This window comes from Arthrobacter sp. MAHUQ-56, assembly GCF_019710585.1.
In the GTDB taxonomy this organism is placed as follows: Bacteria; Actinomycetota; Actinomycetes; order Actinomycetales; family Micrococcaceae; genus Arthrobacter.
In genome coordinates this window covers 113,805-169,610 of the sequence record NZ_JAIFZQ010000020.1, presented here as the reverse complement: position 1 = coordinate 169,610, position 55,806 = coordinate 113,805, and the positions used below count along the sequence as shown (strand labels likewise).

General features: G+C 67.1%; 56 protein-coding genes (2 of these 56 running past the window's edge). 16 read left to right on the top strand and 40 right to left on the bottom strand.

Going from position 1 to position 55,806, the window contains the following annotated elements; all coding sequences use genetic code 11:
* Positions 1–1,130, bottom strand: the 5' portion of a protein-coding gene (gene paaZ, locus K4G53_RS13150; RefSeq protein WP_221386145.1) for a phenylacetic acid degradation bifunctional protein PaaZ. Its footprint begins 982 nt before the window's first position; 1,130 of the gene's 2,112 nt are visible here — the first part of the coding sequence; its start codon is at positions 1,128–1,130; the stop codon falls past the left edge of the window.
* A gap of 142 nt (positions 1,131–1,272) precedes the next feature.
* On the opposite strand from paaZ, the gene K4G53_RS13145 reads away from it, so the two are divergent.
* The gene (locus K4G53_RS13145) at positions 1,273–1,704 is read left to right on the top strand and encodes a PaaI family thioesterase (RefSeq protein WP_221386144.1); all 432 of its coding nucleotides are present in this window, start codon (positions 1,273–1,275) and stop codon (positions 1,702–1,704) included.
* Positions 1,705–1,723: 19 nt separating this feature from the next.
* Here the strand turns inward: K4G53_RS13145 and K4G53_RS13140 are convergent, their stop codons facing one another.
* Entirely contained in the window at positions 1,724–4,297 is a 2,574-nt protein-coding gene (locus K4G53_RS13140) for a S1 family peptidase (RefSeq protein WP_260323594.1), read from the bottom strand.
* A 58-nt stretch (positions 4,298–4,355) separates the two neighbouring features.
* Positions 4,356–5,087 carry a tyrosine-protein phosphatase gene (locus K4G53_RS13135; protein ID WP_221386143.1) on the bottom strand — a complete coding sequence of 244 codons (732 nt, stop codon included), beginning with the start codon at positions 5,085–5,087 and terminating at the stop codon, positions 4,356–4,358.
* A 107-nt stretch (positions 5,088–5,194) separates the two neighbouring features.
* Between K4G53_RS13135 and K4G53_RS13130 the strand changes: the two genes are divergently transcribed.
* Positions 5,195–6,115: an SGNH/GDSL hydrolase family protein gene (locus K4G53_RS13130; protein ID WP_221386142.1), complete on the top strand. Its 921-nt coding sequence runs from the start codon at positions 5,195–5,197 to the stop codon at positions 6,113–6,115.
* A 6-nt stretch (positions 6,116–6,121) separates the two neighbouring features.
* Here K4G53_RS13130 and K4G53_RS13125 read toward each other — a convergent pair whose 3' ends face one another.
* Complete coding sequence (locus K4G53_RS13125) at positions 6,122–6,730, bottom strand: GNAT family N-acetyltransferase (RefSeq protein ID WP_221386141.1); 609 nt, start codon at positions 6,728–6,730, stop codon at positions 6,122–6,124.
* Positions 6,731–6,806: 76 nt separating this feature from the next.
* On the opposite strand from K4G53_RS13125, the gene K4G53_RS13120 reads away from it, so the two are divergent.
* Positions 6,807–7,040, top strand: a complete 234-nt coding sequence (locus K4G53_RS13120; protein ID WP_221386140.1) for a DUF6480 family protein — start codon at positions 6,807–6,809, stop codon at positions 7,038–7,040.
* An 18-nt stretch (positions 7,041–7,058) separates the two neighbouring features.
* Here K4G53_RS13120 and K4G53_RS13115 read toward each other — a convergent pair whose 3' ends face one another.
* The 4 genes from K4G53_RS13115 to K4G53_RS13100 form a co-directional block, all read right to left on the bottom strand.
* Entirely contained in the window at positions 7,059–7,943 is an 885-nt protein-coding gene (locus K4G53_RS13115; RefSeq protein ID WP_221386139.1) for a 3-hydroxyacyl-CoA dehydrogenase family protein, read from the bottom strand.
* Between the two features lie 3 nt (positions 7,944–7,946).
* A complete protein-coding gene (locus K4G53_RS13110; protein ID WP_221386138.1) occupies positions 7,947–8,750 on the bottom strand; it encodes an enoyl-CoA hydratase/isomerase family protein in 804 nt (267 codons plus the stop codon).
* A complete protein-coding gene (locus tag K4G53_RS13105; RefSeq protein ID WP_221386137.1) occupies positions 8,750–9,976 on the bottom strand; it encodes a thiolase family protein in 1,227 nt (408 codons plus the stop codon). The genes K4G53_RS13110 and K4G53_RS13105 overlap by 1 nt, the downstream gene beginning before the upstream one ends.
* Before the next feature lie 117 nt (positions 9,977–10,093).
* Positions 10,094–10,774, bottom strand: coding sequence for a pentapeptide repeat-containing protein (locus K4G53_RS13100; protein ID WP_221386136.1), 681 nt, complete (start codon positions 10,772–10,774; stop codon positions 10,094–10,096).
* Positions 10,775–10,880: 106 nt separating this feature from the next.
* On the opposite strand from K4G53_RS13100, the gene K4G53_RS13095 reads away from it, so the two are divergent.
* A complete protein-coding gene (locus K4G53_RS13095) occupies positions 10,881–11,057 on the top strand; it encodes a CsbD family protein (RefSeq protein WP_221386135.1) in 177 nt (58 codons plus the stop codon).
* A 121-nt stretch (positions 11,058–11,178) separates the two neighbouring features.
* Here K4G53_RS13095 and K4G53_RS13090 read toward each other — a convergent pair whose 3' ends face one another.
* Positions 11,179–12,255: a DNA polymerase IV gene (locus K4G53_RS13090; protein ID WP_221386134.1), complete on the bottom strand. Its 1,077-nt coding sequence runs from the start codon at positions 12,253–12,255 to the stop codon at positions 11,179–11,181.
* A 210-nt stretch (positions 12,256–12,465) separates the two neighbouring features.
* Positions 12,466–13,926: an amino acid permease gene (locus tag K4G53_RS13085; RefSeq protein ID WP_221386133.1), complete on the bottom strand. Its 1,461-nt coding sequence runs from the start codon at positions 13,924–13,926 to the stop codon at positions 12,466–12,468.
* A gap of 208 nt (positions 13,927–14,134) precedes the next feature.
* On the opposite strand from K4G53_RS13085, the gene K4G53_RS13080 reads away from it, so the two are divergent.
* Complete coding sequence (locus tag K4G53_RS13080; protein WP_221386132.1) at positions 14,135–14,896, top strand: CPBP family intramembrane glutamic endopeptidase; 762 nt, start codon at positions 14,135–14,137, stop codon at positions 14,894–14,896.
* A 25-nt stretch (positions 14,897–14,921) separates the two neighbouring features.
* Here the strand turns inward: K4G53_RS13080 and K4G53_RS13075 are convergent, their stop codons facing one another.
* Genes K4G53_RS13075 through K4G53_RS13060 form a run of 4 tightly spaced genes read right to left on the bottom strand, consistent with a single transcriptional unit; the run spans position 14,922 to position 19,686 of the window.
* Positions 14,922–16,664 (bottom strand): hypothetical protein, encoded by a 1,743-nt coding sequence (locus tag K4G53_RS13075; RefSeq protein ID WP_221386131.1) that lies wholly within the window; start codon positions 16,662–16,664, stop codon positions 14,922–14,924.
* A gap of 3 nt (positions 16,665–16,667) precedes the next feature.
* A complete protein-coding gene (locus K4G53_RS13070) occupies positions 16,668–17,597 on the bottom strand; it encodes a carbohydrate ABC transporter permease (protein ID WP_221386130.1) in 930 nt (309 codons plus the stop codon).
* A gap of 3 nt (positions 17,598–17,600) precedes the next feature.
* Entirely contained in the window at positions 17,601–18,545 is a 945-nt protein-coding gene (locus K4G53_RS13065) for a carbohydrate ABC transporter permease (RefSeq protein WP_221386129.1), read from the bottom strand.
* A 4-nt stretch (positions 18,546–18,549) separates the two neighbouring features.
* A complete protein-coding gene (locus K4G53_RS13060; RefSeq protein ID WP_260323591.1) occupies positions 18,550–19,686 on the bottom strand; it encodes an extracellular solute-binding protein in 1,137 nt (378 codons plus the stop codon).
* A gap of 302 nt (positions 19,687–19,988) precedes the next feature.
* On the opposite strand from K4G53_RS13060, the gene K4G53_RS13055 reads away from it, so the two are divergent.
* The 4 genes from K4G53_RS13055 to K4G53_RS13040 all read left to right on the top strand — a co-directional run bounded on the left by K4G53_RS13055 (position 19,989) and on the right by K4G53_RS13040 (position 23,602).
* Positions 19,989–20,429 carry a VOC family protein gene (locus K4G53_RS13055; RefSeq protein ID WP_221386906.1) on the top strand — a complete coding sequence of 147 codons (441 nt, stop codon included), beginning with the start codon at positions 19,989–19,991 and terminating at the stop codon, positions 20,427–20,429.
* Positions 20,430–20,451: 22 nt separating this feature from the next.
* Positions 20,452–21,420: a 1,4-dihydroxy-2-naphthoyl-CoA synthase gene (locus K4G53_RS13050; protein ID WP_221386127.1), complete on the top strand. Its 969-nt coding sequence runs from the start codon at positions 20,452–20,454 to the stop codon at positions 21,418–21,420.
* Between the two features lie 13 nt (positions 21,421–21,433).
* Positions 21,434–22,645 (top strand): AMP-binding protein, encoded by a 1,212-nt coding sequence (locus tag K4G53_RS13045; protein ID WP_221386126.1) that lies wholly within the window; start codon positions 21,434–21,436, stop codon positions 22,643–22,645.
* A 75-nt stretch (positions 22,646–22,720) separates the two neighbouring features.
* On the top strand, positions 22,721–23,602 hold the full coding sequence (locus K4G53_RS13040; protein WP_221386125.1) for a 1,4-dihydroxy-2-naphthoate polyprenyltransferase: 882 nt from the start codon (positions 22,721–22,723) through the stop codon (positions 23,600–23,602).
* Here K4G53_RS13040 and K4G53_RS13035 read toward each other — a convergent pair.
* A complete protein-coding gene (locus K4G53_RS13035; RefSeq protein WP_221386124.1) occupies positions 23,599–23,904 on the bottom strand; it encodes a DUF4229 domain-containing protein in 306 nt (101 codons plus the stop codon). The two genes, K4G53_RS13040 and K4G53_RS13035, sit on opposite strands and share 4 nt — an antisense overlap.
* Positions 23,905–23,965: 61 nt before the next feature.
* On the opposite strand from K4G53_RS13035, the gene K4G53_RS13030 reads away from it, so the two are divergent.
* Together K4G53_RS13030 and K4G53_RS13025 are read left to right on the top strand one after the other, a co-directional pair.
* Positions 23,966–24,355, top strand: a complete 390-nt coding sequence (locus K4G53_RS13030) for a PLD nuclease N-terminal domain-containing protein (protein WP_221386123.1) — start codon at positions 23,966–23,968, stop codon at positions 24,353–24,355.
* Positions 24,356–24,360: 5 nt separating this feature from the next.
* Positions 24,361–24,924, top strand: coding sequence for a hypothetical protein (locus K4G53_RS13025; protein WP_260323590.1), 564 nt, complete (start codon positions 24,361–24,363; stop codon positions 24,922–24,924).
* On the opposite strand, the gene K4G53_RS13020 is transcribed toward K4G53_RS13025, so the two are convergent.
* The 10 genes from K4G53_RS13020 to K4G53_RS12975 form a co-directional block, all read right to left on the bottom strand.
* Positions 24,921–26,402: a dynamin family protein gene (locus K4G53_RS13020; RefSeq protein ID WP_221386122.1), complete on the bottom strand. Its 1,482-nt coding sequence runs from the start codon at positions 26,400–26,402 to the stop codon at positions 24,921–24,923. The genes K4G53_RS13025 and K4G53_RS13020 overlap by 4 nt on opposite strands.
* Entirely contained in the window at positions 26,399–28,282 is a 1,884-nt protein-coding gene (locus K4G53_RS13015; RefSeq protein ID WP_221386121.1) for a dynamin family protein, read from the bottom strand. The genes K4G53_RS13020 and K4G53_RS13015 overlap by 4 nt, the downstream gene beginning before the upstream one ends.
* Before the next feature lie 63 nt (positions 28,283–28,345).
* Entirely contained in the window at positions 28,346–29,374 is a 1,029-nt protein-coding gene (locus tag K4G53_RS13010; RefSeq protein ID WP_221386120.1) for an IniB N-terminal domain-containing protein, read from the bottom strand.
* Positions 29,375–29,534: 160 nt separating this feature from the next.
* A complete protein-coding gene (locus tag K4G53_RS13005; protein WP_221386904.1) occupies positions 29,535–31,517 on the bottom strand; it encodes a LuxR C-terminal-related transcriptional regulator in 1,983 nt (660 codons plus the stop codon).
* Between the two features lie 163 nt (positions 31,518–31,680).
* Positions 31,681–33,795 carry an Hsp70 family protein gene (locus K4G53_RS13000; RefSeq protein ID WP_221386119.1) on the bottom strand — a complete coding sequence of 705 codons (2,115 nt, stop codon included), beginning with the start codon at positions 33,793–33,795 and terminating at the stop codon, positions 31,681–31,683.
* A 198-nt stretch (positions 33,796–33,993) separates the two neighbouring features.
* Entirely contained in the window at positions 33,994–35,079 is a 1,086-nt protein-coding gene (gene ccsB, locus K4G53_RS12995) for a c-type cytochrome biogenesis protein CcsB (protein ID WP_221386118.1), read from the bottom strand.
* A complete protein-coding gene (locus K4G53_RS12990) occupies positions 35,079–36,866 on the bottom strand; it encodes a cytochrome c biogenesis protein ResB (RefSeq protein ID WP_221386117.1) in 1,788 nt (595 codons plus the stop codon). Before K4G53_RS12990 ends, ccsB begins: the two co-directional genes overlap by 1 nt.
* Positions 36,866–37,621 carry a cytochrome c biogenesis CcdA family protein gene (locus tag K4G53_RS12985; protein WP_221386116.1) on the bottom strand — a complete coding sequence of 252 codons (756 nt, stop codon included), beginning with the start codon at positions 37,619–37,621 and terminating at the stop codon, positions 36,866–36,868. Before K4G53_RS12985 ends, K4G53_RS12990 begins: the two co-directional genes overlap by 1 nt.
* An 11-nt stretch (positions 37,622–37,632) precedes the next feature.
* Positions 37,633–38,211, bottom strand: a complete 579-nt coding sequence (locus K4G53_RS12980; protein WP_221386903.1) for a TlpA disulfide reductase family protein — start codon at positions 38,209–38,211, stop codon at positions 37,633–37,635.
* Between the two features lie 35 nt (positions 38,212–38,246).
* A complete protein-coding gene (locus tag K4G53_RS12975; RefSeq protein ID WP_221386115.1) occupies positions 38,247–38,927 on the bottom strand; it encodes a histidine phosphatase family protein in 681 nt (226 codons plus the stop codon).
* A gap of 201 nt (positions 38,928–39,128) precedes the next feature.
* Here K4G53_RS12975 and K4G53_RS12970 point away from each other — a divergent pair, with 201 nt between their 5' ends.
* Positions 39,129–39,677, top strand: coding sequence for a YceI family protein (locus K4G53_RS12970; RefSeq protein ID WP_221386114.1), 549 nt, complete (start codon positions 39,129–39,131; stop codon positions 39,675–39,677).
* Positions 39,678–39,900: 223 nt separating this feature from the next.
* Positions 39,901–40,713 carry a hypothetical protein gene (locus K4G53_RS12965; protein WP_221386113.1) on the top strand — a complete coding sequence of 271 codons (813 nt, stop codon included), beginning with the start codon at positions 39,901–39,903 and terminating at the stop codon, positions 40,711–40,713.
* A 119-nt stretch (positions 40,714–40,832) separates the two neighbouring features.
* On the opposite strand, the gene K4G53_RS12960 is transcribed toward K4G53_RS12965, so the two are convergent.
* Complete coding sequence (locus tag K4G53_RS12960; protein ID WP_221386112.1) at positions 40,833–41,558, bottom strand: redox-sensing transcriptional repressor Rex; 726 nt, start codon at positions 41,556–41,558, stop codon at positions 40,833–40,835.
* Positions 41,559–41,570: 12 nt separating this feature from the next.
* Positions 41,571–41,825: a glutaredoxin family protein gene (locus K4G53_RS12955; protein WP_221386111.1), complete on the bottom strand. Its 255-nt coding sequence runs from the start codon at positions 41,823–41,825 to the stop codon at positions 41,571–41,573.
* 78 nt (positions 41,826–41,903) lie between these two features.
* On the opposite strand from K4G53_RS12955, the gene K4G53_RS12950 reads away from it, so the two are divergent.
* Positions 41,904–42,722 carry an HAD family phosphatase gene (locus tag K4G53_RS12950; protein ID WP_221386110.1) on the top strand — a complete coding sequence of 273 codons (819 nt, stop codon included), beginning with the start codon at positions 41,904–41,906 and terminating at the stop codon, positions 42,720–42,722.
* Positions 42,723–42,847: 125 nt separating this feature from the next.
* Here K4G53_RS12950 and K4G53_RS12945 read toward each other — a convergent pair whose 3' ends face one another.
* The 8 genes from K4G53_RS12945 to K4G53_RS12910 all read right to left on the bottom strand — a co-directional run bounded on the left by K4G53_RS12945 (position 42,848) and on the right by K4G53_RS12910 (position 51,037).
* Positions 42,848–42,946 (bottom strand): 30S ribosomal protein bS22, encoded by a 99-nt coding sequence (locus K4G53_RS12945; protein WP_003792170.1) that lies wholly within the window; start codon positions 42,944–42,946, stop codon positions 42,848–42,850.
* Between the two features lie 147 nt (positions 42,947–43,093).
* On the bottom strand, positions 43,094–43,306 hold the full coding sequence (locus K4G53_RS12940) for a helix-turn-helix domain-containing protein (protein ID WP_141946079.1): 213 nt from the start codon (positions 43,304–43,306) through the stop codon (positions 43,094–43,096).
* A 143-nt stretch (positions 43,307–43,449) separates the two neighbouring features.
* The gene (locus tag K4G53_RS12935) at positions 43,450–44,556 is read right to left on the bottom strand and encodes a 3-deoxy-7-phosphoheptulonate synthase (protein ID WP_221386109.1); all 1,107 of its coding nucleotides are present in this window, start codon (positions 44,554–44,556) and stop codon (positions 43,450–43,452) included.
* A 306-nt stretch (positions 44,557–44,862) separates the two neighbouring features.
* Complete coding sequence (locus tag K4G53_RS12930) at positions 44,863–45,882, bottom strand: acetylxylan esterase (protein WP_221386108.1); 1,020 nt, start codon at positions 45,880–45,882, stop codon at positions 44,863–44,865.
* 62 nt (positions 45,883–45,944) lie between these two features.
* Entirely contained in the window at positions 45,945–47,417 is a 1,473-nt protein-coding gene (locus K4G53_RS12925; protein WP_308287879.1) for a rhamnulokinase family protein, read from the bottom strand.
* The gene (locus K4G53_RS12920; RefSeq protein WP_221386107.1) at positions 47,414–49,450 is read right to left on the bottom strand and encodes a bifunctional aldolase/short-chain dehydrogenase; all 2,037 of its coding nucleotides are present in this window, start codon (positions 49,448–49,450) and stop codon (positions 47,414–47,416) included. Before K4G53_RS12920 ends, K4G53_RS12925 begins: the two co-directional genes overlap by 4 nt.
* 6 nt (positions 49,451–49,456) lie before the next feature.
* Positions 49,457–50,623 (bottom strand): L-rhamnose isomerase, encoded by a 1,167-nt coding sequence (rhaI, locus tag K4G53_RS12915; RefSeq protein ID WP_221386106.1) that lies wholly within the window; start codon positions 50,621–50,623, stop codon positions 49,457–49,459.
* Positions 50,624–50,686: 63 nt separating this feature from the next.
* Positions 50,687–51,037, bottom strand: coding sequence for an L-rhamnose mutarotase (locus K4G53_RS12910; RefSeq protein ID WP_221386105.1), 351 nt, complete (start codon positions 51,035–51,037; stop codon positions 50,687–50,689).
* Positions 51,038–51,204: 167 nt separating this feature from the next.
* On the opposite strand from K4G53_RS12910, the gene K4G53_RS12905 reads away from it, so the two are divergent.
* Positions 51,205–52,227: a LacI family DNA-binding transcriptional regulator gene (locus K4G53_RS12905; protein WP_221386104.1), complete on the top strand. Its 1,023-nt coding sequence runs from the start codon at positions 51,205–51,207 to the stop codon at positions 52,225–52,227.
* Between the two features lie 30 nt (positions 52,228–52,257).
* Here K4G53_RS12905 and K4G53_RS12900 read toward each other — a convergent pair whose 3' ends face one another.
* On the bottom strand, positions 52,258–52,635 hold the full coding sequence (locus K4G53_RS12900; protein ID WP_221386103.1) for an STAS/SEC14 domain-containing protein: 378 nt from the start codon (positions 52,633–52,635) through the stop codon (positions 52,258–52,260).
* 282 nt (positions 52,636–52,917) lie between these two features.
* Between K4G53_RS12900 and K4G53_RS12895 the strand changes: the two genes are divergently transcribed.
* A complete protein-coding gene (locus K4G53_RS12895) occupies positions 52,918–53,478 on the top strand; it encodes an ABC transporter substrate-binding protein (protein ID WP_221386102.1) in 561 nt (186 codons plus the stop codon).
* A 49-nt stretch (positions 53,479–53,527) separates the two neighbouring features.
* Here K4G53_RS12895 and K4G53_RS12890 read toward each other — a convergent pair whose 3' ends face one another.
* The 4 genes in view from K4G53_RS12890 to K4G53_RS12875 are tightly spaced (at most 23 nt apart) and all read right to left on the bottom strand, a layout consistent with a single transcriptional unit that may run on beyond the window.
* Positions 53,528–54,181: a DUF1961 family protein gene (locus K4G53_RS12890; protein ID WP_221386101.1), complete on the bottom strand. Its 654-nt coding sequence runs from the start codon at positions 54,179–54,181 to the stop codon at positions 53,528–53,530.
* On the bottom strand, positions 54,182–54,889 hold the full coding sequence (locus K4G53_RS12885; RefSeq protein ID WP_221386100.1) for a rhamnogalacturonan acetylesterase: 708 nt from the start codon (positions 54,887–54,889) through the stop codon (positions 54,182–54,184). It lies immediately after the preceding gene.
* Positions 54,890–54,912: 23 nt separating this feature from the next.
* Positions 54,913–55,785 carry a carbohydrate ABC transporter permease gene (locus K4G53_RS12880; protein ID WP_221386099.1) on the bottom strand — a complete coding sequence of 291 codons (873 nt, stop codon included), beginning with the start codon at positions 55,783–55,785 and terminating at the stop codon, positions 54,913–54,915.
* A gap of 2 nt (positions 55,786–55,787) precedes the next feature.
* Positions 55,788–55,806, bottom strand: the 3' portion of a protein-coding gene (locus K4G53_RS12875) for a sugar ABC transporter permease (protein WP_221386098.1). It continues 956 nt past the right edge of the window; the window shows 19 of its 975 coding nt (coding positions 957–975); its start codon lies beyond the right edge, outside the window; the stop codon is at positions 55,788–55,790.

The window sequence follows — 55,806 nt, the reverse complement described above, 5'->3', positions numbered from 1 at the left end:
CCGCCGGCGTCGAGCATGGCCTGCACGGCCGCACGGACGTCCTCAAGCTGCTCCACGGACGCCAGCGCGCCCATGGTGACGCCCTCGCCGCGGGGGTCGCCCAGGACAACCCGCTCAGAGATCCGCTTGCCGATGGCGGCGGAGACGGCGGGGACCAGTTCCTGCGGCACGATGGCGCGCCGGATGGCGGTGCACTTCTGGCCGGCCTTGACAGTCATCTCGGTGACCACGGACTTGACGAAGGCCTCAAATTCCGGGGTGCCCTCCACGGCGTCGGGCCCAAGGATCGCGGCGTTCAGGGAGTCGGTCTCCGAGGTGAAGCGGACGCCGCCCTCCACCACATTGGGGTGGGACTTCAGGGACTTGGCCGTGGACGCGGAGCCGGTGAAAGCCACCAGGTCGCGGTAGTCCAGCACATCCAGCAGGCCGCGGACCGAGCCGGAGACCAGCTGCAGCGAGCCTTTGGGCAGGATGTTGGACTCAACGATGGCTTTGACCACGGCTGCTGCAACGTAGCCGGTGGGGGTGGCAGGCTTGACGATGGTGGGGACTCCGGCGATGAACGCGGGGGCGAATTTTTCGAGCATGCCCCAGACCGGGAAGTTGAACGCGTTGATCTGCACTGCGACGCCCGGGATCCGGGTGTAGATGTGCTCTCCGGCGAAGGAACCGTCCTTGGACAGCACCTCCATGGGGCCGTCCACCACTACCTGGGAGTTGGGCAGCTCGCGGCGGCCCTTGGAACCGAACGTGAAGAGGACGCCGATGCCGCCGTCGATGTCCACCATCGAATCGATCTTGGTGGCCCCGGTCTGGTAGGAGAAGCCGTAGAAGTGCTCCCTGCGGGCGTTCAGGTACTGGGCCAGCTCTTTGAGCTTGAGGGCACGCTGGTGGAAGGTCAGCTTGCCCAGTTCGGACTGGCCTGTGGTGCGGCCGTACTCAACCACTGCTCCGAGGTCCAGGCCCTCCGTGCTGACCTTGGCCAGGATCTCCCCCGTGCTCGCATCACGGACAGGGACAGCGGAAGCCGACGAGCCGGCGTCGGGCGTCCACCAGGCATCCATGACGAAGCTGGGCACTGTCTCCACGGTGTCGACCGTGGCCTGGGGAGCTGTGGCGGTGGTGGTCATCGTTGACGGGTCCTTCCAACAAGGGTGCAGGAAACAGGCAGATCATTACTGACCGTCCGTTCGGTAATATATTTACCATACAGGAATGTGCCCCGGTGCACACTAGAAGCCGGTGCATAAACCGCCATCCGAAGGAGAGCACATGAGCGCCCCCACCCCCGACCACTCCCCCACCCAGCACGAACTGTGGAAGATTACGCTCGGCGAGCTTGACGAGAAGATGGGCGTGAAGATCCTGGAGGAGTCCGTGGAGCGCGTGGTGGCCACCATGCCCGTGGAGGGCAACCGGCAGTCCTTCGGGCTGCTGCATGGCGGCGCCTCCTTGGCCGTGGGCGAGGCCGTGGGGTCCTGGGCCGCCGTCATCCACGCCAGCACCATGGGCAAGACGGCGGTGGGCGTGGATGTCTCCGCCACGCACCACCGTTCCGCGCGCGAGGGCCAGGTGACCATCACGGCGACCCCGATCCACCTGGGCGGCACGCTGACCACGCATGAGGTGCTGATCACCAACGACGCCGGCCAGCGGCTTTGCACCCTGCGCATCACCAATCTGCTGATGCGGCGCCACAAGTAGCGGCTACCGGGGGTGCCGGCTACCGGGCGGAACGCTTCCGGCGCCGGACCACCACCGTCAGCACGGCCCCGGCGACAATGGCCGCCACGGCGGCAATCGCTGCGGGGACCAACGCGGAGGAGCCAGTGTACGCCAGGCCGGCAGCGGCGGAGCGGCCGGTGTTTCCGCCCGTATCGGCAAGGGCAGCGGGTGCAGTGGCAGGCGGGGCATCAACGGAAAACGTGACGCGGGCCGGGGCGGAATCAACACCGTCCACTGCTTGCGTCACCAGCATGGTGTGGCTGCCGACAGCCAGTCCTGCGGGAAACGGTGCGGTCCATCCGCCACCTGCCACCAGGACCAGCGGCGACAGGGCGTTTCCGGCAGAGCGTGCTCCCGCAGTCCCGGCAACCACCGTGCCACCGACAGGCTTCCCGTCGATGGACACAGCAACATCCGCTCCGTCCACTCCGGTCCCCGAGATCGTTGCAGGCAGGGCGTCCTGCACGAGGTGCTGCCCCTCGGAAATGCTCGACACCGCCGGGGGCGGCGGCATGACGGCAAAGTTCGCCGATGTTGCAGGGCTGTCCGGGAGTCCGGGGTAGGACTGCACTGCCGCTACGTGCACCGTTCCGTATGCGCCCGGGGTGGCCAGCTTGATCGACCAGCGGCCGTCTGCGCCGACCAATGCCGAGCCGGCGGCATCACCGGACAGGGCCACCGTGGCTCCGGGCGTCCCGGTGCCTTCGACCGTTTCCAAGGCGGGCAACGGATCCGCGGCGGCGGTGATGGTCGGTGCGGGAAGGAACGAGGGGGAAATGGTGACGTTTATTGGTACTGCACCGGACCGGCTCAAGCCGTTCACGGTCTCGGCCTCGAACGTGAACGGGCCCGGTGCTTCCGGCGCAGTGAAGGACCAGTTGCCGCCGGCATCCACGGGTACCTCAAACGGCTGCCGGCCGGCGTAGGTAATGCGGACCTGCGATCCGGCGGCCACGGCGGAAGCGGGGGCTGCCGGGACGCGGCCGGTGATGCTGGTGCCGGCCTTGAACGTGTTGTCGGCTGGGCCCACCAGCGCGGGCTTGTTCAGGAAGAGCTCCAGCTGGTAGCCGGGCAGGACTTTGAGGGAGTCCTGGAGGGTGGCCGCCACGGCAATGTTCTGGGCACCGCCCGACTCCCCGGCGGAATGCGTGCCAACCGCGAAGTTTCCGCTGATCCACGGACCGCCCGAGTCGCCTCCGGCGGACTGCACGTCGTAGGACAGGAACCCGTTGAACGCGCGGATGTCGTTGTGACGGGGATCCGTGGGGTCGTCGACGTAAGTGGGGCCGCCAACCAGGAAGATCCCAACGGCGCTGATGTGGCCGCAGGACCATCCCGTCCTCCACCCGGAGCGGCAGACCGGCATGCCCACCACCGGCGGAGCGGTTCCAATGATTTTGACGTCCGGGCCCGGCTCCGACGGGCTTTCATATGTACTGCTGGCCGGCAATGGGTCCAGGTCCTGCCTGATGTCTCCGATGACTGCAATGTCCGTTCCCACATTGCCCGGGGTGGGGCTGTTTGGATTCAGCACCGAGGTGTTTCCGGGACCGCCAAACTGGCTGAACTGGAAGCTGCCCAGCCGGCCGGCCGTGTTTCCCCCAAGAAGCAGGTCCACTGTGGTGGCTGTCCCATCTTCTGCGCAGTGTCCGGCCGTCAGCACAGCAGGCAGCCCCGCGGGATCAAAGGCGGAGAAGCCTGTGGAACAGGTGAACCCGGTATCGGACCTGTAGCCGACACCGCCGGGGACCTCAGCTTCCGGCTTGAGGGGGGCGGCGCCGTCGAGCACAACGTTGGCGTACCTGGAGACGAACTCGGCCGGAGTTATTTTTCCGGGACTTGCGCCAGCCCCTGCCGTTGCGGGGGCCGCTGCCCCTGTCGTTGCGGGGGCCGTTGCCTTACCGTCAGGTGCCGATTGGGCCGCGGCAACTCCGCCCGTGCGGATCACGAACTTTCCGGCGTCTGAAACCACGGCCTGCAACCCTGTTGTCCCCACCTCGCGGAGGTAGGCCTGGAAGAGCTGCTCAGCGCTGACTGCGATTTGGCGGGCGGGAGGCGCCTCGCCACTTGAAGAACCCTGAGGCTGCTGCGGCACGGTGGACGGTGTTTGCGGTTCCGGTGCAGGGGCGGCTGGAGCCGTCGGGGCCACCACCACGAACCCCGCCCCACCGGACTTGTTCAGTTCATCCACCCGGGCCTGGAGGGCAGGGCCGCTGCCTTGGACCTGGATCTTTCCGTTCCCGAGGCTGAGACCGACGTACCCCGCGATGCCCCGCAGGGAGTCCAGGGCCTGCATCGCCTTCCGGCCAAGCTCGCCGCTGGCGTTGAATTCGGCCAGGCTCATGCCCAGGTCGCGGAGGACCGCCTCGGACAGACCATCGCTGGACATGCCTTCGCTGGGCAGGCCCTCGCCGGCGAGGGCAGCCGAAGCCGGACTGCCCGTCGGAGCGGGGCGGGCATCGGGGGTCTCGGCGAACGCGGTGGGCCCAAGGCCGGCACCCAGCGTGAAGAAGACACCGGCCATCGCCCCTGCCGCAAGAATCCTGTTCCTTGGTGCTGCGGTTCTGCTCATGTTCGTCTCTCCGCCGATCGACGTGACTGAGGAACTTGAGCACCTCATGTCACACAGGTCACATGAGCCCCATTGTATCCGCGCCGGCGGCACAGAGTGCCAGGACGGCCTCCAGTTCCGCCTCCCGGAGCCCGTGCGCCAGGAGGAAAGAGCGCGTATCCAGCTCCCGGACAAACGCCACGACGGCCAGTCCGCGCTCCTCCAGCAGCGGTGCAAGGTCCGGCTCCGGCAGGTACCGCTCACGGTCATGCGGCGGCCCGTGGGTGCGGTACCGTTCGTTGATCCCGCGGGCGCCCTGCCGGTAGCCCTCCGCGATGGCGTGGTCCGAGTGGCCCGCGAGGTCCTGGACCATGGCCGCGACGAGCCCGCTGCGGTCCCTGCCCGCGGCACAGTGCAGCACCACGCGCCCCCTGGGGGCCGCCAACGCCAGCGCCCGGAACACGCCCACCAGTTTGTCCGGGAAAAGCCGGGCGTTCTCGGCGTAATGGGCGGGATCGTTTAGGTAGGGCCCCGTGACGGCAGCGAACCGCAGGTCGCCGGGCTCCTCGGTGGGCGCGGACACCACGTCGATGCCGGCCAATGCAGCGGCCGTAATCTTAGGGTCTTTGTCCCGGCGCCGCGCCTCAGCAGCGTTGCGGAGATCGATGACGGTGCGGACGCCGTCGTCGAACGCCTGCCTCCACCCGGCCTCCGTCAGCCATTCGCGCCGTCCCATCCGGTAGACGCCGCCCGCAACGTGCCATGCATTGACAGCGCCCTCCCAGTCCAGGGGCCCGCGCCGGTTGCTCATGCGCCCAGCTAACCACACGGCGGGAACCCGTGACAGCCGGGACGGACGGGAGTACCGTGGCTGCCACGTGCCCGGGCCCGGGACAGCTGAGCACTGAGGGGGAATTCATGAAGACTTCATTGGCACGACGGCGGCACCCGGCTTTCGGAGCCGCGGCGGCGGCCCTGGCAACCACCGTGGGCATCGGCGCCGTTCCAGCCGCAGCCGCCCCGCCGTCACCGCATGTTGACGTTGTGGCGCTGGGCGATTCGTACACCGCGGGCACCGGCGCCGGCGCCTGGGCCTGGACCTTTCCCTGTATCCAAACGGACGGCGGATACGTGGATGTGCTGGCCGCTGATCCGCTCGTGGAGTTGACCCGGAACCAGGCCTGCCACGGAGCGCTGCTGGATTCGACCGCCCAGCCCGGGAACGTCCCCAGCGTCATGGACCAGGTGCATGCCCTGACGGTTTCCGGGGAGCTGTCCGGGCGGACTGAACTGGTCACCCTCACGGCGGGTGCCAATGATGTGGGCGTAAATACGACGCTGTTCGTGTGCAGCACCGGCACCTACCAGGCCTGCCAGGACGCCGTCCGGACCAGCACCGAGGCACTCTACGCCCTCAAGCCCGCACTCACCCAGGCCTACGTCGCCATCCACGAGGTGGCCCCCCGGGCAGCCATCGCCGTGCAGGGGTACCCGTTACTCTTCGACCCCGCCGCCGGCTACCCCGTCATGCCGGTCGAAAACCAGCAACTGGTCAACCACGGCACCACCGCCCTTAACCAGGCGCTGGCGGAAGCCGCCGCGGACGCAACCAACAAGTTCCGGGCCAACGTGAAGTTCGTGGACGTTACCGCGCGGTTCACCGGACACGCCGCAAACTCCCTGGATCCGTGGGTCTACTTCAGCCCCGTTCAGGTGCCGGCTCCCGATGGCAGCCTGACGCCGGACCCGCGGAACTTCCACCCGAACAGCACCGGACACCAGCAGTACGCGGCGGCAGTGGAAGCCGTGGTCCCGCTGCCGGCACTTGCCCGGCGGTAACCCAGCCTAGCCGCGCCGGTCCAGCCGGCATTCCAGTCCGGCGCGGACGGCCGGCCACTCGTGCTCCAGGATGGAGAACACCACGGTGTCGCGCAGGTTCCCGTCACTGGTTCTCGAGTGGTTGCGGAGCACGCCGTCCTGCTTGGCGCCCAGCCGGACGATGGCCTGCCGTGACTGGTGGTTGAGCCAGTGGGTGCGGAACTCCACGGCAGGGCAGCCGATGGTTTCGAAAGCGTGGCGGAGCAGCAGGAGCTTCGAGTCCGGGTTGGTGCCTGTTCCCTGGGCAGAGGCCGCGTTCCATGTGGAGCCGATCTCCACCCGGGGCGTGGCAGCGTCGATGTTCATGTAGGTGGTCATGCCGATGATGCGCCCGGCGCCGCCACTTTCGGCGTCGATCAGCCGCGTGGTGAACGGCAGCATGGAGCCCTGCTCCTGCAGGTCCAGCCGGCGCCGGATTTCGGCGGCCATGTGTTCGGGGGCCGGCACCGACGTGTACCAGAGTTTCCAGAGCTCGCCGTCTGTTGCCGCCTCCACCAGGCCGTCATGGTGTTCCTCGGCGAGTGGCTCCAGGATTACGCGGCGGCCGGTCAGGGTAAGGGGTTCAAGGAAAGTCACAGCACCCAGCCTAGGGCCGCCCACCATGGCCGGTTACGCTGGGGCAAGCACCAGGACGGCAACCAAGGGAGTTATCGTGTCAGGCACCAACCCGGATCCGCAGGACGACAAAATCACTGGCCTGGAGCCTGGCGGCGGGGTTCCGCCGGGCGAGACCCCGCCGGGGGAAGCGTCGACGGCAGGCCCGCAGGGGCACGACGAACACGGAACCCGCAAGGGCACGCAGTTCCTGTGGATCGCCATCATCGGCGTCGTCGTCCTGCTGTCCCTGCTCTATTTCATCGGCTACATCGTGGGATTTTTCGACTAGGCCCATGGGCCGGGAGGCTCAGCTGGGCCAGTCGAAAAAGCCCTTGCCGGTCTTGCGGCCAAGTTCGCCCCGGGCCACCTTGTCCTTGAGGATCTGCGGCGGCGCGAAGCGCTCGCCCAGGGTGGAGTGCAGGTACTCCGCGATGCCCAGGCGGACGTCGAGGCCCACGATGTCAGTGGTCTTAAGCGGCCCCGTGGGGTGTTTGTAGCCCAGCACCATGGCGGCATCGATGTCCTCGGCCGAGGCCACGCCCTCCTCCACCATCCGCATGGCCTCCAGCGCAATGGCCACGCCCAGCCGTGAGGACGCGAAACCCGGCGCATCGTTGACGACGACGGCGGTCTTGCCGAGTGCCTCCACCCAGGATTTTGCCGCGACGGCGAGTCCGGGAGACGTGCGCTCGCCCAGCACCACCTCGATGAGGGTCGATGCCGGCACGGGGTTGAAGAAGTGCAGGCCGAGGAAATTTTCCGGCCGCTTCAGTTCGCGGGCCAGGCCATTGACGGACAGCGAGGACGTGTTGGACGCGATGAAGTCGCCCTCCCCCAGCCGTTCCTCGATGCCCCGCAGCGCGGTGACCTTGAGGTCCCAGTCCTCGGGAACGGCCTCCACCACGAGCTTCCGCCCCGCAAAGTCGTCGTAGTCGGTGCTGACGGTGAGGCGGGAAACGAGCTCCTCGAAGTTGGCGTCCACGCCGCCGCGTTCGATGCTTTTCAATGCTGCGGATTCCACGCGTTCCCGGGCCGCTTCGGCGGAGACGTCGTCGCGCTCCACCACCAGGACGTCGGCGCCCTTGATGAGGAAGGCGTGGGCGATGCCCGCGCCCATGCGGCCCCCGCCGAGCACACCCACGAAGTGGGGCAGGTCAATGAGAAGGTCCGGGTTCACTGCTGGCTCACTCATGGTCTACTTTCCGTCGGCGGGGTTGGCGGAGGCGGCCTTCTTCGCTGCGTTGCGGTCCAGGAAGGCCTGCATGCGGTCGAATTTGGCCTGGGATTCGAAGAGGATGCCCTGCGCCAGCTGGTCGATGAGCGGATGCGCTTCCGCCGGTGCGTGGAATACGGATTTGGTGATCCGGACCGCGAGGGGGTCCTGGCGCCCGATCCTGTTCGCCAGGCTGTGGGCTGCCTCCAGCAGGTCCGCGGGGTCGTGGATCTCGGTGATGAGGTTGATGGCGCGGGCCTCCTCGGCTCCGAGCACCTGCCCGGCCAGGAGGATCTGTTTGGCCATCGGTTCGCCCACGAGTTCCTTGAGCCGCCAGCTGGCACCGGCGGCCGCGAGGATTCCCAGCCCTGTTTCCGGGTTGCCGATCCGCACGTTGGGGGTGCCGATCCGGAAGTCGGCGGCGTAGGCCAGTTCCGCTCCGCCGCCCAGGCAGTAGCCGTCCAGGGCGGCGATGACCGGCATGGGCAGCTTGGCGATGCGGACGAAGATGGTGGAGTTGATGCCCTGCAGGGCGTCGTCCCGGCGCCGTTCCCGGAGCTGGGCGATGTCGGCGCCGGAGGCGAATACCCCGTCAACGCCGGCGATGACCAGGATTTTGGGGTTTTGTTCCAGTGCGGCGCAGACGGTGTGCAGTTCATCCACCATCTGTTGGTCGATGGCGTTCTTCACCTCGGGCCGGTTGAGCAGCACCACGACGCGGTCGTCCCGCTCCTCGACCAGGAGGGCGGTGAACTCCTCCGCCGCCAGGTCTACCGGGGCCGCCATCAGATCTTCTCCAGGAGCATCGCGGTACCCTGGCCGACGCCCACGCACATGGTGGCGAGGCCGATCTTCGCGTCTTCGCGTTCCATTCGCCCCAGCAGGGTGATGGCGATCCGCGAGCCGCTGGAACCGAGCGGGTGGCCCAGGGCGATGGCGCCGCCGTCGCGGTTCACGATCTCCGGTTCCAGTCCAAGCCGCCGGATGCAGGCCAGGGACTGGGTGGCAAAGGCTTCGTTAAGTTCGACGGCGGACAGGTCGCCGACGCTGAGGCCGCTGCGCTTGAGCACCTTCTGCGTGGCCGGGACCGGGCCGATGCCCATGATCTCGGGCTCGCAGCCGGCGGAGGCGCCGTCGATAATCCTGGCGCGGGGCGTCAGGCCCAGCCGCTCAATGGCGGCCTCGGAGGCGATGATGATTGCCGAGGCGCCGTCGTTGAGGGACGAGGAGTTTCCGGCCGTCACCACGGAGCCGCCGTGCGCCACGGGCCTGAGGCCGGCCAGGACGTCGAGGGTGGTGCCGGGGCGCGGGCCTTCGTCGGTGTCCACCACGGTTTCGGATTTGCGGGTTTTGACGGCGACCGGGACGATCTCGTCCTTGAAGCGGCCTGCTTCAATGGCTTCGAGGGCCAGCTGGTGCGAGCGGACGGCGAACGCGTCAGCGTCCTCGCGAGAAATACCGTCAACCCGTGCCACTTCCTCCGCCGTTTCCGGCATGGAGTAGGTCATCTTGCCGTCACGGGACAGGCCGCCGTGCTGGAAATGCGGGTTCGTGAAGCGCCAGCCGATCGAGGTGTCGAAGATCTGGCCCGGCTTGGCGAAGGCGCTGGTGGGCTTCTCCTGCACCCAGGGTGCCCGGCTCATCGATTCGACGCCGCCGGCGATGACGATGTCCGCGGCCCCAGCCTTGATCATGTGGCTCGCCTGGATGATCGCGCTCAGGCCGGAGGCACACAGCCTGTTGACGGTGATTCCGGGGATGTGGAGCGGCAGCCCGGCAAGCAGGGTGGCCATCCGGGCAACGTTCCGGTTCTCCTCCCCGGCCCCGTTCGCGTTGCCCAGGATCACCTCGTCGATGCTCTCCGGGTCAAGGCCCGCCCGTTCCACGGCCTCCCGGAGCACGAGGGCGGCCAGGTCGTCAGGCCGTACGGAAGACAACGCACCTCCGTACCTGCCCACCGGCGTACGGACCCCGCCAACAAGGAAAGCCTGCGGACCTGCAGCTGCAGCCATGGAAACACCCTTCACGCGAAAACAGCACTGTCATCGGCGCCGGCATCGCAGACTTGATCCACTTACCGACCGTTCGTTCTGTAAATAGTACATGCCAGCCGGAAGATGCGCACCCGGCTAGAGGACGGTGACACCGAGGTGCGCGGCGAGCAGCGGCGCCAGCAGGCCCAGCTGGTACTCGTCGATCACCAGCCCGGACAGGCTGCCCAGCCCGCTGATGCGGCGGAAACCGGTGCCGCGGATGTCGAAATCCTTCAGCCCGGCGCCGGCAAGATCCAGCGATCCCACGGTGCAGCGCTCCAGCTTCACGCGGGCCGCGGACGCGCCGCCGAGGTCCAGTTCATTGATGATGCAGTCCGTGATGAGCACGTCCGCGAGTTTGGCGCCCCGCAGGTTCAGGAAGTCCAGCTTGCCGCCGTCGATGCGGACCGACTGCCAGCCGCTCTCATACAGTTCGGCAGACCCCAGCCGGGGATTGTGGAATTCGACGTCGCGCCAGGTGGAACGGGCGGCGCGGAAGACCGGCGCATAAAGCTCGGACAGCACGCAGTCGCGGAAGGAGGCACCGCGGAGCTGGGCGTCATTGAAGGACGCCCCGTCGAACCTGCACTCGGCAAAGACCGCCTCAGCCAGGTCCAGCCCGTCGGCCGACGCCCCGCTGTACCGGACGGCGTCGTGCCTTCCCCCGCGGCGGAAGGCCGGCCCTGACCGATCCGCAGGCTGATCCAACACCGCAGGCAGCGCCACGGGCGAAAGCCGGGGTGCGGCGGTCTTGGCTGGGGCAGCACGCTTGGTCATACCCCTGAGCCTAGCGGCGTCCTGCAGGGCTTGAAGAAAGTAAGCATGCTTTGTGTTAGGGTGAAAAAGCACTGTTGATCAACGGAAACGAAAGGAGGCCACCACCATGGGCCTCGGAGACAAGATCAGTAACGCTGCAGAAGATCTGGGCGGCAAGGCCAAGGAAGCCACGGGCAACGCCACGGACAACGACCGCCTGAAGGCGGAGGGCCAGGCGGACCAGGTCAAGGCCGACGCCAAGAAGGTTGGCGAAAGCGTCAAGGACGAGTTCAAGCGCGACTAGGTCCTTGGCTGTTGCAGCCGCAGCGAACGGCGTGCTGCAGCAGCCCGAACGGCGGCGGATTCCTACGGGATCCGCCGCCGTTCTGCTGCCCCGGGAATGCCTGCTGTCCGGGGAGAGTCCGTCACCATCCGCTCCGGGTGGGGGTATGCCCCTGCCGCGAGCCTTCCGGCATCGTCATTTCGGCCCGCAGCCCAAGGAGCCGGACAGGGCGGCCGGGCTCGATTTTCGCCACCAGGTCGAGGGCGCGTGCCAGTACCTCCGCGGGATCCGGGGTTTCCGGGATCTTCCGTGCATAAGTCCTGGTGAGGAACGGTGCGTAGCGGACCTTAAGCGTCAGGCCAATCACCGGCCGCCCTTCGGCAGCGACGTCGTCCATGACGTGCGCCGCCAGGTCCCGCACCGCGTCCTCGATCTGCTGCGGGTCTGTCAGGTCGCGCTGGAAGGTGGTTTCGCGGCTGTGCCCCCGCGCCACCCAGGGTGTGTCATCGACGGTCCTTGAGCCGTCGCCCCGCCCGAGCTGCGCATACCAGGGCCCCATCTTCGGACCGAATTCCGGGACCAGGTCGTCGGGGTTGCAGGCCGCAAGCCCGGCAACGGTCCTGATGCCGAGCTTGGCGAGGCGGGCCGACACCTTGGTCCCCACGCCCCACAGTTCCACCGTCGGCCGGCTCCCCATGACATCGAGCCAGTTGTCCGCGGTGAGCCGAAAGACGCCGGCCGGCTTGCCGAACGTCGTCGCTACCTTGGCCCGGAGCAGGGTATCGCCGATGCCCACGCTGCAGTGCAGCCGGGTTTCGGCCAGGACGGCTTGCTGCAGCTGTCGGGCGTAGGCCTCGGGGTCCGGAGTCTGCACGCCAACGAACGCCTCGTCCCAGCCGAGCACCTGGACGGTGGCGCCGGGCTGGGAGCGCAGCACCGCCATGACTTTTTCGGAAGCTTCCATATACGCCTCGTGGTCCACGGGGAGGATGATGGCGTCGGGCACCTTCCGTGCCGCGATGCGCAGCGGCATGCCGGAACCGACGCCGTAGGCCCTGGCTTCATAGGACGCCGTCGACACTACCGCCCGCTCCGTGGGATCGCCGCGGCCGCCGACGATCACCGCCTTGCCCGCGAGCTCGGGCCGGCGGAGCACTTCAACGGCTGCGATGAACTGGTCAAGGTCCACGTGCAGCACCCAGGGTTCGCCCACAGCCATAGTCTGCCGCGCAGACGGCCCGTCGCCAAGCAAACACGTGTGTGCTCCCGCCCGGTTACTTGAGCGGAACAGCGGTCCCAGATGGGGACACGCCGCACTCCCCGGCGGGCCGTCATGGGCAAGCGGGCAGGAACGCACGCAGGAAACGCCGACGGCGGGCCCGCCCTCCCCAAGGGGCGTCCCGCCGTCGCACGTTATTCGCGAAAAGTGCTAGCTGTACAGCTCACTCTTGGGCTGGTTGTTCTTGACCTTCTGCCAGCCCAGCCACAGGAGCACGGCGAAGAACGGGACGGTACCCAGGGTCCAGAGGCCCAGGTAGAAGACCTCGCCGTCCTTGCTGGTCATGGTGTCGAAACCGATGAGCACGGTGATGGCCAGCAGGCCCAGCAGGCCCGCCCAGCTGGTCCACGGCGAGCCGGGCATGGGCAGGGTGGAGGCGTTGCCAACCTTCTTCCGCAGCATGATCTGGCTGGCAAAGATGGAGCCCCAGCAGAAGATCACGCCGATGGAAGCGGTGTTCAGCGCCAGGTCGAAGGCGTGCGAGCCACCCAGCCAGATGTTCAGCAGGATGCCCACCAGGTAGAAGGCTGCGATCGCCAGGATGGCCGCGTACGGGACGTGCCGCTTGGACATTTTGGTGAGCCACTGCGGGGCGTGGCCGTTGTTGGCCATGGTGCGGAAGACGCGGCCGATCGAGTACAGGCCGGAGTTGCACGAGGACAGGGCCGCGGTGATGACGATCATGTTCATCACGTCGCCCACCCAGCTGAGGCCCATCTGGCCAAAGACGGTGACGAACGGGGAGGTGCCGGCCTTGTACTGGTCGGACGGCAGGAGCATGGCGAGCAGGGTCACGGAACCGACGTAGAACACCACGATACGCAGGACGACGGCGCGGATCGCCTTGGGCACTTCGCGTTCCGGGTTCTGCATCTCACCGGCGGTAATGCCGACAAGCTCGATGCCGTTGTACGCGAAGATCACGGCATTGAGGACGAGGACCATTACCAGGGCGCCCTTGGGGAACATCCCGCCTTCGGCCGCGAACAGGTTGGCGACGGAGGCATGGCCTGCGCCGACCTGCGCGTTGGTGACCACCATGAAGGTGCCCACGGCGAGGAAGATCAGGATGGCGCCCACCTTCAGGCAGGAGGCCCAGAACTCGAATTCGCCGAACGCCTTGACGCTGAGCAGGTTGACGGCCACCAGGAGCACCAGCGCGGCGATGGCCGAGGCTTCCACCGGGACGTTGGGGAAGAAGAACTGGAAGTACAGGCCGATGGCGATGAGTTCGGCGATGCCGGTCATGCCCCAGTTGATGAAGTACATCCAGCCGGACAGGTAGGCGCCCTTCTTGCCGAACATTTCGCCCGCGTAGCTGACGAAGGAGCCGGAGGTCTGGCGGTACATGATGAGTTCGCCCAGGGCCCGCATCAGCAGGTAGGCGATGACGCCGGCGATGGCGTAGGAGAAGATGAGGGCCGGGCCGGTGGAGGCGAGGCGGCCGCCGGCGCCCATGAAGAGGCCGACGCCGATGGCGCCGCCCATGGCGATCATGGTGACATGGCGCCGGCCCAGCGTCTTGCTGTAACCCTCGGCGCTGAGGGTGGGGTCGACGGCGGTGGATGGTGCCGTGCTGTTCTGCAGTTCTTGGGGGGTACTTTGAGGCACAACGGTTCCTTGTGGGTTGGGGGGTTGGCCGCATCCGGGATACGAATGATCCAGCTCACAAAATTCGGCCTTTTGGCTATAAGGCCATCGTTTGTGAGCGCGATTGTTCGTGCAGCCGAAGCTTCACGCGGCTCGACTATCCTACTAGACCGCAGCGGGTGGTACGTGACGTGGGCTACACGCCCCCGCCCGGGGATAGGCTGAAGGCATGGCCACAGCCCACCGTTTACCGCCCGCCCCGCAGCCCCAGCTGTACCGGTTCTCGCCGATGGACGGCGCCACGCTGTGCCTCTACGTGGCCATCGCCGCGTTCTTCGCCGTCGCCGGGGACCTGGTGGCGCCGCTGCTCCGGCAGATCGCTCCGTCCCCTGCTGCCGCCTCCTACGCGGTGAACCTGCTGTTCTATGCCTCCGTGGGAATACTCGCGCTTTTGGCCGCGCGCAAGGTGGTGGTGCGCGACCTCAAGGTCCTGGCGACCCGGCCATGGTTCACGCTCCTCATGGTGCCCGCCGCCGTGATCGCCATGATGATCCTCACCGCAGTGGTGGTGGCGGCGAGCGGCCAGGTGGAGACTTCGGTGAACCAGGCCGGGCTGCAGGCGCTCATGCAGCAGGTCCCCGCCTGGCTCATGGTTCCGCTGCTGGTGGTGGTGGGCCCGTTCGTGGAGGAGTACATCTTCCGTCACCTGCTGATCGGGAAGATGAGCCGGCGGGTGAACATCTGGATCTGCTGCGTCCTGTCAGCGGTCCTGTTCGCCGCACTTCACATTGTGGGGCAGGAAGCGATCACCCTGGCGGTGCTGCTCCCCTACCTGGCCATGGGCGCCACGCTGGTGTTCGTCTACGTGTGGACCGGCAAGAACGTGATGTTCTCCTACTTCGTGCACGCGGCCAAGAACCTGCTGGCCGTTATCCTGATCTACGCCATCCCGTCGGAACTTTTCGAGCAGATGCAGCACGTCCAGGCCTAGGCGCTGGACGTGGCGGATCCTGTGCTCAGGCCGGCAGGGTGTACCCCTGGAAGGTGAAAGCGCGGGTCCCGCTGGTACGGCCCGTAATGTAGACCTTGATGCCCTCGGCAGCGTTCGTGCCCCCGAGGTAGCGGTAGGACTCGCCCGGGTTGTAGGCAGCCGGAGCATCCGGATCGGCCGGCAGTCCCGGACCGAACGCAATGACGTCCCGGCCCACGCGGTACGTCCCCGTCCCTGACACCAGCTGGAAAGTCCCTGGGGCACCTGACGGTTCAACGCCGTCGAGCACTCCCCCCGGCCGGAACGTCAGTTCCAAGGCAAAGGCCGTGACTGTGCCGCCGAAGCTAATGTCCACGCTGGCCTGTCCGCCTTCGGCCTGGATGGTGATCTCCGTGGCGAGCCGGTGCACCGTGGCCGGCCGGAAGCCGAAGTCCATGCCGGCGCTGAACCTGCCTTCATGCTGCAGGTCGTAAAGGCCGTCCGCCCGCAGCTTCTCCGCGGGAAGCGGCTGGTAGAAGTTGGCCGCCAACTCCTCCGACAGAACCAGGGCGTTGCCGTTCCGTGCGGTCTGCTGGCTGCGGAACGGGCCCAGGTCGAAGAAACTCCGGGACAGCCGCACGTCCGTGAGCAGTGCCGCGCCGTGGCCGAAACGGAGGAAGGTGGGGTTGCTGGCCAGGCCCGAGACCACGCCCGGAACCAGCCGATCGCACCCGCCAAAAATCGTGGCCACGGAGGCACCTTCACGGAACCGGTAGACTCCGCAGCTCTCGAGCGCCGCTTCGGCAGGGGCAAGGGGCGTAGGCAGTGCCGGGATGACATCCGGCAGGGTGCCCGACGCCGGGACGTCCGGCCGTGCCCCGGCCAGCCAGGGGTCCAGCCGGGTGAGCGCAAGGAGCTTGGCGGGTTCGTGCAGGGGCAGTGCCGACAGCCAAGTGGCGGCGGCCGCGAACTGGGCGTTTCCGTCCTGGTGCGCCAACCGCCTGTACAGATGCAGGAACGGGGCGGCATGAAAGTTCATCCACTGGTCCTGCCGCCGGGAGAACACGGATTCCACCGTGCCGTCGGCGCTGAACCATGGCAGGAATGCGGCGAGGTTCCGCCTGACGTGGTCCAGGAGTTCGGGCCGGCCGGCGTTGTCCGCGATGGCCAGCAGTGACGGATTGGTGACAGCCGTGGCGTACAGGGGGCTGCGTTCGGAATACATGCCATCGGGCAGCTGGTCGATGCCCTCGGCGAGCCACTGCCCGATCCGGTCCGCGATGTCCTGGCGCGGCTGCAACCGGTGGATCCGGGCAAGTGCGGCGCACAGCTCCCACCGGTGGTTGGGCGTGTGGACGCCGCCGGCCACCATCGCATCAATGGCGCGTGCCACAATCCCCCTGAGCCTGCCATCCACCGGGGACAGCACACACTCGGGCTGACCGTCGGAGGAGCGGATGAGGCCCAGTGCCAGGCAGACGTCGTTCAAGGTGAACGCGGAATCCGGCGGCGAGCTGAGGTTGGTCCCGTCGAAAAGCCCGGCGGGGCCCTGCAGGGCCTCCAGCCGGTCCAGGCACTGGCCCATCGCCCGGGCCAGCCCCTCCTGCCGGTAAAAGCCGGAGCCGGGCTCGGTGAAGACCGCCACCAGGGCCAGCAGCCTGGCCATGGCGGGACGGTGCGCCAGCGCCGGCGCATCGTCGTCGTGCGTTTCCAGGAAGGCTTCCACATCCCGCTCCGCAGCCAGCGTCACGCGCCGGCGGAAGACTGCGTCAGTTGCTGTTGCGTGCACTTCCTAGTCCTTCAGTCCGGCGCTGACATCGGCGTTGAGCACGTATTTTTGGAAGACGAAGAAGATCAGGACCAGCGGGAGCAGGGAGATGACAGAGGCCCCCAGGAGCACCGGCCAGTCGATGTTTTCCGCACCGACAATGCTCCGCAGCGCCACTTGGAGCGTGTACCACTTGGGATCATTGAGCACGATCAGCGGCCAGATGTAGTCGTTCCAGCGCCACTGGAACGAAAAGATCGCCAGCGTGAACAGGATGGGCTTTGAGAGCGGAAGCATGATCCGGAAGAAGATGGCCAGCTCGCCGGCGCCGTCGATCCTTGCCGAGTGCAGCAGGTCGTCGGGAACCGTCAGGAAGAACTGCCGGAACATAAACACACCGGTGGCCGTCAGCACGGACGGGACGATGATGCCGGCCAGCGAGTTGTACAGACCCAGGTCGCGGATGACGGAGAACGTGGGATTCAGAATCACCTCGGTGGGCAGCATGGTGGTGGCCAGGATGCACACGAAGAACAGCCGGGTGCCCTTGTTGTTGTACTTGGCCAGCGCATAGCCGGTGCAGGCACTGAAGAAGACCGTGAGCACCGTGGTGGCGATGGCCACCGTGGCCGTGTTCAGGAAGTATTGGGCGAAGTTCACGCGTTCCCAGGCGTCCACGAAGCCCTGGAAGGTCCATTCCCTGGGAAGCATGGACAGCGGGTAGCTGAACAGCTCGCTGCCGGGCTTGAAGGAGCTGAGGATGAACCACAGCAGCGGGAACGCGTAGACGGCAGCAATCACCCACATCAGAACGGTGAGGGGAACGGAAACCTTCGCGCGCAGTTCCCGGTTTCCCGGTGCGCCATGCCGGGCCCGGGAAGCCTTGCCCGGCGCCCTTTCGACGTTCGGCGCGGGTTGCGCCGCCGCGGGAGGGAGGTTGGCAGCTGTTGTCATGGGTCAGCCCTTCTTCCGGTTAAACCGCAGCTGGATGAGTGCGATGGCCAGCAGGACCGCCATCAGCACCATGGAGGCGGCGCTGGCGTAGCCCACCTTGGACTGCTCAAAACCGGTTTTGTAGATGTACTGCACGATCAGGGTGTTCTGCGTTCCGGGTCCGCCGCCGGTCAAAGCCTGGATCATGGCGAATTCCTTCATGGCGTGGATGGTGGAGAGCAGGATGACCATGAACGACGTCGGCGCAATGCCCGGGAGCGTCACGTGCCGGAAACGCTGCCATGCGTTGGCCCCGTCCAGCTCTGCTGCTTCCAGCAGGGCCTCCGGGATGTTCTTCAGGGCCGCGATGAACAGCAGCATGTTGAAGGCCGTCCCGCCCCACGCCGACGCAAAGATGACGACCGCCAGGGCGAGGTCACCATTGCTGGACCACGGCAGGGGGTTGCCGCCGAGGGTAGAGATGACGAAGTTGACGAAACCGAAGTCCTGGCCGAAGAGCCACTTCCAGATGACGCCCACAACGATCGGCGAGATGAGCCAGGGCAGGAAGATCACGATCTTTGCCGCGGTGCGTCCCCTGACCGCCCGGCTGACCAGCAGCGCCGCCACGCCCAGCGAGCAGGCGTACACCAGCGGAACGGAAAGGATCGTGTAAACGAAGGTCCGGCCCAATGCCGCATAGAAACTTCCGTCCGCGAAGAGCTTCTGGAAGTTGGCGAGGCCAATGAAATGAAGCTTTCCGATCCCGCGGTAGTCCGTGAAGGAGTACAGCATGCCCAGCGCACCGGGCCAGACGAAGAAGACCAGGAAGAGCACCACGTTGACGCCGATCAGGACCAGCGGGGCGATGACGTAGCGGTTACGGCGCTTCTGCGCCGACTTGCTGCCGGCTGGCCGCGGCGCCGGTGTTTCGGGCGCCGCGACCGTGCTGATGGTTGGTTGCGCCACGGGATCAGGCCCCGTTGTAGAGCTTCACGATGTTGTCCACCGTGGTTTTCGCGTCTTGGCTGCCCGAAAGCATTTTGACGGTTTCCTCGCGGAGCGGGTCTCCGGAGAACGGGGTTTCCGCGTAAGCCTCGGCCACCACGCGCTTGATGGCGTTGTCACCCTTGGCATCGTTTTCGGCGATCTGTTGCTGGTACAGCTCAAAGGAGGGTTGCTGGAACTGGTACTCCACCTTGAGGTCTTTGGCGGGGAGGTAGCCGCCCAGCTGCGCGAACGCGGTGTAGTTGGCGTCGTCGTAAAACCAGTCGATGAACTTCTTGGCTTCCTCGTCGGCGCCGGTGTCCTTGAAAGCGATCATGAAACCGCCGCCGAGGTTGGTGGCGTTGACTTCCTTCTTCGGCAGCGGCACGGACAACCACTCGAAGTCCTTGATGTTCTTGTTGAAGTCCGCCACCTGCCAGCTGCCGGAGTAGTACGCGGCAACCTGGCCACTCTTGAACATGGCGTTGCCGTCCTCGCCGCTGAGCCAGACGGACTTGGGCATGGTCTGGTCGTCGTTGATCTTCCTGAAGTACTCCAGCGTTTCCACGGCTTTGCTGTCGCCGGCGTACTTGCCGTTCTCCTTGGCGAATGCGGTGCTGCCGAACTCGTACATCATGGCGCGCAGCCGGTGGCCGGAGCGGTCCATGACGAAGCCGTATTTGGCACCGGCCTTTTCGCGGACTTCGTTGACGGCTGCAACGAATTCATCCCACGTCCAGGTGCTGTCGATTGCCGTGGGGAACTTGACGCCGGCTTTGTCGAACAGGCTTTTATTCACGAACAGGCCTACCGCGGTCAGGTCGGACGGGATGGCGGGAATGATGCCGTCCGGGGACTCCTGCAAATACTTCTCGTCGATGCCGTGGGCCTTGGCGATGTCGGAAAGGTCCTGGAGCTGGGTGGCCCAGAGCGGATCGAGGCCGGTTACGCGGGCCAGTGCCGGGAGGTCGTTGGCGGTGGCGGCGTTCTTCAGCTTGGTGGTGATGTCCGCGGTGGGAACGTCGACCACTTCGATGGTGATGCCGGTGGCTTCCTTGTACTTCTTCGCGGCCGCCGCGAAAGCGCCACCCTGATTGGTGTCGCCCGAAAGAATGAGCTGCAAGGTCTTGGCGCCCCCCTCAGAGGAACCCCCTCCTCCGCCACCGCAGGCCGTAAGGCCCGCGGCCAGCGCTGACAGTCCGAAGGTCGTCAGTCCAAACTGGCGACGGGTGATGCTGGAGATTCTTGTCTGCTCTGACAATGCTCTTTCCTGTCTCTCGCTTGAGGGGAAGGAAAACCCTTTCCGCTCCACACTGTGACTTATGTCATGACATAAAGTCAAGAATACTTTTCAGCGTTGGAGGAAGTCGGATGCCCTTCGAACAGACCTTCCGCAAGCCGCGCCTGCCGCTTTACGGTGGTGGCATGGGACTGAACATCCAGATCGTCATCGATTCAGCAAAGCCGCACGAACTTGCCGACTGGTGGGCCGAAACCCTGCAGTGGGAAGTGGAGCCGCAGGACGCGGACTTCATCAGGTCCATGATCGAGCAGGGCTATGCTACCGAGGGCCAGACCATGACCCACCGGGGAAACCTCGTGTGGAAGGACGGGGCCGCCATCCGCCCGCCCGAGGAGATCGAGGCGAAGGCACCTGAGCGCCGCATGCTGTTCCAGACGGTGCCGGAGGGCAAGACCGTCAAGAACCGGGTGCACTGGGACGTGCGACTGGACGGCCGGGACAAGGACGAGGTACGCCGCGAACTCGAAGCGCGGGGAGCAAGGTTCCTCTGGACTGCGCACCAGGGGCCGCATTCCTGGCACACGATGGCGGACCCCGAGGGCAACGAGTTCTGCATCAGCTGAGCCCGATTACTAGACTTGGACGGTGAGCAACCAGATCCCCGCCCCGGTGTCCGACGTCTTCGATCCCACCCGCTGGCGGGAGGTGTCCGGTTTCGAGGACTTCCAGGACATGACCTACCACCGGCAGGTGGAGCGGGATTCCGGCGGCGGCTGGGTGCGCGACCTGCCCACGGTCAGGATCGCATTCAACCGGCCCGAGGTCCGCAACGCGTTCCGGCCCGGGACGGTGGATGAGCTGTACCGCGCCATGGACCACGCCCGGATGACGCCCGACGTCGCCACGGTCCTGCTCACCGGCAACGGCCCCTCCCCCAAGGACGGCGGGCATTCGTTCTGCTCGGGCGGGGACCAGCGCATCCGCGGCAGGGACGGCTACCGGTACGTAGTACAAAACACAGCCGACGGCGACACCCAGGAAACGATCGACCCCGCGCGTGCCGGCCGGCTCCACATCCTGGAAGTCCAGCGGCTCATGCGCACCATGCCCAAGGTGGTCATCGCCGTCGTCAACGGCTGGGCAGCCGGCGGAGGGCACTCGCTGCACGTGGTGGCGGACCTCACCATCGCTTCACGGCAGCACGGCAAGTTCAAGCAGACGGACGCCACGGTGGGAAGTTTCGACGCCGGCTACGGCTCCGCGCTGCTGGCCCGCCAGGTGGGGCAAAAGACCGCCCGCGAGATTTTCTTCCTGGCCCGCGAATATTCCGCTGAAGACATGGTCCGCATGGGGGCGGTGAACGAGGCCGTGGACCACGAACGCCTGGAAGAGGTTGCCCTCGAATACGCGGCGGACATCGCCCGGCAGTCCCCCCAGGCCATCCGAATGCTGAAGTTCGCCTTCAACCTCGCCGACGACGGCCTGGCCGGCCAGCAGGTCTTCGCCGGCGAAGCCACCCGCCTGGCATACATGACCGACGAAGCCGTGGAAGGCAAGGAGGCCTTCCTGCAAAAACGCGACCCCGACTGGTCACGCTTCCCGCACTACTTCTAAGGCAGGACGGCATATGAACAGCGAAACTTCCCCCGACCAGGGCCCGGGCGGTCCCCTCAACATCGAGCCTGCCCTGAAAGCCCTGGCGGCCGCGCTTCACGGCGAGGGCCCCGCCGTCGAACTGTCCGTTGGCCCCGACGGCAGCCTCGTCGTGGGGCACGTGGAGACCCCCGGGTGCGACGACGCCGTGGCAGTGGTCCGCACCTCCGGCTCCACCGGCACGCCCAAGGCAACGTTGTTGACGGTGGAATCGCTGGCGGCATCCTCCATGGCCACGGCGCTGCGGCTCAAGGGCGAGGGCCAATGGCTCCTGGCGCTGCCCGTGCAGTTCGTCGCCGGCATCCAGGTGCTGGTGCGGTCCCTGTTCGCCGGCACCCGCCCCTGGGTCATGGACATGTCCGGCGGCTTTACGCCGGAGGCCTTCACCGCCGCCGCCCTGGAACTGACGGACAAGATCCGTTTCACCTCCCTGGTGCCCACCCAGCTGCAGCGGCTCCTCGACGACCCGTCGCCGGACACCCTCGCGGTGCTCCGCAGGTTCAACGCCATCCTGTTGGGTGGCGCCCCGGCACCGGCATCCCTGCTGGCGGCTGCCCGCGAAGCCGGCGTCCGGGTGGTCACCACGTACGGTTCGGCGGAAACCTCGGGCGGCTGCGTGTACGACGGCTACCCGCTGGAAGGCGTGTCCGTCCGGGTGGATGGGGACGGCAGGATCCTGCTGGGCGGGGACACCGTCGCCGCCGGCTACATCGAAGCGCCGGATGAGGAAACCGGGACCTTCTTCGAGGAGGACGGCGTGCGCTGGTTCCGCACCAGCGACCTTGGCAGGATCGACGACGACGGCCGGCTCACCGTGCTGGGCCGGGCCGACGACGTGATCATCACCGGCGGCGTCAAGGTGTCCGCCGCCCAGTTGCAGGAAGAGCTGGAAAAGTCCGACGCCGTCAGCGCAGCTTTCGTGGCAGGCGTCCCTTCCGCGGAATGGGGCCAGGCGGTGGCGGCATACGTCGCACTGGCCGGGGACGGCGCTGCTGCACAGGATGCGGCGGGGCCGGACAAAGCCGGGGACACCGCCGTCGTCCTCCAGCAGCAATGGCGCGGCACGCTGGGGGTCCTGGCGCCCAAAACCGTCCTCGCCGCACCCGCCCTCCGGATGTTGCCCAACGGCAAGCCGGACCGGCTGGCCATGACCGCCGAACTCAGTGCCCTGCACGAAGGAAAGTAAAGTGGACCTGCACCCCCGCGGCGGGTGCGCCCGTTCCATCCTGCCGTCCTACCGAAACAACATGAGGTACTAACCGTGGCCACAGCCACCCAATGGATCCAAGGCGCCCGGCTCAGGACGCTGCCCGCAGCGATCGCGCCGGTGCTGATCGGCTCTGCCGCCGCCTACGAGATGGACTCGTTCCTTCTGCCCAATGCCATCCTCGCGGCGCTGGTGGCGCTGCTGCTCCAGGTGGGCGTGAATTTCGCGAACGACTACTCCGACGGCATCCGCGGCACGGACGACGACCGGGTGGGTCCGCTGCGGCTGGTGGGCTCTGGAGCGGCCAAGCCGGAGCACGTCAAGTGGGCGGCCCTCGGCACGTTCGCGCTTGCCATGGTGTTCGGCCTGGTCCTGGTGCTCCTCACCCAGGCATGGTGGCTGATCCTGGTGGGGCTCGGCTGCGTCATGGCGGCCTGGGGCTACACGGGCGGTAAGAACCCGTACGGCTACATGGGCCTGGGCGACCTTTTCGTGTTCGTGTTCTTCGGCCTGGTGGCCACGCTCGGCACCACTTACACCCAGGCCGGGCAGATCAACCTGTCCGCGGTGATTGGCGCCATCGGCACGGGGCTGATTGCCACGGCGCTGCTGATGGCCAACAACGTCCGGGACATCCCCACGGACATGCAGGCGGGCAAGAAGACCCTGGCCGTGCGGCTGGGCGACAAGCACGCACGCGAAAGCTACGTCCTGATGCTCGCCGTCGCGATCCTGCTGGTGGTGGTCCTGGCCCCCGGTCGGCCGTGGATCCTGATCGTGCTGCTGCTCATCCCGGCGTGCCTGATGCCTGCCTGGCTGATGATCAACGGCCGCAAACGCAAGAGCCTGATCCCGGTCCTGAAGCAGACCGGCCTGATCAACCTCGGCTACAGCCTGCTGTTCTCACTGGGCCTGGTGCTCAACCACGGGTTCTAGTTCTTCTCGCCCTTGGCGTTGTTGATGGCGATGTCCGGGTTGGCGTCGAGCAGGGCGTCCTCGGCGTTGGCGTCCTGGATCTCGCCCGCTGAACGCAGCGGCTTGGCCTTGCCGGAAAAGCGGTGCTGCAGGGCGGCCGTGGCGGCGTCCCGCTGCTTCTGGAAGAACAGGTAGCTGATGGCAAAGGCAATCAGCGCGGCGCAGATCACGGACATCAGCACCCCAAGCTGGAGGAGTGCAAACAGCACGAACAGGGGCACAAAGAGCGCCAGCCGGATCAGGGAATATTTCAAAAAGGCCACTATCCAAGTTTAGCGGCCCCCACCGGCGGCCCCTGCCCGTCCTGACGATAGACTTAATGGCATGCTCTTCCGTGTGGCTTTGGCCGTGGCAGTCCTCGTCATCTTTGTGTATGGCCTGGTGGACGTGATCCGCACCGAGGGCCGGCTCACCCGGGGAATTTCCAAACCGGCCTGGATCATCGTGATGATCATCCTTCCCGTCCTGGGCGCAATCTTGTGGCTGCTGATCGGCAGGCCACGGGGCACCCGTCCCCAGCCGCAGGCATTTGCGCACCCCACCGCGCCGGACGACGACCCGGACTTCCTGCGCAACCTCGAAGCCCGCCGCCGCAACCAGGCCGAGGCCGAGCGCCTGAGGAAGCTCAAGGACGAACTGGATGCCAAGGCCCGGGAGAACAACGGCAAGGGCCAGCGGGGGACCGACGAACACGATACCGACGGACTGAAATAAGCCACATGGCGTTCCAACCCGGCGGAGAAGAGCGGCGCGTGCCCGCTCCCCCGCCGCGGCCCGGCCCCTCCTACTCAGGCCCGCCGCCCATACCGGCGGTCCCGGCACCTCCGCGCGCTGTCCGCGCCGCCCGGAGGCTGTGGCTGGCCAGCTTCGTGGCCGGGCTTGCCGTGCTCGCCGGCTCTTTCCTGACCCGCGACTCACACCTGCGGCGGCTGCACGGCGTGGTGGAGGACATGGCCCCGGGCAGCAGCGCCGGCGCCGTGGGTGCCGCCGCGGATACGGTCTTCTGGGGAAGCATTGCGGGCCTGCTGCTGTTCATCCTTCTCGAAGCCGCGGTGTTGGCCCTGGTGATGGGCCGCCGGAGGCGGGCCCGCTGGGCGCTGGTCCCACTGCTGGCGGGCCATGCGCTGGTCCTGCTGGTGGCGTCTTCCTTCCTGCTGCCGGAGGGCGACGCCGGCGGCCATGTGGTGCTGCTGTGGGCAGGTGCGCTGGTCCTGGCGTGTGTGGGCCTGGTGCTCCTGTTCCTGCCCTCGGCCGGCGCCTGGCTCACGCCGCCCAAGCCTTAGGCCACCTTGGCGCCGGACAGCTCCGCCAGCATGCCCTCGCAGCTGCGGATCACCACCCGGCATGTCTCCAGCGCCGAATGGGCGGTCAGCGGGTTGCCGGCCAGCTCCCGCCAGCGGGCAAGGCAGGACCGGGCCTCGGCTGCCAGTTCCGCGGCGCCGGCGTCCGGGGCAAGTCCCAACCGGAGGGACACCGCGGCGCCCTGGCCGCCGATGAGCCGCTCCGCCTCGGCTGCCAGCTCGGGGGAAATCTCCACCGCGGTGCTCCGCAGGTCCGCCAGCAACCGAAGTTCGCGGAACTCGTGGGCGCTGGCCTGCAACCGTTCAAGCGCCGCAGCAAGGGCCTCGGTCCCCTGCCTGGGACGCGTGTGCAGGAGGTTCTCCACTGCCGCCACCGCAGTCCGCGCTTTCAAGGCCTCCGCCCTTGCCTGGAACTGGCGGTCCAGCAGCTCCAGCAGCGCATCCAGCCCGCTGCGGCGGGCCAGCTCATGCGCCAGCGGGGTGGGGTCCGGGAAGCCGTTGCGGATCAGGACCGCTGCCAGGCGGATCCCGAAAAGCCCGTAGCGCTCCAGCAGGGACGTCCTGGCCTCCACGGTCAGTCCCTCCGGGTCCGTCGACCGGCGGAACCTGTCGGCGGAGAGCATCATCCGCTCGCGGGCTTCACGGTCCGTTCCCGCGAGCACCTGCAGGGACTCGAAGTCGGCCTGGCGCAGGGTCCGTGCGCTCTGGGCCAGGAGCCCGGCCACCGGAACCACCCCCAGCGCCAGCTTCCGCAGGCTGTTGTCACGGCTGTACCTGTCGGCGATGACCGCTGCCGAAATGAGTGAATCTATGCGCCCCGCACCCACTTCATCGGCGCGGGAAAGCACCGCGATGGCGTTGACCGTGCCGGGGCGGCCCGCCCCGTCGTCGTGGAACGACTCCAGGAACCGCAGATCGGAGGCGTGCAGGTGCCGCATCAGGTAGATGACGGCGTCGGCTTCCGACGGCGCATCCTCCGGGGCCAGGAACTGCGTGGACCTCGCAGACACATCCTGGGACAGGGAGGCGATCCCGGGGGTATCGATGAGGGTCATGCTGAGCAGGGCCGGGGACGGCCACTCGACGTCGAGCCGGTCCACGTCCTCGGCCCGCGCACCGTCCAGGACGAAGACCAGGCGGCCGTTGGCCCGCTTGAGCGGCAGGATCCTGGGTTCCCCCGACTTTGGGTACAAGGTGATCCGGGGTGTGTGTCCGTGCCGGTACCACGTGACGATCCTGGTGCATTCCCCTGTGTCGGTGGGGGCGATCTCTTCGCCCACGATGGCATTCAGGAGCGTGGATTTGCCCGCCTTGACCATCCCGGCGATGGCAACGCGCAGGGGTTCGGCAAGCCGCCGCCGGTATCGTTCCAGTTCCTCGACGGCCGCGGGCTCATCCCGGTAGGCGTCCAGCGCCTCTTGGAGCAAGGCTGCGGCGCGGGCCGTGGGGGACGCCGTCATGCCACCCCCGCTGCCGAGGGCGCCCCCACCGCCACGCCGGCGGCCACCGCTTCCGCCGCCCGGTGAAGGGCATCGACCTTCTGCAGTTCTGCCCTGATCTCCCGGATCCGCCCCTCCTTTTCCCGCGCGTAGGAGTTGGCCGCCTTCTGCGCTGCGGCGACCGAGTCCGCCAGTGACCGGTGGTACTCGTCCGCAATCCCCGTGAAGTGGTCACGGATGGTCCGCTGCACCAACCGCAGCCGGTCCTTTAGTTGCTTTCCCACCTGGAAGGTCACGTCGTCAAGCTGGCGCCGCACCAGAGCTTTGGCTTCGCCCTGGCGGCGTTTCAGCCGAACTTCCTTGTCCTCACGGTAGGCCTTGCGGCCCAGCAGCAACCCGGCACCGACGGACAGGGGGTTGATCAGGGCCATGCCGAAAATACCCGTCAGGAGACCGAACATCAGGATGCCGCCGTAGGAGCCGCGCATCCCGATCAGGACCTTCTGCACGGGGTTCACGCGCCCGGGATCCAGCCCGGGCATTCCATCCACCGGGTCCAGGGCGTCGCCGGAGTCGGAGACATGCAGCACCGGCAGCGACACCTCGTCAGCGGCGAAGTGTTCGGCCACCTGGGCGGCCAGCCACTGGGACCGCTCGCTGGTCCACACAAAGGTATCGGAGATTGCGGCCGCCACGGATTCCTCCAGCCACTGCGAAAACTGCGGCCAGACCGGCCCGGGGTCCCCTTGGTCGATGGCCGATTCGGCGTCCCGCTGGATCCGGCGGAGGCGGTCCCGGAGGTCGTATTCCATGTCGGCGATGAGGTCGTTGATGCCGTCGCTGAGCGTGAGCTGCCACCGGGCGGACCGTTTCCGGAGTTCATCGGCCTCAGCCTTGGCGTGTTCCAGGGCGGCCACCATGTGCGGCGTCTGTTCGGGCTTTTCCATCGCCTCGAGCTCGGACTGCAGGGACAGTCGCAGGTTGCCGGTGACGGACAGCAGGTCCTGGCTGACGGAACGGCGCTGGAGCCGCTGCGCGTTCCCTACGATGTCGTTCCGGAGGTGGGTTACCAGGGCGGGAAAGCCCGACTCGGTGTTGAGCTCGGCGTCCTGCAGCCGCGAGGCCTCGAGGCGGAGGTCGGCGGACAGCGGAAACAGCGGGATGTCCGGGGCCGCGTTGTGCAGGTGCTCCCGGTCCAGTTTTTCCACCTGGCGCCAGTCCGGGTACAGGTCCGTCTTCGAGAGCACGGCGGCGACGCTGGGGGTGATGCGCATGGCTTGGCGGAGGAACCGCATTTCTGGCTCGGTGTATTCCTGCGAGGCGTCAGAGACCAGGAGCATGGCATCTGCGGTGGGAAGTGCCGTGAGGGTGGTCAAGGTGTGCGTGGAGCCCATGCCGCCCACGCCGGGCGTGTCGATAATGGTCAGGCCGCCGGTCAGCAGTTTGCGGGGCAGGCAGACCTCTGCCGCCGCCAGTTTCCTGCGGTTACCCGGATTGCCCTGTTCGGAAACGAACTCGGGGAGGTCTGCCAGGTTGATCGGCTGGCGCTCCAGGCCGTTGCCCTCCCCGCCGGCGCTGTCGGCAGCGGGGACCAGGATCGCGGCGGACGCCGGCTCGCCATAGCGGACAATCGTGGGAGTGGAGGTGGCGACGTCGTCATCCACAGGGCATACCGGGGCGTTGACCAGGGCATTGATGAGCTTGCTCTTGCCCTGCTTGAACTCCCCCACCACGATCACCCTGATGCTGGGATCCTGCAGCCGGGCCATGGCCTGGTCCAGGCGTTTGCGGAGGTCGGCCCGGTCACCGGTTCCCACCAGCTGGAGGCCTTGCTCCACCAGCCGCACCAGTTGTCCCGCCAACGCCGGGGCCGGCGGCCTTGCAGGTCCTGCTTCTGCCACAGACTGTCCTCTCCCGCGGGGCTGTGTTCCTCCCGGACCCAGTGTGTTCCCGGTTCAAGACTGTTACAGCGCAGTGGAGTCGTCAATCACCGAATCGTCGATGCCGGCCTGGTGATCCACGTCCACGTCCACGCCGGTATGGCTGGAGTTGTCCTCCGTGAAGTCGGGCTGGTTGTCGGCGGCCACCCCGTTGTCCTCCACGATGCTGGTGTCCGAATTGTCCTGGAAGGAGTCCGCCATGCTGACGTCCACGGCCGTATCGGTGGAGTTGTCCTCGTTGAAGGAGTCCTCCTGGTTGAAGGAGTCCGCCACCGCCGTGCTGAGGGAGTGGTCGGAGTTGTCCCAGGTACCGGAGTGGTCGGAATTGTCCGAATTGTCGTTAAAAGAGTCATCCATGTCGAAGGCGACGTCGGTGTTGAAGGAGTCCTCGACGCTGGTCGCTTCGTTGCCGATGCTGATGCCGGCGCCGGCGTGGAGCTGGTTGTCCGTGGAATTGTCGGTGGAACCGTCCGTGTTGTACGCGTCCCTGATGTTGTTGGAGTCCCGGACGTCCGCAGCGCCGCCGGCGGCGACGGCCTGGTCGCCGGAGGCCACCACGGCGTCGTTGTCGAACCACTGTTCCACGTCTCCGTCGGCCCAGATGTTCTGGCTCACGGACTGGTCGGTGATGGTAACCCTGTCGTCCACTATCGCGGTGCTGGCCGTGTAGGAGTAGTGGTTCACCACATGGTGCAACTGCTGGACCGCGTAGGCGTGGTCGTCGTGCCCCTGGTGGCCGCCGCCAGAGCCACCAGCACCCCCGGTGTCGCCGCCGCCGTTCCCCGCCGCGGCGGGGGAGACACTCCACCCGGTGTCCGCCGTGCCGGCACCGTTGCTGCCCGCGTGGTCATCCCTGTCGAAGGAGGCGTTGACGGTGATGGGTGCGTAATCGAGGACGACTGGCATTGCAGCGTCAACATCAGCCGAGCCGACGTTGCCCAGGCCGTGGTCCGCGAGCGCCCGCTCCGGGTTCTCCAGGAATTCCAGGGTTGCCTGCGGGTTGCCGAAAAGGTGCATCAGGAACTGGACAAGGTCGTTTGCGAGTGTTGCCATGTGCGTGGTCCTCACATCTTCTCGTTGGCGACGTCCGGCGTCGTTACCTGGTTGCTTCAAACCTAGGTTTGCCGCCGGGCACGGGCATCGGGTCCTTCCCCCTTACCCGTTGGTGCACTTCCGGGGCGCGCAGCCTCCTGCCGATAGGGGCATTAGGGGTTCATTCCTGCTGGTGGTGGTCCGGCCCGAGGGCGAGGCGCAGCCGCGCGAGCAGGTCGGACCGGTTCTCGGCACCGAGGCGGCGGCGGATGCGTGCGATGTGGTGCTCCGCTGTCCGGGGCGAGATGTAGATGGCCTCACCGATCTCCCGGTAGGTCTTTCCCTCGAGGACCAGCCTGGCCACTTCCTTCTCCCGTTCGCTCAATCCCGAGGCATCCTGCTGCACGCCGTTGCCACTGCCATCCCCTGCGGCGCTCCCCCGGGCCGCAGCCGCCCGGGACCCGCCAGTTGCGGGGGTGCCTTGCGGGTGGAGCTCCCGGGCGCAGGAAAGCAGGCGCATCATGTCCCTGCGCTCATTGGCCCGGGCGGCGGCGTGGCCAGCAAGCCGGGCCCCTTCCCACGGCATGCCAACCGCCGCGAGCCCCCGCGCTGCCGCTTCCACGTCTGCCGGCCGGAGCCGTCCGGCCAGCACGGAAACCCAGGCCTTGCCGGCGGCGGCAAAGACCGCGGCGAGATGGCTGTGCACCGAAGCCCTCGCCAGCGCCGCGGCATGCGGGGCGAGCTCTGCGGGGCTTTCGCCCAGGAGTGCGGCCTGGACGGCGGCCCAGTGCAGCGGCACGGACCACAGCAGTGGATCGCCCAGCCGGCCCAGCAGCCGCCAGGCCTCTTCCATGTGGTGCGCCACGCGGCGGCCTTCACGCAATCGGGCAGCGGCGATCATCAGTTCGCCCCAGGGCAGCAGGGCGTACAGGTCAACGGACGTGTGCAGCATCGCTTCCCGCGCCCGCTCCCAGGACCTGAGGAGCTCCGGGACGTCCCCGTTCCTGCGGGCAAGACCGACTTCCAGGGCGGCACACAGGATCTCGTCCCTGGGGACCAGTGGCCAGTGGTTCGCCTTGGACGCCTCGGTGGCTGCGAGCCGGGCGTCCTCGAGCTTGTCCTGCATCATGGCTGCCCAGCCCTGCAGCAGGAGGAGCCTGGGCTGGGCTGCATTGCCCCCCTGGTTGGCGGCGACGGCAGCACGGCAGACGGTTTCCGCCAGGTGCGGCTCGCCGCTGTGCATGGCGAGCAGGGCTGCCAGCGCGGCTGGAGTTTCGGCCAGCGGCAATGCCACCGCCGCAGAGTTCAGCATGTCCGACGCATGGATCAGGACCGGAATACCCTGCTGGGGATGATCCCCCAGGGAAGCCAGGACGCCCCGCCCGGTCTGCGCCAGGGCAGCGGCCAGGAGCGTGGGCGAAAGGGGCGGCGCGTCCGGCCGGAAAAACGCTTCCGCACCCTGCCTGTCACCGGAACCGGCCAGGGCGACGATGGCGAGGGGTGCGGACGACCCCATCCGTTCGGCGCCCAGCCAGCTGTAGACATCCGCTGCGCGTGCCAGCATGCCGCGCTGAGCCCAGACCGAAGCGGCTACATCCGCGCCGCGGCGCAGATCCGGCGGGTCAGTCCGGACCAGGAGGCTGTCGATGATCCGGGCGGCCGTATCCAGGTCGCCGTCGCCGGCCGCTGCCTGCGCGCGCCGCGCTGCGGTGCGTACTGGATCGGCTCCCGCCAGCAGTGCCTCGTCATAGAGCTGGACTGCCAGCGCGGGGTCGTGCTCCAGGGCCGTGTCCGCCGCTTCCTCCAGCTCGGCGGCCACGCGGGGATCGGCTAGGCCGCCCCTGGCGAGTTCGCGGGCGAGAATTCCCAGTGGCTGTCCGGCCGAGACGAAGACGGTAACAAGCTCGCGCTCAAGGGCATGTTTCTTGGCGGCGGGGGTCACGTCGAGCAGGGCGTGCTGCACGGTGCCCACCACCGTGCCGTCGGGCCTTAGGAGCCCGGAGGCCTCGGCGCGTTCCACCAGTTCGTCCAGGCTCTCCACGGCGCCGCTGCTGATCCTGTGCTGCAGGTCCGCCGGCAAGGGCCCGGGCAGGGCGAACCCGACCGAGAGGGCGAGCAGCAGCTCCCGCACCGCGGCGTTCGCCCCCTTCAACTGCTGGGACATCAGCTCGGCCGTGTGCGGCGGCTGCCCCTGGCGGTCCAGTTCACGATGCCGGTCCAGTTCACGATGCCGGTCCAGTTCACGATGCCGGTCCAGTTCACGATGCCCGTCCAGGTCAGGCTTTGGGGACGCCGCCTGCTGCGATTGCTGGAAATGGCCGTCCATGTCAGGCCGCCGGAAGCGTGGTCGGGGCCGTTTCGCTGGCGGTAACGGTTGATGTTGGCCCGGAGTAGGGCTCCGGGGTGGGCGTCGCCGTGGGGCCGCTCATCGGTTCAGGGGCCGGGTCGGTGGATGTGGCCGGGTCCGTGGATGTCGCTGGGTCCGTGGCGGCCGGTTCGGCTGTAGCCGGATCCGTGGCCGGCGCATCGGTTGTGGTGGACGGGTCCGGTGTTGGCGTGGCCGTTTCGGTCGTATCGCCCGGGGTTGCTTCAGGCGCCCCGGAGCCGGTCGATCCGGGCTCGCTGGTCGCGGGGTCCGTGGCCCCGGGGTCCGTAGCTCCTGAGTCCGTGGCCCCTGGGCTTGGGGTTCCAGGGTCTGGGCTGCTGGTGTCCGTGCTGCCTGGCCCGGGGGCGGAGTCCTGGACGATGCCGGTTCCCGTTCCCCCGGCCCCGCCGGGTGCACCGCCGACCATGGTCCCGTCGGCTACGGTTCCCACGGCCACCGCCCCGGTGCCCGGGACGGACGCGTCGATGCCGGCCTGGGCATCGGTGCCTTTCCTGCTGGCGCTGGCCTCGATGCCTGCGAGCGGCATGGGCGCCGGGACCGGAGCCAGGGTGCGCCCGGTGGCGCCCCCCGGAGTGCCGGCCGCTGTGGACTCAGGGGCGGCCCCGCCGTCGGATCCGGCAGAGCCTCCCGTGGTGCTGGCACCGGCCTGTGGCACAAACACCGCTGTGAGGTTGCCAAAGCCGTCGGGGCTCTGCGCCGCCGTGGCGGTGAGGACCGTTAGGAGAGCCGCCGCGGCGGCGACAGCTGTCAGCCGGACCGTGGGCGTCGGCGCGTGGGCACCCCGCTGCCCGTGGGCACCGGAAAGGGCGCCAAGGCCGGCCGGGAGTCCCGCTGGCACCGCAGTCCCATGTTGCCAGCCGGGCCGCCGCGGGATCCTGGGTGCTCCGGAGGGATCGGAGGGTCCGACGCCGGACTGGGCGGCTTCCCCGGTTGTTCCAGGCTCCGCCGCAGAGGCCAGGGCATGGGCCGCCGCCTGGTGCTCCAGCAGGGCGGCCACCGCCGCCCCGAGGCAGATCGAGGATTTGGGGTCCGCGTCGACGGCGATGGGCCGGTCCAGCTGTTCCGACACCAGCTGCGCCACCAGCGGGATGCGCGAGGACCCGCCGATCAGCAGCACTGCGGAGAGGTCTGCAGGTTCCAGGTGAAGCTGGGACAGCGATTGTTCCAGCGCATCCACCGTCTCACGGAGCGGTTCCTCGATGAGCGCCTCAAAGTCGGCCCGGACCAGGCGGACCTGTTGCTGGATTCCGGGAAGCAGCACCTGGATGCTGGCCTCGCTGTCCGCAGAGAGGGCCTCCTTCGCTTCCACGCACTCGCGCCGCAGCCTGGTGAGCGCCGGCAGCACGGTGGGGTCCTTGGGGTCGAGGCGGGCCAGGACGTCACCCGTGTGGCCGGCGACGTAACGGAAGACGGCAGCGTCGAAGTCTGCGCCGCCAAGGTCTTCGATGCCGTCGGGCCGTCCCACCAGTTCGAAGCGGCTGCTGCCGGATTTCCGCAGCACCGCAGTGTCGAAGGTGCCGCCGCCGAGGTCGTACACGGCAATGGTGCTGCCCTCCTCGACGCGCACCTGCGAGGCGTAGTGCAATGCGGCAGCCTCAGGTTCGGAAAGCAGCGTGACGTCTGCCAGGTCCTGGGCGGCGAGGGCGTCCCGGATGACCGAGAGCCGGTGGGTCCCCCAGGCCGCGGGATGGGTGAGGAAGATCGCCGACGCCGGTTCGCCCTCACGTTCTGCGGCGCGGTCGCAGACCCAGCGGGCCATGGTGGCGAACACGTCCTCCGGGCGCACGGACAACAGGCCCAGGGAGAATGGAACGTCGTCGCCGATCCGGCGCTTGAATTCGCGGACCACGCGTGCCGGGGAGTCCAGCCCGCGGCGCTCGGCCGCCTCGCCCACTAGGACGGGGCCTTCCTCGGGGTAGTACACCACCGAAGGCACAGAGGTACCCCGGAGGCCAAGGGGCAGGCACTCCGGAACAGGTGAAGCTCCCTGGTTGAAACGCACTACGGCGGCCGCCGTGAAACTGGTCCCGACATCGACGGCGAGAACGTAGCTCATGGGTACCTCGGAAAAGGCTGGTGTTTCGCCTGCAAGCTTCATCACAGGGGAACCCCACCAACGTAGCATTACCGAAGTACGGGCAACACCCCTATTTGCTACATCGAATGGTGATTTGTGGCCGCTACCGGCCGGTACTGCGGAGGTCCGCAGCAGGGGCGCGTGGAATCACCGCCTGAAGGGCCGGAAAAGCCGCGTTTAGAGGCCTGAGTAGGAGTGGAGCCCGTTGAAGAACGTGTTCACGATGGTGAAGTTGAAAATCACGCACAAGTAGCCCACGATCGAGAGCCACGCTGCGCGTGTTCCGGTCCAGCCGCGGGTGGCGCGCGCGTGCAGGTAGCCTGCGTAGACCACCCAGATGACGAAGGTCCACACTTCCTTGGTATCCCAGCCCCAGAACCGGCCCCAGGCCTTTTCGGCCCAGATGGCGCCGAACATCAGGGTGAAGGTCCAGCCGATGAAGGCGATGGCATTGATGCGGTAGGAAAGGTTTTCCAGGCTCAGCGCGGACGGCACCAGGCGCATGAAGCCGAGCTTGTCCGTGCCGCCGGCGGCCACGGTCTTCTGCCGGTGGGACTGCACCAGCTGCAGGGCGGACATCGCGAACGTCAGGGTGAACAGCGCGGATGAGAGCACGGCAATGGAAACGTGGATGACCAGCCAGTAGCTCTGCAGCGCGGGTACCAGGTGCCCCACGGGGGTCCAGAAGGCCACGGACGCGGCCACCAGCATGATGATCACCAGGCCGACGACGAACGTGCCCAGGAAGCGCAGGTCGCGCCGGATGAGCGCGAGCAGGAAGACGGCGGCCACCAGGAAGGCGCCGGTGGTCAGGAACTCGTACATGTTGCCCCACGGCACGCGGCCGGCGCCCAGGGCCCGCGTCACCACGCCGGCGCCGTGGATCACGGCGCCCAGGACGGTCAGGGCCACGGCCACGCGGGCCGGAACACGGCGCTCCGCGGCGTACTTCATGTCGCCGTCTGCCGTGGCGGCACCGCCCGCAGCGTTTGCCGCTGACTTGGTGGACGACGTCGGCCGTTCAGCCCGGTCCGCGGGCCCACTGAGGCGGGACCCGGCGGAGTCCGCGGCCACTCCGGCGGCTACGGGCACCTTGGCAGCGGCTACGGACTGCGCAGCCTTGAGGTCCACCGCACGCAGGGCCTTGCTGCTCTTGGCCAGGTCCCAGGCGAAGGCGATGAAGGCCACCGTGTAAGTCCCTGCCGCCAGCAGCATGAACAGTTCGCTGTACTGGCCCATGGTTTCGTTGATTCCAAATGGCATTACTGGTCCTTTTCGGGCCCGGTGGGGCCTGCTGGGGTGGTGACGGAGCCGGGAGCATTATCGGCGGAGCCGGCGCCATTATCGGCGGAGCCGGCGCCATTATCGCCTGTCGGGCTGGGAGTTTGCTGGGACTGGGGCGTGTGGTCAGCTGCAGGGTCTTCAGCCTCGAGCTGCCATTCTCCGGAGAACAGCTTGCGCAGGGCCGCAGCCTCACCGGCCAGGCGGTGGTCCTCGCCGCGGGCCAGGAGTCCGTATTCCACCATCGTGCGGCCGTCGGCCACGGTGCCGGTGCGCACCCAGACGCGGCGGCGGTTGACGTAGAGCGAAAGGATCAGGCCGGCCACTGCCAGGAGCGCGAACACCAGGGCGGACACCTGGCCCGGGTTGTGGTGGATGTCCACGCCGATGTAGCGCTTCACGCCGTCGAAGCTGATGGTGCCCTTGCCGTCCGGCAACGTGTACGTGGAGCCAGGGGTCAGGGTGATGCCCTTCGTCGGGAGATTTCGTGCGTTCAGCGGGGTGAGCTTCTTGACGTCCAGTTCGAAGACGTTCTGCGGGGCGCCGGCGTCCAGGCCCAGGTCGCCGTAGTACGAGTTCAGGGACAGCTGGGGATTGAACAGCTCAGGGTCGCCGCTGAAGGAAACCCCTTCATTAGTGACGAACGCCGTCGGCAGGAAGAACCCGGCGAAGCCGAGCTGGTCGGGCTTGGCGTCGGGGACCTTGATCACCACGGAGGAGTAGTAGTTGTCACCCTGCAGCTTTGCCACCACCGGCCCCTGCATGGCAACGTTTCCTGCACCGTCGCGGATGGTCACCACCGGGGCGTAGCCGTTGCCCGTGAGGTAGATGCTGGTGCCGCCCAGCGTGACGGGGTCGTTGACTTTCAGTATCTCCTGCTTGGCGGGGGCGTCCGGGTTTTCCTTGGTGGTCACCGTGGCCGCGAAGTCGATGGGCTGGCCGAACTTGCCCCTGGATTCGCGGTCGAAGGTGATGTTGAACTTGTCCAGCTGCAGGGAGTACGGCTGCAGCTGGCTGGACTGGAAGTTGGTGCCCGGGTTGAACTGGTCGTAACCCACCAGGGTGTTCACGAACGTATCGCCCTCCACCAGGATGCGCTGCCCGCTGTACCCGAACAGGCCTCCGGCGGCCACGGACACCAGTACGCCAATCAGCGAAGTGTGGAACACGAGGTTGCCCACTTCCTTCAGGAAGCCGCGCTCGGCACCCAGGGACGGCAGGGCGCCGTCGGCATCCCTGACCTCCACCCGGTAGCCACGTTTCCGCAGCACCCCGGCAGCACTCTTGATGGCCTCCGACGCCGGGATCCCGGCACCGGACGGAATCACCATGGTGGCGTATTCGGGGAGCCGGGAGAGGCGCTGGGGCGTGCGGGGCGGCTGGGAGCGCATGGCCCTGTAGTGGGCGATGGCGCGCGGCACCACGCAGCCGATCAGCGAGATAAACAGCAGCAGGTAGATTGCCGAGAACCACGCGGAGGAATAGACGTCGTAAAGCTGCAGCGAATCCAGCAGCTTGCCGTAGTCCGGGTGGTCCTTGATGTACTGGGTCACCACTGCGGGATTGGCGGGCCGCTGCGGGAACAACGAGCCGGGGACGGCTGCGACGGCGAGCAGCAGCAGCAGGAACAGCGCGGTGCGCATGCTGGTCAGCTGGGTCCAGGCCCAGCGCAGCATGCCCTTCACGCCGAGGGCCGGCAGTGCGGCGTTGGCTTTCGCTTCTGCGGCAGGGGCGGATTGCTTCTTCTTTACCTTCACACGCTCGCTCATCAGATCGGCAACTTCACGTCGGTTTGGAACCAGTACTGCAGCCCGGTCACCCAGGCTCCCCAGACTCCGCTGGCCATCAGGATCCCGAGCACCACCAGGATTCCGCCCCCGGTCCGCTGGATGGCCAGCCGGTGCTTGCGGAAGAACGCCATGACGCCCATGCCTCGGCGCAGCGCCAGTGCGATCAGCAGGAAGGGGATGCCCAAACCCAGGCTGTAGACGAACGCCAGGAAAGCGCCCTTGGCGGCGGAGGAGCCGCCGGAGAGGCTCAGCAGCTGGACGGCGGAGTAGGTGGGGCCGATGCACGGCGCCCAGCCCAGGCCGAAGGTCAGGCCCAGCAGCGGCGCACCCCACAGCCCGGCCGGCGGCTTGGCGTGGATCTTGGCGTCGCGCTGCAGCCAGCTGAAGCCGCCCATGAACACGATGCCCATGATGATCACCAGGACCCCAAGGAGCTGGGTGATCCAGGCATTCTGGCCGCCGCTGATCAGGGTGCCCAGCTGGCCGAACGCACCGCCCAGCAGGACGAAGATCACCGAGAAGCCCAGGACGAACAGGCCGATGCCGGCCAGCATACGGCCGCGCTTTTGCTTCTGCAGGTCCACGCCGCTCAGCCCCGTGACGTAGCCGAGGTATCCGGGGACCAGGGGCAGGACGCACGGAGACAGGAAGGAAACCAGTCCGGCCAGCAGGGCCACGGGAATGGCAAGCAGGATGGATCCGTTCAGGATCGCCTCGGCGAAGGGGCTGTTCACGGGCCCTTCCCCTACTCAGCCACGGCGGCGGTGATGAGGGCCTTCAGGGTGCCCTTTTCAATTTCGCCGAGGACGCGGGATGCCACCCGGCCCTGTTTGTCCAGGACCAGTGTGGTGGGCACGGCGCCCGGGGGCACCAGGCCGGAGACGGACAGCAGCACGCCGCCGTCCTTGTCGTCGAAGCTGGGGTAGGTCAGGTTGAAGGTTTTTTCGAACGCCTCAGCCGTAGGCTTCTCGTCCCGGAGGTTGACGCCGAAGAACTGGACGCCCTGGTCCTTGAACTCCTGGTGCAGCTCCTCGAGGATGGGTGCTTCCACCCGGCAGGGGGCGCACGCGGCGAACCAGAAATTCAGCACCGTCACCTTGCCTTGGAAATCCGCGGGCGTGACCGCGGTGCCGCCGAAGAGCGTGCCCTTGACCTGCACCGGTTCCTTGCGGTCGGCTGCGGCGAATTCGGTGACGGAGCCGTCGCCGGCCACGTAGTTCTTGTTGTCCCCCGCCTTGGCCTGCTTGGCCAGCGCATCCTCCTGGGCGCAGCCGGACAGGCCCATGGTCAGCGCGGCGAGCGCCAGGCCGCCGGCGGCGAGCACGCTGCGGCGCGGGGTCAGGTTGTTGTGGGTCACTGCTAGGCTCCAGGGGTGCTGGCGGCACCGGGAAGAAGGGACGCCGCGGGCTCGGTGTACTCGACGCGCAGCAGCGCACCGGCGTCATCGAACACCAGCGACGTGACGGATGTCAGCGTGCACTCACGCTTGCGGGGATCATGCCAGAGGGGCCTGCCCTCGGCGCTGAGCCGGGTGGCCCAGATGGGCAACTGGTGGCTGACCAGGATGGCCTCGGGCCCCTCGGCACCGAAGTCGCCGGCGGCCAGTTCAATGGCCAGGCGGCGTGCGTCCTGCACCGCCGCGGCAACGCGCGCCGCCTGCTGCTTGTACGGCTCGCCCCAGGACGGACGCAGCGGGTTGACCAGCCGCGGCCAGTGCTTGGGGCGCCGGAGTTCGGCTTTGGTGACCTTCATGCCCTCGAAGTAGTTTTCAGCTTCGATGATCCGCTCATCGGTGTGGATCTGCAGGTGCAGGGCTTCCGACGTCGGCCGTGCAGTTTCCTGGGCGCGGTCCAGCGGGGAGGCGGCCAGGTACGTGATCCGGGCGCCGCGCTCGGCCCGCTGCCGGAAGTGCTCCGCGAGCGTCCGGGCCATCTCCTGCCCCAGCTCGGAGAGGTGGAATTCGGGGAGCCGTCCGTAGAGAACGCCGTCGGGATTATGGACCTCGCCGTGGCGGAGCAGATGGACAGTGGCTTGGGGCATGTTTACCAGTTTCTCAAAGATGGCGTGCGATCCGAAATCTTCTACGTCCAGTAGAACTCAGGTTTTTGAAGAAATGTTCCGAAGCCGGGAACAAAACATGCAAACGCATGTTTATACTGGATGCAGCAGTTAGTTGAGGCTTCAACAGATGAAGCTTCAATTCCACGGTACAAACAGGCACAGCACAAAAGGAGCAACATCATGGCACTTCCCGCAGACGTCACCACCGGCACCTGGACCCTCGACAACTCGCACAGCGAGATCGGTTTCACCGTCCGGCACGCCGGCATCAGCAAGGTCCGCGGCCAGTTCACCGAAGCCGCCGCCACCCTGGACCTGGCAGAGGAGGTGGCCGACTCCAAGATCAGCGCCACCATCCAGACCGCCAGCTTCGACTCGGGCGACGCCAACCGCGACGGCCACGTCAAGGGCGAGGACTTCTTCGACGTGGAGAAGTTCCCTGAAATCTCCTTCGTCTCCAACGGCCTGGTGGCCAAGGGCAACAGCTACGAACTCACCGGCGACCTCACCATCAAGGGCGTCACCCGCCCGGTGACCCTGGAGACCGAGTTCAACGGCGTGGCCGTGGACCCGTTCGGTAACACCCGCGCCGGCGTCTCCGCCGAGACCACCATCAGCCGCAAGGACTTCGGCCTCACCTGGAACGCAGTCCTGGAGACCGGCGGCGTCCTGGTCAGCGACAAGGTTGCCATCAACCTGGAACTGGCCTTCATCGCCCCCGCGGCATAATTCCCGCCCCTGGAATTCCCAGGCGACCCGGCAACCCCGGCACGGCGCCCTCCTGGCGCGGTGCCGGGGTTCTTCGGTTAAGGCCAGGGGCGCCTGAATACCTCTGCGGAATCACGCACAAGCACAGCGCCCGGGGGTACGGTGGACTTAAGCCATGCCGGGGGGAGGCACAGGACCAATTCCCGGCAGCCTACCTGGATCCCGACATGCAAAAGGAACGCCCATGAGTACTCCTCCCGTCCCGCCTCCCGTGCCCAATGATCCCCATTCCGGGAACGGCCAGGGAGGCAGCCCCGAGTCCGCCGGCCAGGAGCCGCGCTACGGGCAGAACGCACCCCAGTACGGCCAGCAGTTCGGGCAGGGCGCTCCGCAATACGGCCAGAACGCTCCGCAGTATGGGCAAAACGCACCCCAGTACGGGCAAAACGCACCGCAGTATGGCCAAAATGCACCGCAGTACGGGCAGCAGCCATACGGCCAGAACGCTCCCCAGTACGGGCAGCAGCCTTACGGCCAGTCGCCCTACGGCCAGTACCCGTCGGAGCAGCCGCAGGCAGCAGGTGCCGACGGCGTCCCGCAGCTGGTCAACATCTCGTTCTGGCTCCTGATCGCGTCGGGCATCATCTTTGTCATCTCCGTCCTGACCGGGCTGACCCAGCTGGATGACCCGGCCTTCAGGCAGACGTTCGAGCAGCAGATGCAAACCAGCGGTGCCAGCGGCGTCACCTACGAGGACATCAAGAGCGTCATCGCCGGGACGCTGGTGGTCTTCGCCATCATCGGCGCCGGGCTCTACCTCCTGGTGGCCTTCTTCATCCGCAAGGGGAGGAACTGGGCACGCATCCTGGGGACTGTGTTCGCGGCCCTGTCCGTACTGGGCCTCTTCGGCGTCCCCACGTTCGCCACCCTCGGGACCGCCCTGGGGATCGCGGCCATCGTGCTGCTGTACCTTCCGGCGGCGGCTCCGTACTTCCGGAAGCAGCAGCCGTTCAGCAACCCCTACCCGGGCGGCTTCGGCAACCCCTACGGACGGTAGGCGCCGGCCCCACAGCAAGACACGCTACGGCAAGAAGCGACGGCCAGGGATGGTTTCCCTGGCCGTCGCTTTTCCGGTGATGGCGCCGCGGAAGCGGGCAGCGCGGCTACGTGTACTGCCTAGGCAGTCTGCCCGGGCGCCTCTACCGGCTGCGCCGGATCCTGCACTCGCTGGGCGTGGTAAGCCAGGATCTGCAGCTCAGTGGCCATGTCCACCTTGCGGAGGTTGACCCCTTCGGGCACCTGGAGCATCACGGGCGCGAAGCTCAGCACGCTGCGCACACCCGCTGCCACCACCCGGTCGCAGACCCCCTGGGCCACCGCGGCCGGAAGGGCCAGCACCACCATGTTGGCGCCGGTCCGGTGCAGGACGGTTTCGAGGTCCGCGACGTCGCTGACCCGCAGCCATCCCACCTCATTGCCCACCACCATCTGGTCGGCGTCGAAGATGGCGACCACGTCGAAGCCCCGGGATTCGAAGCCGCCGTACCGCGCCAGCGCCTTGCCCAGGTTTCCGGCACCCACAATGGCGACTTTCCAGTCGTGCGTCAGCCCCAAGGCGGCAGCGATGTGCCGGCTGAGGTACTGGACCTCATAACCCACTCCCCTGGTCCCGTAGGAGCCCACATGGGACAGGTCCTTGCGCAGCGTCGAGGAACTGACGCCTGATGCCTCGGCCAGGGATTCGGAGGAGACGCGCTCCACCCCGTCCGCCATGAGGGTGTTCAAGGCACGGAGATAGAGCGTCAGCCTGGCCACTGCAGCAGGCGGAATCTGCTTGGGGGTCGTGCCCGTGGCGCCCGGCAGGTCCGGGACAGGCTGCGGCGTTGAACCCAGCGACGTCACCCGCACCTCCCCCTACTGCGCCATGGCGCGCTGCAGGACGCGTGCCAGGCGGGCTTCGTCGATTTTCCAGAAGTCACGCTGCACCCCGTCCACCAGCACCACCGGGATCTCTTCGGCATACCGTTCCCGCAGTTCGGGCTGGTGGTCCACCTGCTCTTCGCTCCAGGACAGTCCCAGCGAGGCAGTGACCCGGCCCACGGCGTCGCGCGCTTCTTCGCAAAGGTGGCAGTCAGCTTTGGTGACCAGGACGACGCGGGGTGTAGCCATGGCTTAACCGTAGCGCCGTTGGCGGCCCGCGGGCGACGCCGACGGCGGCAGTGCGGTGCATTGACTAGACTCAACTCCATGTCCGAGGAGAAATACGTCGCCGTAGTCACGCGGCCCGAACCTGCGCCGCAGCGCGGCGAGGCGGCGTTTTTCGACGTTGACAATACCCTCATGCGCGGCGCCAGCCTCTTCCATGTGGCACGCAAGATGCACCAGCGCGGCGCTTTCACCCTGGCGCAGGCTGCAGGCTTCGCCTGGAAGCAGTTCAAGTTCGTGGCGCGTGGGGAAAACATCGACGACGTCCATGCCGTCCGCGACTCGGCCCTGACGCTGGCCGCGGGCATCACCGTTGACGACGTCAAGGCGCTCGGCGAAGAAGTCTATGACGAGATGATTGCCTCCCGGATCTGGCCCGGAGCCAAGGCGCTGGCCGAACAGCACCTGCGGGTGGGCCGGCGCGTCTGGCTGGTTACGGCCACACCCATCGAGGTTGCAACAGTGATCTCCACCCGGCTGGGACTGACCGGCGCGCTGGGGACGGTGGGGGAAGTCTCGGAGGGCATGTACACAGGCCGGCTGGTGGGAGACATCCTGCACGGCTCGGCCAAGGCCGTGGCCGTCCAGGCCATCGCCGACGAGGAGGACCTGGACCTCAAGCGCTGCTGGGCCTACAGCGACTCCTACAACGACATCCCGCTGCTCTCGCTGGTGGGCCACCCCGTGGCCATCAACCCGGATGCCAGGCTCCGCCGCCATGCCCGCGACCACAACTGGCCGGTCTACGATTTCCGCGCCGGCCGCCGCGCAGCCACGTTCGGCCTGAAGGCGGCCACGTTCGGCGGTGCCGTCTACGGATTATGGAAGGGCTTCGCCCGCTTCCGTGGCCCGCGTATCTAGGTAGCAGCAGATGTCGTCTTGAGCGCCCAAAACGACACCTACTGCTACCCAGTTGGGTGCCGGGCGACAAAAATGCCCGCCACCTCGTAAAGGTGGCGGGCATTTTTACGCTGTTCGAAGTATTGCTACTTCTTGTTGCGGCGCTGGTGACGAGTCTTGCGAAGCAGCTTGCGGTGCTTCTTCTTGGCCATACGCTTGCGACGCTTCTTGATAACTGAACCCACGAAAGTTCCTTACAAACTAGATGCAGTACCTGTCTGATGGAAAAGGTCCGTGGACAGAGCTACGAACTGAACAACTGACAGATTCTTACAATGACGTAAAACGTTCCTTAACAGGGTACCGCCTATCGGGAGCGGCTTAGGACAGGCTCAGGCGGTCTCGGTGTGGCCGTCCACCACGGCGCCCCTGAGATACTGCTCCACTGCGTTTTCGGGGACCCGGTAGGAGCGGCCGAAACGCACTGCAGGCATTTCCCCTGAGTGGACCAGCCGGTAAACGGTCATTTTGGAGACGCGCATGACCTCGGCTACTTCAGCCACGGTCAGGAACTTCGCGTTGGAGAAGTTCTGTTCTGCCGACATTTCCCTATTTTCCTTTGCTGACGGATGGACAACAGTGACCCCAGGTACATGCCAATGCGGTGTTCCGATGCTGAGCCATCCACCAACCACCTATCCAGATACTCTAGATGTTCATGGGGCAGAAGTGAAAGTAGCAAACTACCCTATTTCGCCTGCCGCCGCTTACGGGCCGAAGCCGCAAGCTGCTCCAGAACCGAGGCGGAAACGTCCCAATCCATGCACGCGTCCGTGACGCTCTGCCCGTAAACCAGCTCCGATTCCCCGGCAGCGTTCTCCGCAACGTCCAGGTTTTGGGCGCCGCCCACCAGGAAGCTTTCCAGCATGACGCCGGCGATCGCCTGCGCGGAGGTCCCGCCGTCCTCGAGCTGGGCGCCGATTTCGAGGGCAACTTCCGCCTGCCTGTGGTGGCTCTTGCCGCTGTTGGCGTGGCTGGCGTCAACGATCAGGCGCGGGTTTAGGCCCTTGCCGGCCAGCTCGCCGGAGGCCTTGTCGACGTCGGCAGGCGAGTAGTTGGGTCCCTTGCGGCCGCCGCGGAGGATGACGTGTGTGTCGGGGTTTCCGGCGGTGGACACCAGCGCGGCCCTGCCGTCGCCGTCGATCCCCAGGAAGGCCTGGGCGGCCGCGGCGGCACCGCAGGCGTCGATCGCAACCTGCAGGCCGCCGTCGGTCCCGTTCTTGAAGCCGATGGGCATGGAGAGGCCAGAGGCCAGCTGCCGGTGGATCTGGCTCTCGGTGGTGCGGGCGCCAATGGCGCCCCAGGAGATCAGGTCGGCCATGTACTGCGGGCTGATCGGCTCCAGGAACTCGGTGGCCGTGGGCAGCCCCAGGGCCGTGACCTGCTGCAGGAAGTGGCGGGCGGTGCGCAGGCCGGTGACCATGTCGTGGCTGCCGTCCAGCCGCGGATCGTTGATCAGGCCCTTCCAGCCCACGGTGGTACGGGGCTTTTCGAAGTAGGTCCGCATGACGATCAGCAGGTCTTCCCTGTGCTTCTCGGCCTGGCTGACCAGCCGGCGGGCGTACTCCAGGCCGGCCTTGGGATCGTGGATGGAGCAAGGCCCGACGATGACCAGCAGTCGGTCATCCACGCCGTCCATGATGGCGCGGACTTCGTCGCGTCCGCGTTCGACGACGGCCGCGGCCCGGGCGTCCAGGGGCAGCTCGGCGAGAAGCTCGGAAGGCGTGGGCAGCGCGGTGAATTCGCTGACGCGCAGGTTGGACGTGGATGGTGCGGCTGCTGTTGCGGTGCTCATGTTCGGGTCCTGTTCCAGATGGGAAGCGGGCCCGGATTTCAGAACCCGCCGGAGAAACGGCGAAGGGCAGAGAATCATCTCTGCCCTGTTGGCTCTGAAGGAAAGTTGGATGCGTGTCAGTTAGACGCGGGCCCCTCCAGAGCCAACGAAAAATACGCATACCAACGGTTAGTCATGGAAGAGACCATAACCCCGGCTGGCGCCGCCGCAAAATCAGGTGCCGTCACATTTCGTCCCGGGCTTGTACGCAGTTCCAGAGCCACAAGGCAAGGAGCTGCGAACAAGCTTCGGTTTCACCTCCGCCGCTTACCCCAGAAGCTTGCGCAGGAACTGCAGCTGCCGGATCCAGTGGTGCTCCTGGCCGCCCTCGTGGTTGTTGAACCGGTACACCTCGATCTCCTTGGCGGCTCCCGTGGCGGACGCGGCGGACGTCCCCGCCCCGTAGGCGTTGAAACTGGCAAACACCGTGGATGCCGGGCAGATGTCGTCCATCAGCGCCGCCGAGTACAGCGCCGGCGCCGTGGCGTACCGGGCCAGGTTGACGCCGTCGAAATAGCGCAGGACCTCGAGCGCGGGCTCGTAGCGTTCCCGGTGCCGGGCCAGGAACTGGGCGATCTCCGGGTAGGGCCCGCGCGGGGTGATGTCGATGGCGCGGGGGAAGTCCTGCAGGAACGGGACGTCGGGCAGCGCGGCGATGACGCCGTCGAGCCGTCCCGCAGCGAGCCCCGCGGTGGCCACCACCAGGCCGCCGCCCTGGCTGACGCCGGCCAGCACCACCTTGGCGGGATCGACGGCGGGATGGGCCTGTGCGGCTTCAACGGCGCGGAAAGCGTCCACGTAGACGCGCCGGTAGTAGTACTCCTCCCTGCTGGCGATGCCCCTGGTCATCAGGCCTGCGTGCGCCACGTCCCCGGCGGAAGGGTGCGGATCCGGCGTCTCCCCCAGGGTGAAGCCGTACCCCTGGCCGCGGGTGTCCATGATGAAGTGCGCGTACCCGGCCTGCGCCCAGCGCGTGTCCTGGTTGACCACGCCGCGGCCGCCGGAGTAGCCGATGTAGTTCACCACCACGGGAAGCGGGGCCCCTGCTTCCCGGTTGGCCGGAAGATGCAGCCATCCCTTGACCGGCGCCCCGCCGTAACCTGCGAAGGTGACATCGTAGCTTTCGATCACTGTGAGGTAGTTCTCCACCGGCTCAAAGGACGCGTCCAGCGGGAACGCGCGGGCCTCCGCGACCGTGGCATCCCAGAACGCGCCCAGGTCCTCCGGCGGCGTGACCTCGGAGGTGTAGCTGCGCAGCTGGGCCAGGGGAAGGTCGAAGAGGGGCATCGAAAGTCCGTTCTATGGGTGTTCGCCGCTTGCCTGCAGCCTACTGCAGGTTCAGCAAGCGGTCAGGTCCAGGGTTCGTACCGGCGGAGGCTGGTTCCTGCACCGATGATGGCGCGCAACTGCGGCAGCCCGCCGGCGGCAGCACCGGCGGCCCGGGCCTGGACCAGGACGTTGCCCAGTGCGGTGGCTTCGACCGGCCCGGCGATGACGGGTTTGCCTGTTGCGTTGGCGGTGAGCTGGCAGAGCAGGGTGTTCTGCGAGCCACCGCCCACTACGTGCACCACGTCCGCCCGACGGCCGGCGAGGCATTCCGCGGCGCTGATGGTCCTGGCGTACGCGGTGGCGAGGCTGTCCATGATGCAGCGGGTGATGGCCGCGGGATCGTTGGGCAGGACGTCGCCGGTGCGGCGGACAGCCGCGCGGATGCGCTCCGGCATGTTGTCCGGGGCAATGAAGTACGGATCGTCCGGGTTGATCTGGGGGCCGCCCGGTGGCAGCGCTCCGGCGGCGGTGAGCAGTGCGGTCAGCCCGGGCCGGAACCCTTCCTGCGCCCAGCTGCGCTGGCACTCACTGAGAAGCCAGAGGCCCCCCACGTTGCGCAGGTAGCGGATGGTGCCGTCCACGCCGCGTTCGTTGGTGAAGTTCGCCTCGCGGCTGGCCTCGGTGAGGACCGGATGATTGAGCTCCAGGCCCACCAGGGACCAGGTGCCCGAGGAGATGTAGGCGAAGTCCTCCCCGCCGTCGCCTGCCGTGGCAGGCACGGCGGCGACGGCCGAGGCGGTGTCGTGGGAGCCCACGGCCACCACGGTGGTTTCGCGGGGCAGCCCGACGGCGGTGGCGATCTCCGCCAGCAGGTTCCCGTAGGTTTCCCCGGGCTGGATGAGCGGCGGGAACAGGTTCCTGCGCAGCCCGAGGGCGGCAAAGAATTCGGTGGCCCACTCCCCCGCCACAGCGTCGAAGAGGCCCGTGGTGGAGGCATTGGTGGCCTCGGTGCGGCGGACACCGGTCAGGAGGAACGCGATCAGGTCCGGGATGAGCAGCGCCTGGAGTCCGTCCAGGTCCTGCTCGGTGGCCAGCTGGTAGATGGTGTTGAACTGCAGGAACTGTAGGCCCGTGGTCCGGTAGAGGCGTGCCGGGTCCAGCTTCCGGTGGACGGGTTCGACGGCGGCACGGCTGCGGTCATCCCGGTAGCTGAAGGGCTGGGCCACCAGCGTCCCCGAGCGGTCCACCAGCCCGTAGTCCACGGCCCAGGTGTCGATGCCGATGCTGGCGATCTTTTCGCCCTGCAACGCGGCGATCGTAGCCGCTGCGCGGAGGCCCTCAAGCACCTCCACGAACAGGGCGTCGAAGTCCCAGCGGAGGCCGCCGTCGAGCTCCACCACCCCGTTGGGGAAGCGGTGCACCACCTCGAGCTGGACACCTGCTCCTGTGACCCGGCCCAGCATGACCCGGCCGGAGGAGGCGCCGATGTCGACGGCGGCGAACACGCCCAGGGTGGGCACGCCGCCGTCGGCACCTGAAACCTGGGCGCTCACCGCAGGAAGGCTGCGGCCACTCCGGCGTCCACGGGGATGTGCAGGCCGGTGGTGTGGGACAGTTCGTTGCTGGTGAGGACGGCGGCGGCGTTGGCGACGTGCTCGGGCAGGACCTCGCGCTTGAGCAGGGTGCGCTGGGCGTAGTACTCGCCCAGTTTTTCCTCGTCCACGCCGTACACGGCGGCGCGCTTGGCGCCCCAGCCGCCGGCGAAGATGCCGGACCCGCGGACCACGCCGTCGGGGTTGATGCCGTTGACGCGGATACCGTGCTCGCCCAGTTCGGCGGCGAGCAGCCGGACCTGGTGGGCCTGGTCCGCCTTGGTGGCGGAGTAGGCGATGTTGTTGGGGCCGGCGAACACGGAGTTCTTGGAGGAGATGTAGATGATGTCCCCGCCCAGGCCCTGGGCGATCATGACCTTCGCGGCGGCCTTCGCCACCAGGAACGAGCCCTTGGCCATGACGTTGTGCTGCAGGTCCCAGTCCTTTTCGGTGGTTTCCAGCAGCGGCTTGGAGATGGACAGGCCGGCGTTGTTGACCACCAGGTCCACGCCGCCGAACGCCAGGACGGCGGCGTCCATCGCGGCCGCGACCTGGGCTTCGTCCGTGACGTCGGCCTGGACACCTACAGCGACGTCGGGTCCGCCGAGTTCCTCGGCGACCTTCTGGGCGTTTTCCAGGTTCAGGTCGGCGATGACCACGCAGGCGCCTTCCGCGGCGAGGCGGGTGGCGATGGCCTTGCCGATCCCAGAGGCCGCACCGGTCACCAGCGCGATCCGGGTGGCGTGCGACTTCGCCTTGGGCATCCGGGCCAGCTTGGCCTCCTCCAGCGCCCAGTACTCGATCCGGAACTTCTCGGATTCCTCGATCGGGGCGTAGGTGGAGATGGCCTCGGCACCGCGCATCACGTTGATGGCGTTGAGGTAGAACTCACCGGCAACCCGGGCGGTCTGCTTGTCCTTGCCGAAGGAGAACATGCCCACGCCCGGGACCAGGACGATGGCCGGATCAGCGCCGCGCAGGGCAGGGCTGTCAGCATCTGCGTGGCGGTCGTAGTACGCCTGGTAGTCCTCGCGGTAATCCGCGTGCAGCTCCTGCAGCCGCGCAATGCAGTCCTCGACGGACGCGTCCGCGGGCAGGTCCAGGATCAGCGGCTTGACCTTGGTGCGCAGGAAGTGGTCCGGGCAGGAGGTCCCCAGCGCGCCCAGGCGGGGATGCTCCGCGGATTCCAGGAAATCAAGGACGACGGCGTCATCGCTGAAGTGCCCCAGCTGCGGCTTGTCCGTGGAGGCCAGGCCGCGGATCACCGGTGCCAGTGCTGCGGCCTTGGCGCGTCGCTCGGCTTCCGGCAGGGCACCGTAGCCGGGCAGCGTGGCCCCGAAGGGCTCGGCCTTGCCGTTCTCGCGGATGTACTTCTCGGCTTGGTCGATGATCCACAGCGAGTTCTGCTCCGCCTCTTCGCTGGTGGCACCCCAGGCCGTAATGCCATGGCCGCCCAGGATGGTGCCGATGGCCTGGGGGTTGGCGTCCTTGATCGCGGCGATGTCCAGGCCCAGCTGGAACCCGGGACGGCGCCAGGGGACCCACACCACCTTGTTACCGAAGATCTTGGTGGTCAGCGCCTCGCCGTCCGCCGCCGTCGCAATGGCAATGCCGGAGTCCGGGTGCAGGTGGTCCACATGCGCGGCGTCCACCAGCCCGTGCATGGCAGTGTCAATGGAGGGGGCGGCGCCGCCCTTGCCGTGCAGGCAGTAATCGAACGCAGCCACCATCTCGTCTTCGCGCTCGACGCCCGGGTACACGTTCTTCAGCGCGTTCAGCCGGTCCAGCCGCAGGACCGCCAGGTTCCCGGCCTTCAACGTGCCGAGGTCCCCGCCGGAGCCCTTGACCCACAGCAGTTGGACATCCTCGCCCGTCACGGGATCCTTTGCCATGCCCTTGGCCGAGGTGTTGCCGCCGGCGAAGTTGGTGTTCCGCTTGTCCGCACCCAGGCGGTTGGAACGGGAAATCAGGTCTTCAACAGTCTTGTTCGTCATCACTAATCAGGCGCCCCATCCGGCTTGCTGGCCGCCCACGCGGTCCTCGTTGATCTTCTTCTGGTAGCCGCTGGCCTTGAAGGCAGCGATCGGGTCCGCGGGCAGGCCGCGGGATTCACGCCACTCGGCCAGGACCGGGCGGACGTCGGTGTAGAACGCGTCGTTGAAAATGGCATTGGCCGCAAGGACATCTCCGGCGCGCTGGGCCTCGTTCAGGGCTGCGGTGTCCACGAGCAGGGCGCGGGCGGTCATTTCCTGCACGTTGAGCACGGAGCGGATCTGGCCCGGGATCTTTTCCTCGAGGTTGTGGCACTGGTCCAGCATCAGAGCGACGCCTGAATCCTTGCCGAACCCGCCGCCCCTGATCACCTCGTGCATGATGCGGAAGAGCTGGAACGGATCGGCGGCACCCACAATAAGGTCGTCGTCGGCGTAGAAGCGGGAGTTGAAATCGAAGGACCCCAGCTTGCCCAGGCGCAGCAGCTGCATCACGATGAACTCGATATTGGTGCCCGGGGCGTGGTGCCCGGTGTCAAGGCAGACGAACGCCTTCTCCCCCAGCGCCAGGGTCTGGGCGTAGGAGGTGCCCCAGTCCGGAACATCGGTGTGGTAGAAAGCCGGCTCGAAGAACTTGTACTCCAGCACCAGCCGCTGATCATCCCCCAGCGCGGCGTAGATCTCCTGCAGCGACTCGGACAGGCGGTCCTGGCGGCCGCGCATGTCGTCCTGGCCCGGGTAGTTCGTGCCGTCTGCCAGCCACACCTTCAGGTCCCTGGATCCTGTGGCGTGCATGATCTCGATGCAGTCCAGGTGGTGGTCGATGGCCCGGCGCCGGACGGCCTCGTTGGACGAGGTCAGGGAACCGAACTTGTACTCGTCGTCCTGGAAGGTGTTGGAGTTGATGGTGCCCAGGCCCACGCCCAGGCCCGCCGCGTAATCCTTCAGGGCGGCGTAGTCTTCAACCTTGTCCCACGGGATATGCAGGGCCACGGTGGGAGCCAGGCCGGTCAGCTCGTGGACCTTGGCGGCGTCGGCCAGCTTCTCCTGGACCGTCCGCGGCGTGCCGGGAGTGCCGAACACCTTGAACCGGGTGCCTGAATTTCCATAGGCCCACGAAGGGACCTCGATGGCGAGCTCTTCGAGCCTGCCCAGCGCCGTTGCTACGTCGTTCATGATGGTTCTTTCCGGTGTCTAAAGGTCTGGTTGCTGCCCCGCTGCTGGAGCGTACTGCTGTTGTTAGTGGGAACCGGCCGCTGCCAGTTGGCTGTCCAGGTTGAAGACTTCCTCGAGGACCTGGAACCCTTCGTCGGGCGCCTGCCCTGGGTCTTCTGTGTTTTCGAACAGAGATGCCATTTCCGCCTGCCACCGGGCGTTGACCTCCGTCAATGCCATCCGGGCACGGGCGGAGTCGAAGTCGTCGCACTCCACGTAACCCACCAGGAGCCCGTCCGGTGCCAGGAACAGCGAGTAGTTGTTCCACCCGGCGTCCTTGAGCGCCTGCAGCATCTCCGGCCACACGGCCGCGTGCCGGCGCCGGTACTCGTCGATCAGCGCAGGCTGGACCGAGGAACGGAAACACACCCTCATCGGGACTCCTCTTTTGAAACTTCCGAATTTGAACTTCCGAAGTTTTGAATCGTTTCATTGGTACGATTCAACGTACTCTTGGATTTGAGCAGGTGTCAAGCAATGGCAGAAACTTTTAGTACCCACCCGGGAAACTACTGCAGCCGGCAGAGCAAGCGCGGAGAATCATGAATCGGACAGCCAGCATCAAGGACGTGGCCAACCACGCGAGCGTCGCCGTGGGAACCGTGTCGAACGTCCTGAACTACCCGGACCGGGTATCCCAGCGCACCAAGGAACGGGTCCTCCGCGCCATCGATGAGCTCGGCTTTGTCCGCAACGACGCCGCCCGCCAGCTCCGCGCGGGCCACTCCCGCACCATTGGCCTGATCGTCCTGGACGTGGGGAACCCCTTCTTTACCTCCGTGGTGCGGGCGGCCGAGGATGCCGCCGCCCTGCAGGGCAGCGCGGTCCTGCTGGGCGACAGCGGCCATGATGCCGGCCGGGAGGCCAACTACATCGATCTCTTCCAGGAACAGCGGGTGCAGGGACTGCTGATCTCCCCGGTGGGTGACGTCACCGAGCGGCTGGACCTCCTCCGCGAGCGCGGGGTTCCCACCGTGCTGGTGGACCGGCTGGCCGACGAGTCGAAGTTCAGTTCCGTGGCAGTGGATGACGACGCCGGCGGGTACCTCGCCGCCCGGCACCTGCTGGACACCGGCCGCCGCCGACTCGCCTTCGTGGGCGGGCCCACCTCCATCCGGCAGGTGGCGGACCGCCTCCAAGGCGCCGAGCGGGCCGTCAAGGAAGAACCGGATGCCACGCTCGAGGTGCTCGATTCGGCGGGCCAGACGGTCCTTGCCGGACGCAGCGTGGGCGACATGCTGGTGGAACGCGGCAGGGCGGAGCTGCCGGACGGGATCTTCTGCGCCAACGACCTCCTGGCCCTTGGCGTCATGCAGTCCCTGACCATGACCCACACGTTCCGGATCCCCGAGGACGTGGCACTGATCGGGTATGACGACATCGACTTCGCCGTCTCCGCCGTCGTTCCACTGTCCTCAATCCGCCAGCCAACGGAACTGCTGGGCCGCACCGCCATCGAGCTGCTCTCGGAGGAAGTCGAATCCAGGAACCCCGTCCACCGCGCGGTGGTGTTCACGCCGGAACTGGTGGTCCGGCAGAGTACCGCCACACCGGGCGAGGGCTGACGGTATCCGGGGGACGGCCAGGGCCGGCGGTCAGGTCGCGGTCTGCTGGAGCCATTTCATGGAGTCGTCCCGCGAGGTGAAGAAGCGGGTGGGACATGGCGGTACATGGACGCCCAGGAAGAAGTTCGCGAGGATCCGGTCCACCGGGCTGGCCCCAAGCAGGGCAATGCGGTTGGCCGCACACGGAATGGAGAACACCGACCGGGCCTGGATGCTGACGCTCTCGGTTGTGGCCATGTCCACGAGCATCGGATAGGTGCCGCCCCCGGCGATCCGGTTCACCGCAGCCATCGCCGCCTGCGCGTCCTCCTTCTCGATCCGGACCCTCGGCTCCCACACCAAGTGGATGACGCCATCGGGACGCAACTCCACAGTTCCCTTGCCGCCGTCGACAATTATGGGTTTCAAACCCTGCCTCCCTCCAGTGGGCAGTTAGTGCCTTCCTATCTTGCCCCAACGCCTGCGGATGCGCGCACCGGCCGGCAACTGCACCGTCGGGCAGTTTGACTAATCAGCATGCTTACTATTAGGTTGGACGGCGTGCCAGTGGCCTGGATCACCTTCCAGCGCCGCGCGTCGCGGCCCGTCAGGGCTGCATCTGCAAGGAACAGTTCCGCCGGCGCTCCCTATGGGGGCGGAGCACCGGGGGGTTCATGCGCCGTTATCCGGCGCTGAGAGGAACAAACCAACATGCGTACCAAGGTCTCAGCAACAGTCACAGCTATTTCCCTGTCCGGGGCCATGCTCTTTGGCATGGCAGGCCCTGCGACGGCAGCCACACCTACGGCTCCCACCGTGGCTTCCCAGTCGTCTTCACAGGTTGCCAATGTCACGGCAACAATCAACCAGACCATCGACGGCGTGGGTACCTTCGTGGGTTCATTCACCCCGTCCGGATTCGACGTGCAGGACGGCCAACTGACCGTCACGGGGCTGGTTGAAGGCACCTTCACCGACCTGGCGGGTGTGGCCACTCCGGTCAGCCAGACGGTGACGACCACGGCGGCCGCTGCACCCAACACCATGGCGTCCGGGGGCGGTTGCGACGTGGTCAACCTGGTCCTCGGACCGCTGCACCTGGACGTCCTCGGCCTCAACGTCGATCTGAACCAGGTGGTGTTGGACATCGTGGCCCAGTCCGGCGCGGGCAAGCTGGTGGGAAACCTCCTCTGCGCCGTAACCGGACTCCTGGACGGCGGGACCGGACTGAGCGGCCTGGCCAACCTGCTCAACCGCCTCCTGGGGCTCTAGTTTCCGCGTAACAGCGGCGGGCGGTCCATCCGGGCCGCCCGCCGCTGCGTTAAAGCTCTTCCACCACCAGGTTGCGGTACGCCGCCCGCAGGGGGGCCATCTGGCGGAACCCGATCCGGCCGCCGCCCAGGACCTTGTCCGAGGGATCATCCCACATGAACAGCTGCAACCCGTTGATGGCGAAGGCAACCCGCGAACCGTCCTTCACCGTCTCCAGCCGGTAGAAGTCCGCCGCGTCTTCTGCCGGCGGCAGCGGGTCGGCACCCTGGGCAACCAGGTCGAATCCCGCACTCTTGCGCAGGTTGCAGGTCCGGAACGCGCGCTCGGACCGGTACTTGTGCCGGAAGTAGGAGACGTGCAGGGCGTCGATGTCGCCGGAGTGGTACTGCGGGTAATAGCCCGTCCTTGGCGCGAGCTCCGGGCTGAAGAGGTCCAGTCCCCCGTGCCCGGAGGCAGCGAAGAACAGCATGGCCAGGCCGGGCTCGGCAAGGGGCAGGAACTCCCAGCTGATGCGGATGCGGTCGGGGAACTCCTCCGGGCACCAGAAGGTCCAGTGCGCATGGTCGCCACATTCCGCATCATCCAGGGCGCCGGAGAGTTCGAGGGCGTCCGCGTGGCTGCCCAGGCGAAGCGGCCCCTCGGCCACCCAGGCGGCGACGTCCGCCGGGCCTGCCAGGGCGTTGCGGTACAGGACGTTTCCCACCTAGCCGCGTCCCGCCGTCGTACCCGCCAGCTGATGCTGCGGGCCGTAGCCCAGCTGTTCAAGCTGCCGCGCCACCTCCCCTGCCACCAGCGCGGTGCCCTCCTGTGAGAAGTGCGTATTGTCGGCCAGCCCGTCGGGCCAGTGCGCGTGCTCCCCCGGCTCGAAGTGGCAGAACAGCGCCTTGGAGTCCTCCGTCCCCAGCCGCAGGTAGAGCTCCCGCGTCCAGGCATTAAGGTCGATGACCGGGACCGCCAGCTCCAGGCCGAGCTCGCGGACCACGTCGGGATAGTCGTCAAGGCTCGCCTCCAGTCCTGCTTCACCGGCAGCAGCGCCCGACGACGGCGAGTCCAGGAAATGCCGGCGCTCCACCGAAGTGCACAGCACCGGGGTTGCGCCCGCCGAGCGCACGTCGCCCACCATGGTGCGCAGGTTGGCTGCGTAACCCGTGCGCGCCGCGAGGTGCTGCCTTTTTTGGTCGTTGTGGCCGAACTGGATCAGGACAAGGTCATCCGGGCCCGCTATTCCCAGCAGGGCCGCCCACAGCCCCTCGTCCCGGAAGGATTCGGTACTCGCTCCCCCTTTGGCGACGTTGTGCACGGTGCCCCACCGGTAGGTGCGGGGCGCCAGCTGCGCTCCCCAGCCGCTCATCGGGTACTCGGACGTGGGGCAGTTTGCCACCGTGGAATCTCCGGCCAGCAGGATTTTCATGCGCTTCCTCCTCGAATACGTGGTCAGCCCTTGACGGAGCCGATGAGCATGCCCTTGGCAAAGTGCTTTTGCAGGAAGGGGTAGAAGATGAGGATGGGCAGGGTGGCCACCACGATCACGGCGAACTTGATGCCCTGTTCCGGCGGGATGTAGTTCGGATCCACGTTGCCGGTGCCCAGCAGGTCCGAGGCGGCGGTGACCTGGCGCAGGTACATCTGCAGGGTCCACTTGGAGTTGTCGGACAGGTACAGCAGGGGTGACATGAAGTCGTTCCAGATGCCCACCGCATAGAACAGGGCAAAGGTGGCCAGGACCGGTTTGGACAGCGGCAGCAGGATCCGCCACAGGATGCCGATCTCGGTGGCACCGTCCATCTTGGCGGACTCTTCCAGTTCGGCAGGGAGCTCCTGGAAGAAGTTCTTGATGATGATCAGGCTGAACGGGTTGATGGCCGCCGGCAGGACCAGTGCCCAGTAGGAGTTCAGCAGGCCCAGGTCCTTGACCAGCAGGAACGTGGGGATCATGCCGCCGGAGAAAACCATGGCGAAGACCACCAGGGACAGGATGACCTGGCGTCCGCGCAGCGTCTTCTTGGCCAGCGGGTAGGCCATGGTCACCGTGAAGGCCAGCTGGACCAGCGTGCCCACGGCGGTGACCAGGACCGTGGTGACCAGCGCCCGAATGAAAGCCGGGGTGGAGAAGATGTACTCGTAGGCGCCCAGGGTGAACTGTTCGGGCCAGACGAAAAACGCGCGGCTGGTTATTTCGGCCTCCGTGGCGAAGGAACCGGCGAAGACGTAGACGAACGGCAGCAGGGTGACGATGCCCAGCAGCGACAGGAAGACGTAGTTGGCGGCGTCGAAGATGCGGCCGCCGGTGGTGTTGTGGATTTTCATGGCTAGAACAGTCCGCTCTGG

What these genes read in the sequence shown, in the direction of transcription:
- K4G53_RS13145 (WP_221386144.1), top strand. Translation starts at nt 1,273, where the DNA reads ATGAGCGCCCCCACCCCCGACCACTCCCCCACCCAGCACGAACTGTGG.
- K4G53_RS13140 (WP_260323594.1), bottom strand. Translation starts at nt 4,297, where the DNA reads ATGAGCAGAACCGCAGCACCAAGGAACAGGATTCTTGCGGCAGGGGCG.
- K4G53_RS13135 (WP_221386143.1), bottom strand. Translation starts at nt 5,087, where the DNA reads ATGAGCAACCGGCGCGGGCCCCTGGACTGGGAGGGCGCTGTCAATGCA.
- K4G53_RS13130 (WP_221386142.1), top strand. Translation starts at nt 5,195, where the DNA reads ATGAAGACTTCATTGGCACGACGGCGGCACCCGGCTTTCGGAGCCGCG.
- K4G53_RS13115 (WP_221386139.1), bottom strand. Translation starts at nt 7,943, where the DNA reads ATGAGTGAGCCAGCAGTGAACCCGGACCTTCTCATTGACCTGCCCCAC.
- K4G53_RS13110 (WP_221386138.1), bottom strand. Translation starts at nt 8,750, where the DNA reads ATGGCGGCCCCGGTAGACCTGGCGGCGGAGGAGTTCACCGCCCTCCTG.
- K4G53_RS13105 (WP_221386137.1), bottom strand. Translation starts at nt 9,976, where the DNA reads ATGGCTGCAGCTGCAGGTCCGCAGGCTTTCCTTGTTGGCGGGGTCCGT.
- K4G53_RS13100 (WP_221386136.1), bottom strand. Translation starts at nt 10,774, where the DNA reads ATGACCAAGCGTGCTGCCCCAGCCAAGACCGCCGCACCCCGGCTTTCG.
- K4G53_RS13095 (WP_221386135.1), top strand. Translation starts at nt 10,881, where the DNA reads ATGGGCCTCGGAGACAAGATCAGTAACGCTGCAGAAGATCTGGGCGGC.
- K4G53_RS13090 (WP_221386134.1), bottom strand. Translation starts at nt 12,255, where the DNA reads ATGGCTGTGGGCGAACCCTGGGTGCTGCACGTGGACCTTGACCAGTTC.
- K4G53_RS13080 (WP_221386132.1), top strand. Translation starts at nt 14,135, where the DNA reads ATGGCCACAGCCCACCGTTTACCGCCCGCCCCGCAGCCCCAGCTGTAC.
- K4G53_RS13070 (WP_221386130.1), bottom strand. Translation starts at nt 17,597, where the DNA reads ATGACAACAGCTGCCAACCTCCCTCCCGCGGCGGCGCAACCCGCGCCG.
- K4G53_RS13055 (WP_221386906.1), top strand. Translation starts at nt 19,989, where the DNA reads ATGGGACTGAACATCCAGATCGTCATCGATTCAGCAAAGCCGCACGAA.
- K4G53_RS13045 (WP_221386126.1), top strand. Translation starts at nt 21,434, where the DNA reads ATGAACAGCGAAACTTCCCCCGACCAGGGCCCGGGCGGTCCCCTCAAC.
- K4G53_RS13030 (WP_221386123.1), top strand. Translation starts at nt 23,966, where the DNA reads ATGCTCTTCCGTGTGGCTTTGGCCGTGGCAGTCCTCGTCATCTTTGTG.
- K4G53_RS13025 (WP_260323590.1), top strand. Translation starts at nt 24,361, where the DNA reads ATGGCGTTCCAACCCGGCGGAGAAGAGCGGCGCGTGCCCGCTCCCCCG.
- K4G53_RS13020 (WP_221386122.1), bottom strand. Translation starts at nt 26,402, where the DNA reads ATGACGGCGTCCCCCACGGCCCGCGCCGCAGCCTTGCTCCAAGAGGCG.
- K4G53_RS13010 (WP_221386120.1), bottom strand. Translation starts at nt 29,374, where the DNA reads ATGGCAACACTCGCAAACGACCTTGTCCAGTTCCTGATGCACCTTTTC.
- K4G53_RS13005 (WP_221386904.1), bottom strand. Translation starts at nt 31,517, where the DNA reads ATGTCCCAGCAGTTGAAGGGGGCGAACGCCGCGGTGCGGGAGCTGCTG.
- K4G53_RS13000 (WP_221386119.1), bottom strand. Translation starts at nt 33,795, where the DNA reads ATGAGCTACGTTCTCGCCGTCGATGTCGGGACCAGTTTCACGGCGGCC.
- ccsB (WP_221386118.1), bottom strand. Translation starts at nt 35,079, where the DNA reads ATGCCATTTGGAATCAACGAAACCATGGGCCAGTACAGCGAACTGTTC.
- K4G53_RS12990 (WP_221386117.1), bottom strand. Translation starts at nt 36,866, where the DNA reads ATGAGCGAGCGTGTGAAGGTAAAGAAGAAGCAATCCGCCCCTGCCGCA.
- K4G53_RS12975 (WP_221386115.1), bottom strand. Translation starts at nt 38,927, where the DNA reads ATGCCCCAAGCCACTGTCCATCTGCTCCGCCACGGCGAGGTCCATAAT.
- K4G53_RS12970 (WP_221386114.1), top strand. Translation starts at nt 39,129, where the DNA reads ATGGCACTTCCCGCAGACGTCACCACCGGCACCTGGACCCTCGACAAC.
- K4G53_RS12965 (WP_221386113.1), top strand. Translation starts at nt 39,901, where the DNA reads ATGAGTACTCCTCCCGTCCCGCCTCCCGTGCCCAATGATCCCCATTCC.
- K4G53_RS12955 (WP_221386111.1), bottom strand. Translation starts at nt 41,825, where the DNA reads ATGGCTACACCCCGCGTCGTCCTGGTCACCAAAGCTGACTGCCACCTT.
- K4G53_RS12950 (WP_221386110.1), top strand. Translation starts at nt 41,904, where the DNA reads ATGTCCGAGGAGAAATACGTCGCCGTAGTCACGCGGCCCGAACCTGCG.
- K4G53_RS12940 (WP_141946079.1), bottom strand. Translation starts at nt 43,306, where the DNA reads ATGTCGGCAGAACAGAACTTCTCCAACGCGAAGTTCCTGACCGTGGCT.
- K4G53_RS12935 (WP_221386109.1), bottom strand. Translation starts at nt 44,556, where the DNA reads ATGAGCACCGCAACAGCAGCCGCACCATCCACGTCCAACCTGCGCGTC.
- K4G53_RS12930 (WP_221386108.1), bottom strand. Translation starts at nt 45,882, where the DNA reads ATGCCCCTCTTCGACCTTCCCCTGGCCCAGCTGCGCAGCTACACCTCC.
- K4G53_RS12920 (WP_221386107.1), bottom strand. Translation starts at nt 49,450, where the DNA reads ATGACGAACAAGACTGTTGAAGACCTGATTTCCCGTTCCAACCGCCTG.
- rhaI (WP_221386106.1), bottom strand. Translation starts at nt 50,623, where the DNA reads ATGAACGACGTAGCAACGGCGCTGGGCAGGCTCGAAGAGCTCGCCATC.
- K4G53_RS12910 (WP_221386105.1), bottom strand. Translation starts at nt 51,037, where the DNA reads ATGAGGGTGTGTTTCCGTTCCTCGGTCCAGCCTGCGCTGATCGACGAG.
- K4G53_RS12905 (WP_221386104.1), top strand. Translation starts at nt 51,205, where the DNA reads ATGAATCGGACAGCCAGCATCAAGGACGTGGCCAACCACGCGAGCGTC.
- K4G53_RS12895 (WP_221386102.1), top strand. Translation starts at nt 52,918, where the DNA reads ATGCGTACCAAGGTCTCAGCAACAGTCACAGCTATTTCCCTGTCCGGG.
- K4G53_RS12885 (WP_221386100.1), bottom strand. Translation starts at nt 54,889, where the DNA reads ATGAAAATCCTGCTGGCCGGAGATTCCACGGTGGCAAACTGCCCCACG.
- K4G53_RS12880 (WP_221386099.1), bottom strand. Translation starts at nt 55,785, where the DNA reads ATGAAAATCCACAACACCACCGGCGGCCGCATCTTCGACGCCGCCAAC.